This window comes from Paraglaciecola sp. (genome assembly GCF_039964565.1).
Classification (GTDB): domain Bacteria; phylum Pseudomonadota; class Gammaproteobacteria; order Enterobacterales; family Alteromonadaceae; genus Paraglaciecola.
Window position 1 is genome coordinate 1 of the sequence record NZ_JBDVXF010000022.1, and the last position, 41,245, is coordinate 41,245.

The 41,245-nt window shown below is 40.3% G+C and carries 31 protein-coding genes; 17 read left to right on the forward strand and 14 right to left on the reverse strand.

Going from position 1 to position 41,245, the window contains the following annotated elements:
- Positions 1-110: 110 nt before the first annotated feature.
- Entirely contained in the window at positions 111-644 is a 534-nt protein-coding gene (locus tag ABJK37_RS09220) for a hypothetical protein (RefSeq protein WP_348352331.1), read from the reverse strand.
- A 1,630-nt stretch (positions 645-2,274) separates the two neighbouring features.
- Here ABJK37_RS09220 and ABJK37_RS09225 point away from each other — a divergent pair.
- The gene (locus ABJK37_RS09225) at positions 2,275-4,764 is read left to right on the forward strand and encodes a TonB-dependent receptor (protein ID WP_348352333.1); all 2,490 of its coding nucleotides are present in this window, start codon (positions 2,275-2,277) and stop codon (positions 4,762-4,764) included.
- A gap of 255 nt (positions 4,765-5,019) precedes the next feature.
- Here the strand turns inward: ABJK37_RS09225 and ABJK37_RS09230 are convergent, their stop codons facing one another.
- Positions 5,020-5,919 carry a LysR substrate-binding domain-containing protein gene (locus tag ABJK37_RS09230; RefSeq protein WP_348352336.1) on the reverse strand — a complete coding sequence of 300 codons (900 nt, stop codon included), beginning with the start codon at positions 5,917-5,919 and terminating at the stop codon, positions 5,020-5,022.
- Positions 5,920-6,232: 313 nt separating this feature from the next.
- Here ABJK37_RS09230 and ABJK37_RS09235 point away from each other — a divergent pair, with 313 nt between their 5' ends.
- The 4 genes from ABJK37_RS09235 (at position 6,233) to ABJK37_RS09250 (ending at position 10,671) form a co-directional block, all read left to right on the forward strand.
- Complete coding sequence (locus ABJK37_RS09235; RefSeq protein WP_348352338.1) at positions 6,233-7,306, forward strand: aromatic ring-hydroxylating dioxygenase subunit alpha; 1,074 nt, start codon at positions 6,233-6,235, stop codon at positions 7,304-7,306.
- Between the two features lie 130 nt (positions 7,307-7,436).
- Positions 7,437-7,850: a DoxX family protein gene (locus ABJK37_RS09240; protein WP_348352340.1), complete on the forward strand. Its 414-nt coding sequence runs from the start codon at positions 7,437-7,439 to the stop codon at positions 7,848-7,850.
- A 51-nt stretch (positions 7,851-7,901) separates the two neighbouring features.
- Entirely contained in the window at positions 7,902-8,858 is a 957-nt protein-coding gene (locus ABJK37_RS09245) for a PDR/VanB family oxidoreductase (RefSeq protein WP_348352342.1), read from the forward strand.
- Between the two features lie 82 nt (positions 8,859-8,940).
- On the forward strand, positions 8,941-10,671 hold the full coding sequence (locus ABJK37_RS09250) for an arylsulfatase (protein WP_348352344.1): 1,731 nt from the start codon (positions 8,941-8,943) through the stop codon (positions 10,669-10,671).
- 133 nt (positions 10,672-10,804) lie between these two features.
- On the opposite strand, the gene ABJK37_RS09255 is transcribed toward ABJK37_RS09250, so the two are convergent.
- The 3 genes from ABJK37_RS09255 to ABJK37_RS09265 all read right to left on the reverse strand — a co-directional run bounded on the left by ABJK37_RS09255 (position 10,805) and on the right by ABJK37_RS09265 (position 13,138).
- On the reverse strand, positions 10,805-11,614 hold the full coding sequence (locus tag ABJK37_RS09255) for an arylamine N-acetyltransferase (protein WP_348352346.1): 810 nt from the start codon (positions 11,612-11,614) through the stop codon (positions 10,805-10,807).
- A 76-nt stretch (positions 11,615-11,690) separates the two neighbouring features.
- Positions 11,691-12,434 carry a siderophore-interacting protein gene (locus ABJK37_RS09260; RefSeq protein WP_348352347.1) on the reverse strand — a complete coding sequence of 248 codons (744 nt, stop codon included), beginning with the start codon at positions 12,432-12,434 and terminating at the stop codon, positions 11,691-11,693.
- Between the two features lie 26 nt (positions 12,435-12,460).
- Positions 12,461-13,138 (reverse strand): glutathione S-transferase family protein, encoded by a 678-nt coding sequence (locus ABJK37_RS09265; protein WP_348352349.1) that lies wholly within the window; start codon positions 13,136-13,138, stop codon positions 12,461-12,463.
- A gap of 211 nt (positions 13,139-13,349) precedes the next feature.
- Between ABJK37_RS09265 and ABJK37_RS09270 the strand changes: the two genes are divergently transcribed.
- Positions 13,350-14,123: a glutathione S-transferase family protein gene (locus tag ABJK37_RS09270; RefSeq protein ID WP_348352351.1), complete on the forward strand. Its 774-nt coding sequence runs from the start codon at positions 13,350-13,352 to the stop codon at positions 14,121-14,123.
- Positions 14,124-14,261: 138 nt separating this feature from the next.
- The gene (locus tag ABJK37_RS09275) at positions 14,262-14,447 is read left to right on the forward strand and encodes a hypothetical protein (protein WP_348352353.1); all 186 of its coding nucleotides are present in this window, start codon (positions 14,262-14,264) and stop codon (positions 14,445-14,447) included.
- A gap of 64 nt (positions 14,448-14,511) precedes the next feature.
- Here the strand turns inward: ABJK37_RS09275 and ABJK37_RS09280 are convergent, their stop codons facing one another.
- The gene (locus ABJK37_RS09280; RefSeq protein ID WP_348352355.1) at positions 14,512-15,519 is read right to left on the reverse strand and encodes a LacI family DNA-binding transcriptional regulator; all 1,008 of its coding nucleotides are present in this window, start codon (positions 15,517-15,519) and stop codon (positions 14,512-14,514) included.
- Between the two features lie 462 nt (positions 15,520-15,981).
- Here ABJK37_RS09280 and ABJK37_RS09285 point away from each other — a divergent pair, with 462 nt between their 5' ends.
- The 4 genes from ABJK37_RS09285 (at position 15,982) to ABJK37_RS09300 (ending at position 24,359) form a co-directional block, all read left to right on the forward strand.
- Positions 15,982-18,288, forward strand: a complete 2,307-nt coding sequence (locus tag ABJK37_RS09285) for a TonB-dependent receptor (RefSeq protein WP_348352357.1) — start codon at positions 15,982-15,984, stop codon at positions 18,286-18,288.
- A gap of 120 nt (positions 18,289-18,408) precedes the next feature.
- Entirely contained in the window at positions 18,409-20,736 is a 2,328-nt protein-coding gene (locus ABJK37_RS09290; protein WP_348352358.1) for a glycoside hydrolase family 3 C-terminal domain-containing protein, read from the forward strand.
- Between the two features lie 123 nt (positions 20,737-20,859).
- Positions 20,860-22,497 (forward strand): carboxylesterase family protein, encoded by a 1,638-nt coding sequence (locus ABJK37_RS09295; protein ID WP_348352360.1) that lies wholly within the window; start codon positions 20,860-20,862, stop codon positions 22,495-22,497.
- 383 nt (positions 22,498-22,880) lie between these two features.
- Complete coding sequence (locus tag ABJK37_RS09300; RefSeq protein WP_348352362.1) at positions 22,881-24,359, forward strand: carboxylesterase family protein; 1,479 nt, start codon at positions 22,881-22,883, stop codon at positions 24,357-24,359.
- A 114-nt stretch (positions 24,360-24,473) separates the two neighbouring features.
- Here ABJK37_RS09300 and ABJK37_RS09305 read toward each other — a convergent pair whose 3' ends face one another.
- Complete coding sequence (locus ABJK37_RS09305) at positions 24,474-25,676, reverse strand: MFS transporter (RefSeq protein WP_348352364.1); 1,203 nt, start codon at positions 25,674-25,676, stop codon at positions 24,474-24,476.
- 394 nt (positions 25,677-26,070) lie between these two features.
- Positions 26,071-27,129: an aromatic ring-hydroxylating dioxygenase subunit alpha gene (locus ABJK37_RS09310; protein WP_348352366.1), complete on the reverse strand. Its 1,059-nt coding sequence runs from the start codon at positions 27,127-27,129 to the stop codon at positions 26,071-26,073.
- Positions 27,130-27,379: 250 nt separating this feature from the next.
- On the opposite strand from ABJK37_RS09310, the gene ABJK37_RS09315 reads away from it, so the two are divergent.
- A complete protein-coding gene (locus ABJK37_RS09315; protein WP_348352368.1) occupies positions 27,380-28,072 on the forward strand; it encodes a GntR family transcriptional regulator in 693 nt (230 codons plus the stop codon).
- Between the two features lie 27 nt (positions 28,073-28,099).
- On the opposite strand, the gene pobA is transcribed toward ABJK37_RS09315, so the two are convergent.
- Complete coding sequence (gene pobA / locus ABJK37_RS09320) at positions 28,100-29,314, reverse strand: 4-hydroxybenzoate 3-monooxygenase (protein WP_348352370.1); 1,215 nt, start codon at positions 29,312-29,314, stop codon at positions 28,100-28,102.
- 135 nt (positions 29,315-29,449) lie between these two features.
- Between pobA and ABJK37_RS09325 the strand changes: the two genes are divergently transcribed.
- The 4 genes from ABJK37_RS09325 (at position 29,450) to ABJK37_RS09340 (ending at position 31,832) form a co-directional block, all read left to right on the forward strand.
- Positions 29,450-30,325 carry a helix-turn-helix domain-containing protein gene (locus ABJK37_RS09325; RefSeq protein ID WP_348352372.1) on the forward strand — a complete coding sequence of 292 codons (876 nt, stop codon included), beginning with the start codon at positions 29,450-29,452 and terminating at the stop codon, positions 30,323-30,325.
- Positions 30,326-30,366: 41 nt separating this feature from the next.
- Positions 30,367-30,507, forward strand: a complete 141-nt coding sequence (locus tag ABJK37_RS09330; RefSeq protein WP_348352374.1) for a hypothetical protein — start codon at positions 30,367-30,369, stop codon at positions 30,505-30,507.
- Positions 30,504-30,632: a hypothetical protein gene (locus tag ABJK37_RS09335; protein ID WP_348352376.1), complete on the forward strand. Its 129-nt coding sequence runs from the start codon at positions 30,504-30,506 to the stop codon at positions 30,630-30,632. The genes ABJK37_RS09330 and ABJK37_RS09335 overlap by 4 nt, the downstream gene beginning before the upstream one ends.
- 219 nt (positions 30,633-30,851) lie before the next feature.
- Positions 30,852-31,832 (forward strand): transposase, encoded by a 981-nt coding sequence (locus tag ABJK37_RS09340; protein WP_348352378.1) that lies wholly within the window; start codon positions 30,852-30,854, stop codon positions 31,830-31,832.
- A gap of 463 nt (positions 31,833-32,295) precedes the next feature.
- Here ABJK37_RS09340 and ABJK37_RS09345 read toward each other — a convergent pair whose 3' ends face one another.
- The 5 genes from ABJK37_RS09345 to ABJK37_RS09365 all read right to left on the reverse strand — a co-directional run bounded on the left by ABJK37_RS09345 (position 32,296) and on the right by ABJK37_RS09365 (position 40,637).
- Positions 32,296-32,526, reverse strand: coding sequence for a hypothetical protein (locus tag ABJK37_RS09345; RefSeq protein ID WP_348352380.1), 231 nt, complete (start codon positions 32,524-32,526; stop codon positions 32,296-32,298).
- Between the two features lie 264 nt (positions 32,527-32,790).
- Positions 32,791-35,940: a lantibiotic dehydratase gene (locus ABJK37_RS09350; RefSeq protein ID WP_348352382.1), complete on the reverse strand. Its 3,150-nt coding sequence runs from the start codon at positions 35,938-35,940 to the stop codon at positions 32,791-32,793.
- 22 nt (positions 35,941-35,962) lie between these two features.
- Positions 35,963-37,180 (reverse strand): lanthionine synthetase C family protein, encoded by a 1,218-nt coding sequence (locus ABJK37_RS09355; protein ID WP_348352384.1) that lies wholly within the window; start codon positions 37,178-37,180, stop codon positions 35,963-35,965.
- Positions 37,181-37,251: 71 nt separating this feature from the next.
- Positions 37,252-39,393: a peptidase domain-containing ABC transporter gene (locus tag ABJK37_RS09360; RefSeq protein WP_348352386.1), complete on the reverse strand. Its 2,142-nt coding sequence runs from the start codon at positions 39,391-39,393 to the stop codon at positions 37,252-37,254.
- Complete coding sequence (locus tag ABJK37_RS09365) at positions 39,393-40,637, reverse strand: HlyD family efflux transporter periplasmic adaptor subunit (protein ID WP_348352388.1); 1,245 nt, start codon at positions 40,635-40,637, stop codon at positions 39,393-39,395. The genes ABJK37_RS09360 and ABJK37_RS09365 overlap by 1 nt, the downstream gene beginning before the upstream one ends.
- Before the next feature lie 334 nt (positions 40,638-40,971).
- Between ABJK37_RS09365 and ABJK37_RS09370 the strand changes: the two genes are divergently transcribed.
- Positions 40,972-41,160, forward strand: coding sequence for a hypothetical protein (locus ABJK37_RS09370; protein ID WP_348352390.1), 189 nt, complete (start codon positions 40,972-40,974; stop codon positions 41,158-41,160).
- Positions 41,161-41,245 lie beyond the last annotated feature (85 nt).

A 41,245-nucleotide genomic window follows, 5' to 3' on the forward strand; every position in this document is an offset into this window, starting at 1 on the left:
TATGTGTTTGCTGTAAGCGATGACTTAACAGCCAATATGACAGATGAAGTATACGGCTTAGCTCAGAGATTTGGATTGATCTGAAAAAACGATCAAAAGAACACTAGTACCTATTGACCAACCTGAGGCTCATATGTGTTATGTTGACTAAATGAGTTTGCACTGCCCTTCATTGTGCGGCTTATGACGATATCTAGGCCCAATCCATTCCCTGGAATAACGATGTCAGTATTGCGAAACATAACATTACCATTATTTACGTCTACGCTGTCGCCTAACAAATCAGTTGTATGTGGGCTTACCGTAAAATCAGTATTAAGACGGGCAAATATATCTTCGCTTGATGGGCCTAAAAGACCTGGTCCTCCCGGATCACCTCCACCACCACCTGGTGCAGCCGAGGTATCAATTCCACCATCGACCAGTTCAGGATTTCGGGTAGGAGAAGTGGGAGTCGGAAATACCACACCAGCAGGTATTCCATTAACATACTCCTTGTCGTCAACGGCGACGAAAGCACTATCCAGCGCATTGGTGATGACCGCCACTGACTCTGTAGACTTTAAATCATCTGCAAGTGTAGGAGACATAAAAGCGCTAAGACCAATGAATGAGGTAATAGCAATTAAAGACATACGAGTCATACAAGTTCCTTTTGTTAAACAAAAATTTAGGGATAATTAACGCTAGTTAAAAACTATAGGGTGTAGCATTGGTAAGAAATATATACGAAAGTTTTATGTATTGCACGGATAAATTACTAACCGATTAAAAATGGCCAACTCAGTGATACAAGCCAGTTAAGTACAATTGTCAGTGGTCGAAAAATGGGCAATAATGCAATCCCTACCGGTGTAAAGTCACTCAAATAAGTTTTGCTATACAAATATTAGAGGCGGCATTTCCTTAAGATGAACATTAGTATAAATTTACCATATTATGTTTTCTATTTGTAAAAAGGAACGTTTCTATTCGAAGTCGTATGTATAGCTTTTACTTTAATCGAGAAAGCATGCGGCTGTTTTGTAAACAATTAAGTTTTACGGTAAGAGAAAGCTACTTCTTAGCAATATCCTGAATCAAATTAAGGACGTTTTGATATCAGTTAACTCGCATCAGAAATAGTGAGATTTAAAACGATTTACACCATATTTTGTTCACTTTTAATTACTACAATTAAAGCCACAAAGGACATGTGCCTTTTTGGCTAATTTTATGTCACGTATAGTGTTATTTTCTACAGTGGTTCAAATGCGTTAACTTGTTTTAGGTTTTTATTCAGCCCAAGTAATACCTTAATGACTACCTCTAAATCTTCCTTTGATATACCACTCAAGAGCAATTTTTCTCTGTCTAAAGCCACCCCAAGTATTTTGTCATGGAGGTTTTCTCTTAGTCGAGTAAGTCACTCAAATGAGGAACGTCCATCATGTTTACCTTTTAAAAACTAACATATTCCGATGCTTGCAGTTTTTCGAAGGCGCGGCTAACCGCCGTCATAATGAGAATGACACCATGTTTTGTTTGTGTAGTTTGGCTAGCGCTAGGAGGTGTAGCGTTTATTTTGTGGTTATCCAATTATTTATATTTAGTAGATATCAATACCCTAAATAGTTAAGTTAAATATATGTAAAAGTTATGTGATAAACCTATGTGTGAGAAAGATGGATTAAACTGCTTTAATGTATCTAGGAAATCTATTGTTACCGATTTACAAATAGGTCTTTGTGTGGACTGCAAAACTAATCATTTAGACAATTAACGACGATTACTTACCTCAAACCGAATAATACTATAATCAACTATTGCAGGGAGTTGCAGCGTTCCTGATTTAAATGCATGGCTTACGTTATCATCCCTATGTCTCCCAACTACGATCACTTGTTTGTTCATGCCTAAGGTAACTAAGGTAATGAGTTTTCGAGAGATGACTTGGGCTATTGCCTCTTTTTACTTCTTCTGATTGTAAACACGATTGATGCCGAATTCTTCTCCAATATCCTGTAAGTCAGAGTAGAGCTTACAGTCGCTATACACATTGGCCGATTGAGTAAAATGCCATTTGACTGAAGGTGAGTGGTATCGGCTACATGGATAGTTAATATCAAAATATTCGATTTTATCAATTCCTAGATTTACCTTATGTTAAATAAATGAAAGCAAATCGTTACTAAATGCTTGGGTTTGCTACTAAATTTTAACATGCAGGCTGCTTCATAGCATTGAACATTACATACACGCATTTGGTATAGCAATAATTACTGGGGACTTCACATGAAACTAAAAAAGCTATCTTTATATTTTCCGCTTCTGGCACTTTCAGCACTATCACTTCAAGCTGCAGGGCAAGAGACTGCAAACCAAGAAGCAGAGGCTGACGAAAGCATTGCCATTGAAACAATTATGGTTACAGCTCAACGCAAGTCTCAGTCATTACAGGACGCGGCTGTACCAATGTTAGCAGTTAATCAGGATTCGCTGACTCGTCAGGGTCTTGATTCTGGTCAAGACCTAGGAAGGCTCTCCCCTTCATTAGGGATAAGTCCTGGTGGTGGTCCACTGACAAGTATTTTTGTCCGTGGAGTAGGGGCGTTGACAGTCAATCCTCTGACTGATGCCGCCGTTGCGCAGAACATCGATGGGGTTTATCTAGGGCGTTCTAGTGGTGCCGCAGGACAAGCGCTTTTCGATTTAGAACGGGTAGAGATTCTAAAAGGGCCTCAAGGAACGCTATACGGTCGTAACGCAACGGGCGGTGTCGTAAATTACATCCCCGAGAAGCCTCAGTTAATGGAAACCTCAGGTTACGCTCAAGTTGAGGTAGGAAATTATTCAAGAGTAGGCTTTCAAGGTGCTTACAATGCACCGATTGGCGATGATGCCGCTGTGAGATTATCGGTTAACTCATTGCAACGGGATGGTTACTCTGACGATGGTACTAACGATGCCGATACGTTTGCTGTTCGAGCTCAAGTTTATTATGAACCTTCAGAAGATTTTAATATTCGTTTTGCGGCAGATTATTCTGAAAATTCAGGGATTGGCCAAGGCGGTGACCTAATAGGCACGTTTAGCAATGACTCAGGCAGTCTAACTGATTTTACTCCTTCAGAGATTGCTCTTTTTTCGGGCCCTACCGCAGATGCAGCTAACGACATCCGAACGGGTGTGCTGCACACGCCATCTTTTGCACCGTATAAACCGTTAAGTATTGACGATTTAGGTCAGGATCTTTCATTTGCAGGCTTGATGGCTGAACTAAATTACACGACTGAATCAGGTACGTTTAGTGTGATCCCCGCGTACAGAAAATCAGATCAAGAGTACACTTTTGTTGGCCCTGGATTTGCCCCCGCTAAAACGAGCGAGGAAAATGAGCAAACGAGCATAGAGGCGCGCTTTACGACTGATTTCGAAGGTCCCTTTAATGGTATTTTAGGCGCATTCTATTTTGACGAAGAAATTCAAACCAGTGGTGTGTTCGCGCAAAACTATGCCTCGCCAATCCAAAATTATGATAATGGTGGCGACTCGTGGGCTATATTTGGTCAGGGAACATACGACATATCGGAAACTTTCCGTATAAATCTAGGTTTGCGTTACACCGAAGATAAAAAGTACGTTGAGGGTATTAGTGATACCTTTGTGACCTTCTGTGGTGGTACACCGGCAAGCGGCGATTTTCTAACTCCGCCAGCAAGTTTTGGTAACGGTTGTGCCTCTGGCGCTATACCAGCTCACCCTATCACTTCAGATCGAGACGAATTTATTGCCTACTTTGTAAATGAAGGATTAATTGCACCAGACTCAGTTGCCACTATTCCCGGCATGGGGCCTCCTCCAGCTTATCCTTTTACCATTCCAGGTAATATTTCCCCTCAAATCGCGACAATAGCAAATGTGGGAGAGGGTTTTATACAGGCAGACTTAGATTACAGCGAAACGACATACCGAATTGGCCTAGAGTATGACGTGGCCGAAGACAATTTATTGTACGCAACGTTCGAAACGGGTTATCGCGCAGGTGGTGTAGATTTATCTGCCGTATCGCCTACCTATGACCCAGAGTATATTGATGCATTTACCATCGGTTCGAAAAATCGCTTTTTAGACAACACCCTTCAACTTAACTTAGAAGCATTTCACTGGAAGTATGATGGGCAGCAAGTTACTTATTTCACTACATTAGATAGCGCATCGTCGTTTCCGATTGCTAATGGTGACTCAACCATTCAAGGTTTAGATGTAGATATGATTTGGAACGTCGGCATTAACACCAAGATTAGCGGTAATGTTCAATTCCTAGATTCGACCTACGATTCGCTGACGCTGGTATCGGACCCTGGACAAGGTCGGTTTGGATGTGCATCAACTGGTGTAACAGGTGCAATCGAAAACTACGATTGTTCTGGTGAAAGTTTATTGTATTCTCCTGATTTCGGTGCCGGTATGGCAATAAACCATCATATTGAGTTTGACGAATATAACTTGTCCTTGACTGCACAGGCGTCTCATCGTTCTGAGCAAGAAACTAATTTCTTGTTTGTCGATGCGACAGAAGCAAAGTCTTATACAACGCTAGACCTAGATGCCACGCTTATATCTACCGCTGGCGATATTAACTGGACTATATCTGTGTTTGTTCGCAATGCGACCGATGAGTTATTTGTAGCTAACTCTAATGTCAACAACCGAGGGCTAACGTACGCTATTCACAATCCACCTCGTACTTTTGGACTTCGCTTCAGAGCGGACTTTTATTAGGAAAGGCACAATAGAGTTGAAATAGATGGCTATGTGCTTATTGTTAAAATGCACGCCCGTTACCGTGGCTAGCGAGAACTTATCTAAAAATTTTAAGCGCTAGAATTGATATTTTTACTTTAGACTTATTAACAAAAAGCCCCGATTAACGGGGCTTTTTTATGGTTTCAAAATGTATTTCAAAGAGGCGACTGTTCTGGTCGAAAGAGCGTTACTCAACCGCACTTTATTTTAGAAGGATGCAGGACGAGTCTATCAAATCGTTTTTGCTACATCGATAATCAATTGTCTTAGCCAGTTTAATCCTACATCATTTTCACGATTTCGATGATATTGCATGGTTTGCATTAACGCCGGAATTTCGATGGGCGGATCCATGATTTTGATTGGCAGTGATTGACTCACAAACTGCGCCAGTCGACTATGAACAGTGGCAATGCGCTGGGTACCGATAATAAGAAGGGGTGGTGCGAGCAAGTTTGATGTAGTGATTTCGACTTTACGTTTAATACCGTAATTACTCATAAACCAGCCATCAAAAGCTGGAGAGAGGTTTTTTCCATAACTTACTGCAACATGACCGGCGGATTGGTAATCCTCAAAGGTGATTTTGTCACCAATAGAGGTGTTTTCTTGCCAGCAAATGCATTTGTAACCTTCTTGATATATCTCATCGAAGGGGTGTCCGTCTTGCGTAAATTGTTTTGGAATAATCATTAAGTCAATATCCCCTTTATCAAGCAAATCGGTTTCACCAATGGTCGATAAATTCAAGCGAATATTGGGAGCGTCCTGAGCCAGCCGACTAATCACACTGGGCATTAATACCATAGTCGTTAATTCTGACGCAGCGATTCTATAACACCGTTCATCACTGGCAGGGTCAAATTTAGGTCTACTTATTATGGTATTTTCCATTTCTACTAGAATTCGCCGAACGGGTTTAGCTAGCGTTTCAGTAAGCGATGTGGGGATGAGTTCTCTGCCTACTTGCACAAATAATTCATCATCAAAATATTCTCTTAAGCGTGAAACCGCTGAACTCATTCCCGATTGACTAAGATGCATTCGCTCACCGGCTCGTGTGACATTGCGCTCCGCTATGAGTGCATCTAGCGCAACGAGTAAGTTTAAATCTAGGCCTTTAAATCGCATAAACAGTAACCATCAGTTTCAAAGCTGTAATTTTACTAAGTAATCTATTTTAAAGACATCAAATGTTCAACGAGTTTACTGCTTTTCACTATCGGTAGTCACATCTAGCCCAGACTATATCCATACTCCACTGGTGAGACGGTACTCTCTTGATCCGATTAAAAGCGACTTTCTAATAACCATCGATTTTATCAATGCTAACTAGCGATGTTAAGCGTTGGTCGCGATGTAACGGCGCTGATATATTACGTAAACAATTTTTTAACAATTGAGTGCGATAAGCGCGCTAGACAATTTTTGAGGAAGATAAATTATGTATCCATTTAAATATAAAAGCTCAATCGTGCGCAACCGTTGGTATATGGCGGCGTTTTCAACCGAAATAACCCGTGAGCCAATGGAACGTACTATGTTGAACAAACCTGTTGTGATGTATCGCAAGGAAGATGGCACCCCTGTTGCAATGTATGGCTTATGCCCGCACCGCTATTTGCCTTTAGTTCAAGGTCGAGTCGATGGTGATGCAATTGTATGTGGTTATCACGGATTTAAATTTGCAGATAATGGCGATTGTATTCAAATACCTTCACAGCCAAAAGTAACAGGTAGAATTTGCCAGCCTGTTTATAAAATTGTTGAAAAAGGCCCTATTTGTTGGATTTGGATGGGTGATGAAGACAAATGTGATATCGATTTAATTCCTCCATATGAAGATTTTGGTTTGGACCAGCCCGACTGGGACTTTCACTCGCCGAATTATTTTCACCTCGAAGGTCGCTCGCAATTATTAGTAGATAATTTAATGGATCTTACCCACCTTCCCTATGTGCATCATCACATATCAGGTAAAGATGCGATGGCAGATATACCTATTAACACAGAAGAGCGTGAAAGAAGTTATCGCATAACGCGAAATGGCAAAGCACCTTGGAACGACTATTTTAAGATGGTTTTTGGTCCAGAAGCTGAATTCGAGGGGCTCTGTGATTTCATGATTAAGAGTGACTTCTTTGGTCCAGAATTTATGTCAACAAGTTTACCTATTGTTACAGCTGTACCTGGTAAAAGTGAGGTACCCAAAGAGTTGGGTACATTGATGATTCTCCATGGCGCAACACCAGAAACAGATACAACTACTCACTATTTTGGCTTTTCAACACGTAATTTCAGGTTAGGCGATAAAGCTTTAGATCAATTCCAGCTTGCCGCTGATCAAAAAATTAGAGGCCAGGATCAAATAGCCATCAATGCGGTAGAAAAAAGACTAGATTACGCTGTAACCCAACAACGAGAACTCCTGGTGGGGGCAGATAAACCTGCGGTACAAGTTCGTAGAAGAATCGAAGCCATGTTAGCTGCGGAAAATATCCCTTTAGAAGAGGCATAGATACGTATCATCAGTGATAGATTAGCGGTTTTTTTGAGCCTTAGTCTGTCATTGGTTGTCGTTAAATTTTGTTGTGCTATTGGTTACGCCTCTTGGTGTATTGCATAACAGCTAAAACAAGAAAAAGTATATGAAGTTATTTAAATATGAAATATACAGCCTTGCAATTCTAAGGATCATCACTGCCTTTTTATATATGCAACATGGCGCGCAGAAACTGTTTCAGTATCCTCCTGGAGGGCACCATCAAGGTCCATTCGAACTGCTTAGTTTAGCCGGAGTTGCTGGCGTTTTAGAATTCTTTGGTGGGCTTTGTATATTGTTGGGATTGCGTACTCGCACCGTAGCGTTTTTGCTATCTGGCCAGATGGCTGTTGCTTACTTTATGTTTTACGCAACAAAGGATTTTTTCCCTGTAGTAAATGGGGGCGAGCTGGCAATCATGTTTTGTTTTGTGTTTTTTTACTTCATCTTTTCAGGCCCAGGAGCATGGGCATTGGATAATGTCATCAAAACTAGGCTAAACCGCTCAAAAGTCGATTAGGTTGTATAGATCTAGCTTGTTTTAGGCAAAAAATGTAGACCGAGGAAAATTATGTTTGAAGTTGTCATTCAGAAGAAAACGCAAGAGACTCCCAATATTTCTAGCTTTGAGTTGGTGCGTGAAGACGGTGGGAAATTGCCTGTTTTTGAAACCGGTAGTCATATTGATGTGCACCTAGGGGAAAATCTGCTGCGTCATTATTCTCTGATTAATCATCCTCAATCTGAAGCCTTTTATAAAATTGCAGTGTTAAAGGATGCCAACTCGCGGGGCGGCTCAGTTAAAATGCATAATGACCTTGCGGTAGGAGATAAACTGACTGTTTCTGAACCACGGAATCTGTTCCCGCTCAACGTTCAGAGTAAGAGAGTGTTACTTTTTGCTGGTGGTATTGGAATTACCCCTATTATGTCAATGGCAATAGAACTGGATAGCCTTGGAATAGATTTCGAACTCCACTATCGAACACGTTCGAAATCCGAAACCGCTTTCTATCAGCAACTATCCACTTGTTCGTTTGCCTCAAAGGTATTCTTTTCTTTTTCAGATGAAGAGGAAAATAATACAACAACAGTCAGTAAGGCATTGAATAACTTTACAGAAAATACTCACTTGTATACCTGTGGGCCGGTCGGTTACATGGATTATATATTTGATATTGCTAGGTCACATTCATGGAATGAGCAAAACCTACATAAGGAAATTTTTAAAGTTGAACCTAAAGAGTCACACACTGGGGATATCCCTTTTAAACTCATTTTAAGCCGCTCTGGTTTGGAGATAGATGTTGCTTGCGATCAAACTGCACTTGAGGCCATAGAAGATGCCGGCGTTGATATCGATATGTCCTGTGAAATGGGAATATGTGGCGCCTGTTTAACAGTCGTGACTGATGGCGTGCCCGACCACAGAGATGAATTTTTATCTAGCGATGAAAAATCTAAAAACAACCAATTTACACCTTGCTGCTCAAGGGCGTTAACTGACACGCTAACGATAGACTTGTAGCATTAATATTATGTTTTTGAAATATATACCTTACAACAGCATTTTTAACCCAAGGTGTGTATGGATTTATAAGGAGAAACGAATGAGTCATAAAAGATTAAGTGAAATAGTCATTAATTCCGTATTGTTTAGTGTATTTCTTATATTAGTGGGATGTTCTTCTGAGGCGACTAAGAAAGTTGATGATAGTCTCGTCAATAAAAATTCATCAATAGGAACGGAAGTAGATGAACGCCCTAATATTGTGATTGTGGTTGCAGATGATTTAGGGCTGACTGATATAGGTGCTTTGGGTAGCGAAATTGCGACGCCAAACATTGATGCATTAGCTAATGCAGGTGTCAAACTTAGCAATTTTCATACTGCTGCTACCTGTTCACCTACTCGGTCAATGTTGCTCTCTGGGACCGATAATCACTTGGCGGGCTTGGGGGCAATGGATGAAGTGATGCAAACATTCGCGCCTTACCTTTTAGGCAAACCTGGTTATGAAGGGCATTTAAACGATAGTGTTGCCACTTTGCCTGAAGTGATGGCTGATGCTAACTACCAAACCTTTATGGTTGGAAAGTGGCATTTAGGTAAGAAAGAAGGACAAATGCCGAAAGCCAGAGGTTTTCAGCGTTCTTTTGCTTTGATGGAAGGTGGTGCAGGTCATTTAGATGATAGGCCAATTCTGCCATCGAACAAAAAATCAACTTATTTAGAAGATGATAAGCCGGCTAGTTTACCGCAAGATTTTTACTCATCACCATTTTTTACCAGCAAAATGAAGCAGTATCTTGGCGAACGAGATAAAACCAAACCTTTTATGTCATATATGGCATACACAGCTCCTCATTTCCCTTTACAGGCACCAGAATCTTCCATCGCCAAGTACAAAGGCAAATATGATGAAGGCTACGAGGCTTTAGCACAGAGTCGCTTAGAAAGACAAAAAGAGCTAGGCATAATTGCACAATCGACGCAATTGCCACCATTACCGCGAAATATCAAGCCATGGGCAAGTTTAACTGCTGAAGAAAAGAAAATTTCTGCCAAACAAATGGAAATTTATGCGGCAATGGTTACTGATTTAGATACCGCTATTGGTGACCTGGTCACCTATTTGAAAGATGAAGGCGTGTACGATAACACTATCATCTTCTTTATGTCGGATAATGGAGCCGAAGCAAATACACCAAACTCACCAGCATATAGAAGCTTCTTAAAAGAGTTTGTGGCCAGATGTTGTGATAATAGTTATGAAAACATGGGGAAAGCTAATTCTTATGTTATGTATGGACCACAGTGGGCGCGCGCAGGTAGTGGTGTTAAACGTTTATACAAAGGGGCAACAACACAAGGTGGTATACATACCCCAGCCTTTGTGCATTTTCCTAAAATGGTTAAGGCGAAACAATATGATGGCTTAGTCAGTGTTATGGACATCATGCCAACCATATTAGAACTGGCTAATGCGCAACACCCTTATTCAGCAACTAATGAGCAAAACAAATTTATCCCTATGCGCGGCGCATCAATGTTAAATATGCTTACGGGCAAAAGCGCCAATGTACATAGCGCTGATTACGCTCTTGGTGCAGAACTTCATGGTAATAAAGCGATTCGTAAAGGTGATTGGAAGCTACTTTCAATAGGGCGTCCAGCAGGTAATGGACAGTGGGGTTTATATAATCTAGCTGATGATCCTGCGGAACTTGTTGATGTTTCAGCTAGTTATCCTGAGAAGTTTGCAGAATTAAAGCTAGCTTGGCAAGAATATGCTGAAGAAGTCGGTGTTCAAAAAATGAGACCACGTAAGAAAAATTAAGTGTTTAAAAAAACTAGTGTGAGATAAATAAAACCTCGTTAATTTAGCTATTAACGAGGTTTTATTATGCTGGGGCATTCTGAGTGGGTAGTTATCATTACGGATTGGTATAAGCCTAACGTCTTAAGATGTTTCAGTTATCGCGAATAACTATCTTTTTTAACTGCTCATAAGACGCAATAAGCTCAATTCCAAAATTTTCCCGAAGCGCATCAATGTATGCTTGCCCTGATGGCAGTTCTTCAATCACTTCCGTATCCCCTATTATTCTCTTTAAGCTGTGATTAAATAAAGTCAGGGACCCATTTTCAATTGGAAGGGAAGCCACTCTTGAACATACAAAAATAGAATTTGGATGGGTCGATGTGTAGTGGTTTCCATAACTGATATCACCTGCACAAACATGACTTAAGTCAAAGCTATAAAGGTCAACCCAAGACGTTTGATTTCTAACTTGCAACATAATGCCGAATAAGTCATGTTCGATAAATCGCAGCACCTTAGAATTTGATGTGAACTCAAGATCAAATTCCAAAGGCAAAGGGGCCAATGGAGAGTTTGAACCGAAACCAAGGTCCACAATCCACTTTTTAGTATTAAGTGTGACAAGGGTAATTTGATGGCTTCGCCCTGTTGGAATACCCGTAAGATGAACCCGGCCAAGTAAGGCTCTGGCTTCAAAACCAAAATGTTGTAGTGCCATCAACAATAAGCCGTTCAACTCAAAACAGTAACCACCACGTTTATGTCTGACTAGTTTATTGAACAAACTTAGGGGATCGAGTTTAATTTTTTGATCTAAACAAATATCAAAGTTCTCAAATGGGATAGTTGTAATTTGCGCATGATGTAGAGCCTTGAGCGTGTCAGAAGATACATCAACTTTGCCTGAGTAGTTGATTCTCTTGAGATATTCATCTGGTATAAATTGAAACGTTTCCAAGGGCTACTCCTTGATTTGATCGATGCAACAAGCAGCCGCAGCAAGTTGACGCCATAGATTGATTTGGATCTTAGCCTTAGGATTCAGCATCTTCTTTTTTAGCAATTTTATGCTCATCTTCACAGACCCCTAGTTTCCAATAACTTGAGGTATAAAAATGACTTTTAGGCAGTTCAAAGGTGTTGCGCAAATACTTACGAATTGCTTTCATGGTGCTGAATTCACAGGCAACCCATACGGATAAACTACCTTCAAGTTGAGGCAGTGCTTTGATGCGTTCAAGTAAAGGCAAAACTTCTGTATTAGCGCTGGGGTTATTGACAACCCAAATTAATTGCACATTGTCAGGATGCGCTAGTTCTTGGATATCAGCTTCATCAACTACTTCTAGCACTGCATAACCTTTTGTGTCTTTTGGTAATAGTGCAAGATTGACACTAATAGCCGGTAAGGCTGTCATATCGCCGCTGATAATTATCCAATCTGCATCCTGGTTAAGTAGTTTTTTAGGACCAGGTCCTCCAACAATAATCTTATCGCCGACTTTGGCTCCGACTGCCCATGAAGAGGCTGGGCCTTTCGCCTCATGCAAGGCAAAATCAACATCAATCGAATTCTCTGTTTGGCTGCGAACGGTGTAGGTTCTCATAATAGGACGACCGCCATCAGCCTTTGGAAACATTAACTTCACATAAGCGCTGTCTTGATCCGCAGGAAAGTCGCCCATCTCCTCGCCGCCTAAAGTAATACGTAACATATTAGGTGTGATATAACGGCTGTTGATCACAACTAAATTTCTTGGTGCGGGCCTAGTAGCCATAACATTCTCCTTTTAAATAAAGTGAATTAACGAATAATCTTTTTGGGTGTAAACAGCAAACCTTCACTTTCTAAAATCTTAATCGCTTCATCATCACGGGCAATTGCCCTTTTTACAGCGGGGCGTTGTTCCATTCTTTGTGCATGAGCGCAGTAGTGAGGGAATTTTTCAACAGCATAACCAGCCCCTTGAACCCGCCAAAAACACCAATAAAGATAGGCATCCATAGCTGACCATTGATCTTGATACCACCATTGCTGATCAGCTAATTGGTTATCAATTAATTGAAAAAACTCGTCCATGGCATTAAAGGCAATGTCTTGCACTGTTTTAGCATTGTCGTCGCCTGCAAAAAAAACTGGCATTCTTATACGTGTGACTAAAGGGTGCAGTGTTGCAGAACAAAAACACAGATCGGCAATCTGTTTTGCAAAGTCTAAGGCATTGTCAGTTGCTGGTAACAGTTGACCATGTAGTTGATTTAAATAGGTAATAATGGCGACATTTTCAGTGAGTACCTGGTCATTGTAGATAAGGGCTGGGACTTTCCCTTTGGGGTTTTTCAGTTTAAATTCAGGGGATTTATGCTCACCCTTCATAAAACGCACAACACGAGTTTCAAATTCAAGTTCTAATTCTTCTAACACAATAGCACTCACACGAGCACAACTACCCGGTGACATATAAAGAACTATATTACTCATTTTGAAACTCCCAGAGGGTTAATGCTTGGACAATAAAATGCAAATTTTACTAAAGTGCGAGCATAGCGAATTTGGTTCACTAACTCTATTCGGCTATTTTCATAGTACCTATCAGCAATGCCAATAGTTAGTATCAAATAAAGCCAATTTTAGCAGCAGTTAGTATAAGGTAATCTTGAAATATACTTTTCAAAAATAAGACGAAAATCACATGATAGAGCTTTACCACAATGACATGTCAGTCTGTGCTCAGAAAGTACGCCTAGTGCTAGCGTACAAACAATTACCTTATAATAGTGTGCATTTGAATTTGCGGGCAGGGGAACAATTCACCCCAGAATTCTTAAAAATAAACCCAAAAGCGGTCATCCCAGTATTGGTCGATGATGGCAGCATAATTACCGAATCAAATGTTATCTGTTATTACCTTGAAGAAGTATTTGCACAGGCGCCTTTAATGCCCGAAGACCCAGTTAAAAGAGCAGAATTACGAGTGTGGTTGACTCGATTAGATGCGGGGTTACATGAGAAAATTGCCGTTATTAGCTTTTGCCTTGCGTTTCGTCAACAAATATTAAAACGTTATACGACAGATGACGCATTAGAGTCGTTTTTGGCTAATATTCCAGATCCTGCTCGTGCAACACTCATGCGGGACATGGTCACCAATGGGATGTCATCACCTCGTCTAAATTTGGCTATTTATGCTTACAAAAAGCTACTAAAAGATTTAGCCAGAGCCCTTGAAAATAACCACTGGATAATGGGCTCTGGTATTAGTCTCGTAGACTTTGCTTTTGTACCTTATATTGAACGTCTAGAACAATTGCAGCTTAAAAGTATGTGGGCTGATTACCCACAAATTGATGAATGGTTAACACGGATGCGAACCACAGATGCATACAAAGTTGCCATACTCGAATGGCATAACCCAGAATATATACAATTAATGGCATCGGCTGAAAAACTTTCTGTGCTCGATTAATATAGGTTAACTGCCTGAATTAACACTCAAACTTGGGGATCATAGGCGTTAACCTGTTTATGTGCCAATAATTGTTTAAGAGCGCGGCTAACCGTGGCTTTATACAAACCAAGAACCTGACAAATACGATTGGCGGAAATGTTCGATTCCACTTTTAGTAAAGCCAAAACACGCTTAACCTTTGATGAAGACAAAGGCGTGATTGAAGCACAATACAAAACCATGAAACATTTGAAAGAGTGGATTGATATTCATGTGGGTACCGAGGCCAACCACGCCAGACGTATTATCAAAAGCTTGTGTGAGGGGGCTTCGACGTCTTAATTGCTTAGAAGGGCAGCTGAAAAAGGAGCATTTTAATCGATGACTTTTGCTTGCTGCCAAGCTTTCACTTCACTTTTATAGCTGCGGTGCTGCCTCGCACAATTAAATCTGCTGGCAAAAAATACGCGGTTAATATGCTTTCTTGATCATAATTATCTTCAATTAGGTTACACAGAGTTCTCATCCCATTAGCGCCTAGCTCTTTGGCTGGTTGCCTAATGGTTGTTAGCGGTGGGTCGCAATATTTGGCGAACTCGATATCGTCAAAACCCGTGACTGAAATATCTTCTGGTATTTGCAGTCCTTGTGCTTTAAGCCCTTGTATAAGACCAATCGCCATTTCGTCACTCATACTAAATATAGCGCTAGGGCGGGGTTTCATTCGGGCAAACTCTTTGGCAGCATTGATACCACTGGCAAAGGAAAAATCGCCATTAATAATCAGCTTGTCTGATAATGGGATACCGGCTTTGGTTAGCGCATTTTGATATCCCAATTTACGATGATGAGTGGCATGAACAAAATCTAAACCCGTTAAACAGCCTATATTTTGGTGCCCCAGTGATAGCAGATAGTTAACTGAATTCTCGGCCGCTTTTACATCATCTACGGCAATAACTGGTGTGGCGCTGTTTTCATCATAATCACACAAAGTCACGATATTCTGTAAACCTGCATCCTGCTTTTTGTCATCTTTTATCTGCGCCTTAAAATCAATAATACCTTCAACTAATCTGGTTTCCAGCATCCTGTAATATTTATCTTTGGCCTGTTGCGGCTCAATGGCGTCCACTAATAATACGGTAAAACCTTTAACACGAGCCACTTCTTGGATCCCATGAATGACGTCTAGCAAAAAGTGATTCACAAGAGGAGCGATAACCAAGACTGAGTAAGATCGTGATTGGGAGAAATTCCGAGCCAATAAGTTAGGTTTGTAATTCAGTTGCTCTATTGCAGTTGCGACTTTCGTGGTGTTCTTTTTTGACACTTTTTCTGGCGAGCTGAAATACCTCGACACAGTTGCCACAGACACACCTGCCACTGCTGCAACGTCTTTAATATTGGCCATACTCTACTTCGCTTTGATTAACATTACTTGCCCATTATACCCGTCTATGTGATTTTGTGTAATTTGTAATCGGTTACAAATTAATGTATTTACTCTGTCGATACAATGTATCCAAATTTAAGATGTTGTATTTTTAAAATGATGTTTATTCGTGTTTTTTCGTAATTTAAATAAATAAGTTATTGTTATTTAAGTTTTATTTTTTATGTCTGTTGCTGTTAAATTCTTTTTGTAATTGTATTTTTTATGTAAATAGATTTGAGTTTTAAAATGTAATCAGTTACATTTTTTACTGCAAAGTTAGTCATTGCGATTGCCTTGCTACGGATTTGAAGTATTGACTAAAAACTGACTCAAATAGGTCAATAAAAATATTCATCAACTGATTCACCGCTAATCTGTTCGCACTTAGTCATTGATAGAGTTGATTTTTGTGTGAAAGAATAACTACTGGGAAGATGTATGAAAAACTATAAAAAAACACTGTTAAGTACCGTTATTTCAAGCGCTTGCGCTTCTTTTATTGTCTTTACTCCGATGTCTTACGCTCAACAAGCGCAATCAAATACACGTGAAGATGTTGAAGTTATAATCGTCTCCTCAACCCGCACAGGTAAAGACCTAGCAAATACTGCTGCCGCGGTGACCGCTTTGTCTTCAAAAGCATTGACCGATGCAGGTATTAGCGATCCGACTAACTTGCAAGATCTTGCTCCTAACATTTCAATTGACCGAGCCGGTTCTAACGGTTTGCAGATAACCATTCGTGGCGTTTCAAGTACCGATAATACTGAAAAAGGCGATCCTTCTGCTTCTTTTCTACAGGACGGAGTTTATATCGCACGTTCGCAAGCACAAGAAATTGCATTCTTCGATCTAGATCAAATTGAAATATTAAGGGGCCCCCAGGGGACACTATATGGCCGTAATGCCACGGCTGGTATTGTCAATGTTATCTCGGCTAAACCTACTTTAGATGAAATGTATGGTTCGTTTGATGGAGCGATCGGAGATTTTGCACGACGACAAGCTACAGCAACGATTAATCTGCCCATATCCGATATGGCTGCGCTCCGTGCTGCGGTAAATTGGGATAAACGCGATACTTATTTAAATAAAAACCCTGACTCGCCATTCGAACTTGGTTCAGGAAAAGATGCTTTATCGGCCCGTCTAAGTGGTTTGTTTGAACTGAACGACGATATTAACGTTTTGGTCAGAGGTGATTATTCAAGATTAGATGGTACTGGGCGTAATACAGTTAAATTGTCTAATTTCTTCGATGTATTAGACCCATCTACCATACCTGCGAATGGACCTGTTTATAGCGGAAACCAGAAAAGCTCTGACGAGCTAAGAACCATTGGTTGGGTAGACACACAACAAGCTGATTACGGAGGTTCGACTTGGGGCGTCATGACTGAGCTTAACTGGGCGATTAATAGTGAGCTGACCATGACGTACCTTGGCTCATATCGAGAGTTTGAGCGCAGAGATAAGAGCATCCAAACCTATGATGGGGGGCTAGTTTTACCTTTTGGTATTATCGATATAGCGGGTCCACAAAGGTTTACCGGTGACTACGAACAAACTTCCAATGAATTACGCTTTACCTATGTGAACGATTCGATGAATTTACAGGGGGGCATTTATGCTTTTGAAGAAGAGTCATATATTGAATACTTGATCTTTGGCGAGCCAGGTGCAGATGGGGCAGTGTTTGGGTTCCCTCAAGGTCCGGTCATATCTGAATCACTGGCCATATTTGGCCAAGGTACATTTAATTTAGATACCAATTTAAGATTAACCTTGGGCGCAAGATACACAGACGATGAAAAATCTCGTGTTGGTGCGGCGATTAACCATTTCACACTAGATGAGCCTTTAGATTTTACTTTTGATCCTGAAACCAACCCTATTCCTGATTCGTTAAATAACGCAGAAGTTGAGTACAGTGAAACAACCTGGAAAGTAGGATTAGATTATGACATTAATGATGATGTTCTGTTGTATACCATAGTATCCACCGGTTACAAAGCGGGTGGATTTAACGATGGCTGTATTGAAGGCACCCCAGATTGTTTCAATCCGATTCTAGAGTCTGCCCTTTATTATGAACCCGAAACCATTACGGCTTATGAAATTGGTTTAAAAATGGATTTAGATAATGGTTTACGTACCTTTATTAATCTATTTAATTACGACTATAAAAATATGCAGCTAAGTAATTTATCGGATATTTGTGGCGGTACATGTCAAGTGACCACAAATGCTGGGGCGGCCGATATAAATGGGCTTGAAATAGAGGCACGTTATTACATCACAGCAAGTGATAAATTGAATATCGCATTAACTTGGTTAGATGCTGAGTATACCGACTACCAAGTCGACTTAACAACAAACTTAAAAGGTGAAAAATTAAATCGCTCGCCAGAATATACCGCGATAATTGGCTATCAACATATATTTGATCTGGAAAGTGGCGCTGAGGTCACATTTGATTTGTCTACTCGCTATAGTGATGAGTATTCCATTTTAGCCGTTGGAACAACGCAGAATTTCGTGCAACCTTCATTTACTAAAACTGATGTTTCAGTGACTTATCGTTCATCAGAAGGTGATTGGTATGTACAAGCCTTTGTTAAAAACATTGAAGATGAAGTGACAATCGCAAACGCCAGTTATTCCCCTGTTCCGGGCTTTGTCGATGGTACAGTAAATATCACCGATCCTCGTACCGCGGGTGTGCGTTTTGGTTTGGAGTTCTAAGAATTTAAATTAAAAACATGGCGCGTAATTCACTTTACGGGCTTTATTTTTAAGGTCACCAAGATAATTGATTAACTTAATGAGTTATATGCAGAAATAAAACCTGCATGGATAAGTGAAATGATAAAAAATATGCGTTTAAATCTCTCTGAAATGACAGGGCTGCGCCCTGTTTTCTTTCCATTATTTGTTGCTACTTTCTTGACAATAATACCTGCTACGGCTGTGTCGGCAGTCACTCTTGGAGTTGACTCATTAGATGAGGTTATACAAGCTTTGAGTTTGCAGGAAAAAGTCAAACTGATCCGTGGTACTGGCATGGATTTGGGCGATGGTGGTCCAAATGTTGGTCAGACTAAAGATAAGGTGCCAGGAGCTGCAGGTACAACCTTTGCTATACCTCGCTTAGGCATTCCATCAATAGTCTTAGCTGACGGTCCGGCTGGACTAAGGATTGCGCCACATCGTGAAGGTGATAAGGATAAATCTTACTTCGCCACCGCTTTTCCCATAGCCAATTCACTCAGCTCGTCTTGGAACACAGAGCTGGTCAAGCAAATTGGCCAAGCCGTCGGCGATGAAGCAAAAGAGTACGGGGTGGATATACTGTTAGCACCAGCGCTGAACATTCATCGTTTCGCCTTGGGTGGCAGAAATTTTGAATATTACTCAGAAGACCCTTTACTGAGCGGCAAGATGGCGGCAGCCATGGTAAATGGCGTGCAATCCAAAGGTGTAGGCACGTCAATCAAACATTTTGTGGCGAATAATCACGAATGGAACCGTAATTCTATTAACGTAAAAGTGGATGAGCGTGCATTGCGAGAAATCTACTTACGGGGTTTTGAAATTGCCATCAAAGAAAGCCATCCTTGGACGGTGATGTCGTCGTACAACAAAATAAATGGGGAGTATACGTCTGAAAGTTCTCGCCTTTTAACTCAAGTATTGCGGAATCAATGGGGGTTTAACGGTGTAGTGATGACCGATTGGTTTGGCGGCAAAGATGCTACGTTACAAATGCAAGCGGGTAACGATTTGTTAATGCCGGGTATGGACCATCAAGAAGGCATGATCATTGGAGCCATTAAAAGCGGAGCCTTAGACGAAAAAATACTAGATCGTAATGTGAGAAATATACTTCAACTTGTATTGGCCAGTCCTACTTTTAGTCAGTATGAATATAGTAATGCTCCCAATTTGAACAAGCATGCTCAATTGGCTAAAACTGCCGCTGCAGAAGGTATGGTATTACTCAAAAATAAAGGTGAAGTACTACCGTTTAAAAGTAGCATGTCGTTGGCCTTGTATGGCAATCATTCTTTTGATGTGCTTATAGGTGGAACCGGCAGTGGTGACGTGAACGAAGCCTATGTCGTATCATTAGAAGAGGGACTGCAACACGCAGGAGTTAAATCTCAAACTGGCCTTGCAAGTGCCTATAAAGCTCATATCGAAAGAGAAAATGCCAAGCGACCTGTTTCAACCAACCCATTAGCGGCTTTTATGCCTAAGCCTGCATTAATCGAATTTAAGCTTGATCCTGAGCGCCTCAAAGCGTCTGCCAAACACTATAATGCTGCTGTCGTTACCTTAGGGCGCAGTTCAGGGGAGTTTATCGATCGCCCTGAAGCTGACTTCTATTTGACCGAGCAAGAAACCCAGATGTTAGGGTTAGTATCAGAGGCTTTTCACCAGCAAGGTAAACCTGTCATTGTTATTTTAAATGTTGGCGGTGTAATTGAAACTGCTAGTTGGCAAGATAAAGTCGACGCCATTTTACTTGCTCATCAACCCGGACAAGAAGCCGGCAATGCCATTGTGGATATTTTAATGGGTAAAACTAATCCATCGGGAAAATTGACCGATACTTGGCCCGTTGACTTAAAAGATTATCCCGCAGCCAAGGCATTTCCCGGCACCGTTCTTGACCCTAACATTAAGCCGTCGGGTTTTACCCAAACTGTTCCTGCAGAAGTGACTTACGATGATGGCATTTGGGTGGGATATCGGTATTTTAATACCCAAAACAAAGAGGTCGCGTTTTCTTTTGGTTTTGGACTGTCTTATAGCGACTTTGGTTATTCCGATATTACGCTGGATAACACTGTATTCACAGATAAGGTGATTGCCAAAGTTAGGGTAAAAAATACCGGTAAGTTAGCAGGCAAAGAAGTTGTACAACTCTATGTTTCAGCGCCGCAAAGTGAGTTAGTTAAGCCTGAGAGTGAATTGCGGGCTTTCGCTAAAACCCAATTACTGCAGCCTGGTGAATCTGAGCTTATACAATTTGAACTCAATGCTCGGGATCTAACATCCTTTTCGAAACAACAAGGTGTTTGGTTAGCTGAGGCTGGGGAATATGTTATCAGAATTGGCAAGTCGTCACGGGAGATCTTGCAAAATGCTCAATTTACCCTGAAAGAAACTATCAAGGTTAAGCCATAACTTGTTTAGAGAATAGGTAGATATTGCTATTCAATTAAAATGTAACAAATCGGGTGCAGCTAAGGTGATTTATGCTTTATCAGTACCTCTTTATCTATGGACAGTCTTGTTGGAGAACATAACATGTTGTATCAAAATGCAAAGCGCTTGGTTATTTCACTGTGTTTAATCTTTGGCTTATTAGCCTGTGACGCTAAGGAAACAGGTGTGGTTATAGCCGATCCACTGGTTGTACGGACCGAATCCGGTTTGATTAAAGGTAAATTAGTGGGTACTAAGGCACAGCCAATAACTGCGTTTTTAGGCATTCCTTATGCACAAGCACCTGTTGCAGAGTTACGTTGGCAACCGCCACAAGCAGTCAGTACTTGGCAGGATACTAGAGATGCCACACATTTTAGTAACGATTGTTTGCAAATCCCTTTTCCCGGTGACGCGGCACCACTAGGTGAGCCGGTAAATGAAGACTGTTTGTATTTAAATGTGTGGACCCCCAAAACACAGGGTGATACGAAACTCCCAGTTATGGTGTGGATCCATGGCGGTGGTTTTGTAAATGGTGGCGCGTCTCCCGCAGTTTATAACGGTCAAAAGTTTGCTGAATCGGGCGTTGTGTTTGTTAGTTTGAATTATCGACTAGGTCGCTTTGGCTTTTTTGCACATCCAGCACTAAGTGCAGAAAATCCTGATTCGCCATTAGGTAATTATGGTTTTATGGATCAAATTGCGGCCCTTAAGTGGGTAAAAAGTAATATTAAGCAATTTGGCGGGGATGAAAATAACGTAACCTTATTTGGCGAGTCTGCTGGTGGACGTTCGGTAAACGTAATGATGCTTTCGCCACAAGCAAAGGGACTGTTTCATAAAGCGATTATGCAATCTGGCGGTGGTCGAAGTAATTCCATTGGCTCAGTGGTTTATCTAGATAAGACGAATAAAGAGGGGAAACCTTCTGCTGAACAAGTTGGAGTAATTTTCGCTAAAAGTGTGGGGATCGAAAGCGAAGGGCAAAGTGCGCTTGCGGAGTTACGAGCGTTACCAGCCGAAAAAGTACTCAGTGATTTAAACATGGCTACTATGAATGCACCTACATACAGTGGACCCATTATCGATGGCAAGGTGGTAGTTGAAGATGACGAAACCGGCTTTAAGGCCGGCCATCAAGTGGCTATCCCAATTTTTATTGGTAGCAATGACTTCGAGTGGGGTTTTCTTAAGGATTTTAATGCCATTGGCGCCGCCATGATAGCGAAGAGGACCTTAGCGGAAGCGACAAACCAAGAAACATTTTTAGCGGCTTATCAACCTTTTGTGCCAATGAAAGATGAGCAGTTGGATAGGGCGTTTTTAGGCTCAATGATCTTTGGTGACCGAAGCTTTTTAGAGCCCGCTCGTTTTATCGCGCGGCAAACGAGTGCCAAAGGACAAGCAACCTGGTTTTATCGCTTTACTTATGTACCTACCAGTTTAGAAGGCAAAGTAGATGGTGCTTACCATGCTAGTGAAATCCCTTTTGTCTTTGGTACAGGAGAGGCACGTTACGCAGATGCTTTTAGCGAGGCAGACAAACAGCTATCCGAGGTGATGCATGAGGCTTGGGTGAATTTTGCCAAAGCGGGTAACCCATCGCTCGAGAAAACTCGTTTTCCGCAATTCAAACCCAATGATGAAAAGCTGATTGAGTTTAATGGCCAAGGAGTAGTGATAAAAAATGATCCATTGGCAGGGCGATTGGATCAAGTATCTAGGTTAGTGCAGTAGTTAACCGCCCGTCATCCTGACTGTTGCAATAACAGTTAGGATTTTTAAAAAACACCCGAAGTGGTTTAGTCATTTCAGACGTTATGTTGGTGGTAGTGTTGCCACCTTCGCACTGGAGTTCGATCCTAAGATAAAGATGTCTGTTTTGTCATAATTTTATCGGGACGTGAATTACATATTGCGACCAGTTTTTATTCAATCATTTACCGATCCGTAGTTCTAATTCAGGCATACTTTCAATATAGTTGTTCAGAACGTTCTAACCTACTTGTCAGCTGTTATATCCGCCAACAGTCCATGGAGCATCTATGAAACACATTTTTATTAAAAGTATATTTATCGTTCTCATTCTATTTTGTTCAAATACATTGGCAGGTTCGATTATGAAAGCTAACAATTCACTAATCGCAGAGACTAAACTAGGACAAATAAAGGGGAAGCTCGTTAACAAGGTGGGGATTTTCTATGGCGTGCCCTACGCTAAAAACCCTTTTACCAACAAGCGACGTTTTCAGGCGCCTATGGCAATAGAACCTTGGGAAGAAACCTTGGATGCGACTGACATTACACCTCCTGTCCCTCAGCCGGGGCGGGGTACAAAAGTGGAATTAGTCGGTCGTGCAGGGGATCTTACCGTTAATGTATGGGCGCCACTATCTGCGATGCAAGCAGACAATAAAGTGCCTGTTATGGTCTGGATACCTGGAGGGGCGTTTATTCGCGAAGATGCAGCTGAGCAAGTATACGATGGGCGTCGTTTTGCAGAGCAAGGCGTGGTGGTGGTAACAGTCAATTATCGGGTTGGGGTCGATGGGTTTATGCACCTCAAAGGTGCCCCCGATAATAGGGGGATTCTTGATCAAATACTCGCTTTGCGATGGGTGAGAGATAACATTCAAGATTTTGGAGGTGACCCTGGACAGGTAACCTTGTTTGGGCAATCAGCCGGAGCGGGTAGTGTAGCAATTTTGCTTGGTAGCCCCAAAGCCAGCGGCCTATATCATAAAGCCATTATGCAAAGCCCGCCAATGCAAGCGATGACCAGAACGCAAGCGACTCAAGTAACTACTGCGTTTGCGAAGCAACATCATGTAAAAGCCACAATGGCAGGTATTTCTAACATTCCCTTGTCACAACTTGTTGCTGGCGTAGTTGATATGGGCAATGCCATAACAGATCGCACGCAATGGGGGATGTTGTCATGGGGCGGTACGGCTTTTCTTCCGGTTATTGATGGTGATGTTATTCAAATATCGCCTATGGCTGATTTAGTGAGTAACGGCGATGCATCTATACCGGTTATCGTGGGAAGTACAGATCAAGAATCACGTTTATATTTGGTGCCAGGTGGCACAATTGATAGGATTACAGAAGATGAGTTATCTTTGTTTCTGAAAGATTTAAACCTTGGTAGCGCAGCGTCTGATGTTTACGGTAAAGCTGGCGATGTTTCGTTAGGTGATATCTATGCACAGGCACAGTCTGACTATACTTTCCGCATGCCAGCATTACATATTGCCGAGCGGTTAGCGCTTAAAGGTAATCCGGTGTGGAAATATAATTTTGCATGGAGGTCACCTGCTTACAATGGACGTTTGGGGGCGGCACATTTTGTTGATGTTCCGTTTACCTTTAACACCCTTGATAGTCAAGAAGCAAAAAATTTTGTAGGTACACAGCCGCCTGATTCTCTGACTCACTTCATGCAGACCCAATGGTTACATTTTGCGAAAACAGATAGCGCCGACTGGCCCTCATATAGTCAGCTCAATCGAGCGACAATGCAATTCAATATCAAGTCTAAGGTAATGAATGATCCTAACAAAGACGTAAGGCGCTTATGGCAGAACTATTCATTCTGATACCGTTAGTTGGACATCGTGTCAGGCAAATCCCCATTAACGGGGTGCACAGTCACTACATTAATTATGTCATCATGGATGTGTGCTATTTGCCTGTCGTCTTAAACTCTAGGGTTAGTGATTAACCAATCCTTTAGCACCTTTTATTTTAGTTAAAGCCATCACCACACCGATAATTGATAAACCTGCATAAAGTACTAACACGTTTTCGAGCCCGCCTACTTGGCTTTGCAAGGCGGTAGCTATGATAGGCGCGGTAAATTGCCCTAAGAAAAATGCGCCAGTCCAAAGGCCAGTTCCACGTCCTAAGACATTTCTGGGGAGTACGCTGAGTATCCAGTTCAGCATGGTAGGTAATAACATGCCAAAACCGAAGGACGCTATAAAGATGGCTATGCTGGTGAATATTAGCGCTGTCGAGAAAGCGGCACCGATATAACCAATGGCAGATAATGTTAAACCGATACTAATCAATCTAGGGCCAGAAGCTCCTTTAAATTTACCAAATGCCATTGAACCTAAAGCCATGCCAATGTTCGCTGCTGCCCCTATTCCACCAATTATTGCAGGTGATACTTCACTTGCTAACGCTAAAATTGCTCCTAGTTTAACCATAATAGTGTAGAAGATAACACCCACAAAAAGTGTAATAAACAGTAAGGGTAAAACACGCGCCCAAGGTACTTTTGGCGCATCTAAACTGACTTTCTCATGACTTTTTATTGGTTCATAAAGGATAAAAGCAGCACATAGTGCGATTGGAATGGCAACCAGATAAAGTAAGAACGGCCCCCGTGAGCCAAAAAACTCACCTAGCAGCCCACCTATAGCAATCAATACAATTGCGCTTAAACTCACACAAGCAATTTGGATAGATACCCAACGCTGCCGCTCTTTTCCTTTGAAATAGTCTGCAATCAGCGCGGTCGCTACCGTCATTATGGCTGCTTCCGCGATTCCCAATACAACTCTCGCAGCAATAATTTGAGTTAGGTTGGTTAAAAAATAAGGTACTAAACCAATAATCGCATAAATCAAAAGTGCTGATATCAATACTGGTTTTCTACCCATCTTATCTGAAATCCAGCCAGCTAGCGGCGAAAATAAGGCTACACACAGGGCTGGGACCGTCAGGGCAATTGGGACTAAAAATGCCGAACCTTGCACCTCAGAGAATTCTTTCATCAATAAGGGTAAAATAGGAATTAGAGTAATAATAGCCATGGGTGGCATGATTGCTGCCAGTATAAGAATAATGCCATGTTTAGCAGAAGCTTGTTTATTTGTAGGGTCTACATCAGCTAGATTAGTCGTCATATAAATTTATCCAGATATTTTTTGCTAAGCGTCAATATCCTTTATTACGCATTACACAATTTAAACGACTGGTTACAAAAGGTAATGTTGTAATTAGGTAGAAACACTTGAACAGTTATGGTTAATTATTGATGTTAATAGCATGTTATATCTTTGTGTGGATTGATAGTGGATTAATCTGATTTTAACTATCTTAAAATCTGATGGTAAGTTGTTGCTCAAGTATTTCGTGAACTGTTCCACTGTATTTGTATCATTAATTACCTCGATATATTGATGGAGCCTATATACATAGAATAAATGTGTTGTGGCTTTCGGCAGTTTACTACCGTTTGATGCTCTGGGGCTGAGATAGCCCGTATCCTTTTTTTTTAATTACCTAATACTTTTTGTATTAGGTAGTTTTAGCAGTCAGACTTTGTTCCTGTTTCATGGCCCGCTCAATTAGACGCCGCGCCTTTACGCCGCCTGCATCAATATCTAGCTTCAGCACTTTGCGATCAGGATAGAGCAGCAGATTTTGCTGCTGTTTTTCTAATACTTCTAAATCTTCAGAGAAAATCACCCCCTGACCTTCACGAATAGAATCCGTTAGGTTTTGATCGTGGGGCTTAAAGTTGCGCGCCATACCCCAGAAATACCAAATTGATGTGTCGCTTTCCGGAGTAATAAAATCGACTACTATACTGCTGGCTTTGACTGCTTGCGGGGCGTGATAACCGCCTAAACCTGCGTGGGCCACACCTACTTCAATCATAATATGGCTAGGTAAATCAAAACGGCAGATTTGCCAGCGGTCGACTTTTACGTCATCGGCCAAGTCATTAGCGCGTAGGGCGTTTTGCCAAAAAGGCGGTGCATACACGCCATCCATAAAGCGACTCGTCACCACTTGGTTGCCCTCCATTTTGGTGGAAACGGGCGCTTCGTCTATTTCTTTTTGGCCAATGCTTGAGGCATGTACATAGGTTTCGTGGGTGAGATCCATCAGATTATCCACCATCAAACGATAGTCACAATTAATATGAAACAACCCTCCACCATAGGCCCAATCTTTGTTGATTGCCCATTCTAGTTCGGGAATTAAACTGCTGTCTGCCAGTGTCTGGTCGCCCGGCCATATCCACACAAAACCATAGCGTTCAACTGCTGCGTAAGCTTTAATACAGGGAAAACCCTGGACTCGTTGGTTAGGCATTGACTCAACCTTTCCTTTATCGCCCATACGCAATCCATGATAGCCACAGACTAACTGACCGTTTTCAACCTTACCCAATGACAATGCTGCCCCTCTGTGGGGGCAAAAATCTTCAAGGGCTTTAATTTCGTTATCCTGATTACGAAATAAAACTAAGGGAATATTACAAATTTTACGAGCGAAAGGTTGATCTTGTACTTCGTCAGGTGTGCAGGCCACATACCAAGTATTTAGGGGGAAAATTTGTTGAGTCATAACTTTTACAATTGGTTAACTTTGGATCCAATAATAGTGTTTTTAGGTTGGATTTCAAGTCTATATTGCTATTATTGGATCCAATATGCTGAGGTGATAAATTAAATAACGGATTTTTAAGGTGTTTTTGCTCACTATTAACGGAAGATTCAACTTATTGGTTAATACTGTTTTTTTTAACTGGATCCAATACACTGATTCCTGCAGATTTTATTAGACTGCATTGCACTTAAAATAATGAGGCTAAAACATGGTTCGTGACGGGCAATCAGTCATTAAAATTTTGCGCGATATGATTATTTCAGGGGAATTTACAGCTGGCGAACGTTTGGCTGAAATTCCCACTGCGGAACGTTTAGGTATTTCGCGCACCCCAGTGCGCATAGCTTTTCGTGCACTGGCTCAAGAAGGTTTGCTTGAAAAGTTGCCTCGCCGCGGTTATCAGGTGAGGAACGTCACCCAGGCTCAAATAGTAGACTCGGTGGAAGTGCGAGGCGTACTTGAAGGTTTAGCGGCAAGACAAGCGGCAGAAGCAGGGCTGAGTGAAAGCACTAAAGAGGAAATACAGGCTTGTTTGCTGGCGGGTGACCAGTTATTTGAAAATGGTGTGTTAGCAGAACAAGATGTAGAAAAATATCATGAAATGAATATGCATTTTCATGCCTTAATTATTACTGCCAGTGGCAACAGTGCGATTAGTGCGGCCTTAGCGCTAAGCGAGCATTTGCCTTTTGCGTCTGTTAGCGCATTGGCCTTTAACCCCAAACAAATGCAGCAAGAATACCGACGTTTGTTTTATGCTCATACGCAGCATCATTCCGTATATCATGCTTTGATAAATGGTCAAGGTGCTCGTGCTGAAGCCCTGATGAAAGAGCACGCTCACGCTACCTTGGCCTACTCAGAGTTATTCGATAAAGAATCAGCTAGAACCGTCATGTAAAGTGATTAAATAACGGTGCTGCGTCATTTAAATTTGTGGATAAGGTAAGCCCACATATTGCATTGCAATGATTTTTTGACCTTCCTCATGGCTCAGGAAAAAGTCCAGTTCAGATTTCATAAAGCGTTCAAAGGTTTTTTGATCCATATTATTCGCTTCTCCTGTGTCATCTTTAAAGTCATGCAACATATTGCTCATCCACCAAGAAAAACGTTCAGCCTGCCAAACGCGGCTTAAAGCTAATTCAGAGTATCTTTGAGTCGCGTTGGGTTGGCTTTCTTTATATTCTTTGCATAACAAACGAAACAAAATAGCCACGTCAGAAGCGGCAAGGTTTAAACCTTTGGCACCCGTTGGAGGCACAATATGCGCGGCATCACCCACTAAAAACAATTTACCTAATTGCATTGGTTCACAGACAAAGCTACGCAGTGGTGCAATGCTTTTTTCAATACTAGGGCCGGTGACTAAAGTCTTAGCAGACTCTTGTGGCAAGCGATTTTTAAGCTCATCCCAAAACCGTTGGTCGCTCCAATCTTCAACCTTATCGGATAATGGCACTTGTAAATAATAACGAGATCGCGTTGACGAACGCATACTGGCTAGTGCAAAACCACGTTCAGTTTTGCAGTAAATCAATTCATCATCTACAGGTGGGGTGTCACTTAATATGCCCAGCCAACCAAAGGGATAAACCCGTTCAAACTCAGTACGTTTTTCTTCGGGAATACTCTTACGCGACACCCCATGAAAACCATCACAACCTGCAATATAATCACATTCAAGTTGGTATGTGACACCATCTTGTTCAAAGGTTACTGAGGGAGTGTCGCTTTCGATATCATTTAGCACCACATTGCTTGAACTGTAGTAAGTGTTCAACTTTTTCGCAGCACGCGCAGCCATTAAGTCGCGAGTCACCTCAGTTTGGCCGTAACACATCACCGTTTTACCCTCGGTGAGTTTATTTAAGTCGAGGCGGTAAGCTTTACCGTAAAAACTAATGGCAAATCCGTCATGTATATGACCTTCGGTGTCCATGCGTTTGCTCACATCGGCTTCACGCAACAAATCAACCAAACCTTGCTCTAATATGCCCGCTCGAATACGACCAAGCACATAGTCGGCCGATACACGTTCAATGATCACATTCTCAATGCCTTGTTTAGCCAGTAATTGACCCAGTAACAAACCCGATGGCCCGGCACCAATGATGGCGACTTTAGTTTTGATTGATTGCATCTTTAGTCCAACTCATTATCTGTTTTACTCATCATGGCTAATTAAACAGCAATTAGGAATTCACATACGCGCTAGGTTATTGTACTTTTGCGTCATATTGATAATTGCTGAAAATAATATTGCGATGAGTAACCTATGACAGATAACAGCATTCCCTTTTACGACCTTTATGGTGAAGCCTTTATTCGCCAAGAGCCAAATGTTGCACACGTGGAAGATATTGCTACTAGAAGCCGGGGACTTGGCTGGGAAATAGCTCCCCATAGGCACAGTAGGTTATCGCAAATCATTGCCGTATTTGACGGTCAATGGACGGTTGATTTAGACGATAAACATTATGAGTTGCAAGGAAATTGGTTGGTATTGATACCCGCAGGAGTAGTCCATGGTTTTCATTTTGCGTCAAACACCCAAGGTTTTGTTTTATCTCTAAATGATTCATTATTAGCTGGCCAGAGCGACACCAATACAAGTGAGTTATCCGCATTGGTGTGGAAACCCCAAGCGCTAGAATTTAAAAATCCTCAACAAATACAACGCTTTTGCAGCTACATTAAGCTACTTAAACATGAACTAACAGCCGATGAAGTAGCGCAGAATCTAGCGGTTAATCACCTAGTACAATTGATCTTAGTCACAGTATTACGGCAACAACGTTTGCAAGCCATGACACTGAGTAACGACAGTCGGGAATCAGACATATTGCTAAAATTTAGGGCGCTGATCGAACAACACTATCAACAACATTTAGCGGTTAAAGACTATGCTCAGCACCTGCATATCTCCATCTCCAAACTGAATCGCCTATGTCAAACCTTGTTAAACGACTCTCCCAAAGCCATTATCCATCAAAGATTGCTTATTGAAGCCAAACGTCGTTTGATTTACACCAAACAAAGCGTGGAAGAAATAGCGGAGGGGCTGGGCTTTAGCGATCCTGCTTATTTCAGTCGATTCTTTAAAAAAATGCAGGGCTTAACCGCAGGTGCATTTCGCAAACAGAGAATCTAAGCGAAGGATTGTCTGAAGAAGAACTCGCCGTTGATGACTGAATGTATCAAACTGCGCCATTATCTGAAAAAGAATGTCATCGCGTTAAAAAAATAGCCAAAGAGTTGACTGAAAAAATGCAGGATATTCTGGTTACAGATTGGTCTAAGAAGCAACGTTCGAAAGCCAAGGCTAAAATATGATTGAGGAAGTCTTAGATAACTTAGCTGAATCAAATGATGATTATGGCCAAAAACGTGTAGCGATGTTTTTATGCATATTTTTGAGAAATATCCTAGGCAGGGGCAGAGTGTTGATAGCCAAATAGTCACAAGTCCAATCCAAAATCCAACAGAGCCCACTCTGAGTGCTCCATAGCTGCGCTCTCCGTCAAAAGTCGGCAAAAAGTCTGCCAAAGTTTTAGTGGCCGAGTACGTCGGAGATGGGCAGAAATCATAATCACGCAGCAGCTGGCTGGGTGAAAAATTGACTAAAAATGAAGACAAGCTAGGCTTTTGATTAGCAAATCAATCAAAGGAATGATGTCATGCCTCAGCCTCGTAAGTCTCAAATCAGTTTATCGGATACCCCTTACTATCATTGTGTTTCACGCTGTGTACGGCGCTCATTTTTGTGTGGTGTTGATAGTTATTCAGGTCAAAGTTATGAGCATCGTCGGGCTTGGGTGCAAGAGCGTTTGTTGTTTTTGGGTTCGGTGTTTGCTATCGACATTTGTGCCTATGCAGTGATGAGTAATCATGTGCATGTGGTGTTACATGTGGATATGAAACAAGCGCAGGCTTGGAGTGACAGTGAAGTAATAGAGCGCTGGCATCGTCTACACAAAGGGACCTTACTCACTCAGATGTTTGTAAAGGGAGATACTTTAAGCCAGGGGCAGTTAATAACTTTAGATGACACCATTGCTGAATATCGACAACGCTTATACGACATCAGCTGGCTCATGCGTAATTTGAATGAATACATTGCCAGAGAAGCCAATAAAGAAGATGACTGCACAGGCAGATTTTGGGAAGGAAGGTTTAAATCTCAAGCTCTATTAGACGAAGCAGCTTTACTCGCCTGCATGGCTTACGTGGATTTAAACCCTATTCGCGCCAAGCTAGCCACGACTCCCGACACATCAACCCATACTAGTATTCAGCAACGCATTACATCGATAAAACAAAACACAGCTACAGCCACACTGATGCCCTTTGTGGGCAATGCCAGACAAGACATGCCTAAAGGCATCGCTTATTCACTCAAAGGTTACTGCGAATTAGTCGACACCACAGGCCGCATAATAAGAGACGACAAAGCTGGTCACATTGACCATCACACCCAGCCTATACTGCAACGCTTAGGACTATCAGATGAACAATGGCTCACCCTCGCCACTGAGTTTGAAAAACACTTCTGCTACGCCGCAGGAACAGAAATCATGATGAACCACTTCAAACGCCATACTGGTCATCAACGTATACGAGGCATGGGGAAAGCTAAAACTTTGTTACGCTGCGCGTAAACTAAAGAAACCTACACAGAATACGGGATAGTTGTGTCTGAAAAACGCCAAAACAGTCTAATACACTTTTGACAGCCATCACATTGCTCACTAGCCAAAACCAAACGAGGTAATTCACCAATACTGCATCAAAAACCGCGGCTCCTACTGGCATTTATTTAACATGGGTGGCTTGGTATTTAACATGGGTGGCTTGGTAAATATTTAACATGGGTGGCTTGGTAAATGTCATGGTAAATGTCAGCTTGGTAAATGTAAACATGGGTGGCTTGGTAAATGGCTTTGCTTGGTAAATGGCTTGGTAAATGTAATTAGTACGATGATGGTTTAACCCCAAACGAGCAGGAAAATAGACACTGGCTTTACAATAAAACTGTGGCCAATAAGACTTGACCACTACATACTGAAAAAATTGGACTTTGAGATCGTAAACTTGAATGACCTCTATGAATTAGATATAAGTCTAGCAGGGCGTCGTAGGAATGCAGGTTGCACCAGAATTGCAATTAGCACAACTAACATCTGTGGCACCAGGATCTGGCGCACAATCCCAAGACTCGCACAGGCGAGTATCAAAACATTTCGTTTGAGCTGTTGCCCATCCACCGCCAACTTGCGGCGTCATATCTGACGGTAATACGCTGGCGTCTTTTGATAAATTTTTAATTTTTTTCTTATTTAATGTCAATTTCATTCTATTCATCCTTAATTATTTAATTGGTTCGGTGTTTCTTCTTGATGAAGAAACGTGATTACACTACATACAAGCTGGTTAAAAGTAAATAAAACACAAAGTTTTTTTGTCGAAAATTCGAGCAGGTTATGTTTTTGCAAAAACAGTTTTTAATAAATAACTTATCCTTTTCTGTAACACTCAAAACTATTCTATTTTCAGTTCACAATTCTCTAACTTTGGTTTGTTACTGCCTTGGCCATACTAAGAGTGATTAAAAAATCATTAATTAATGATTTTACCTTTTGAAAAATACACTCTTCTTAAAAAATCATGCATTACTAATTCCTGTTCTCTGCCATATGCCTTGAACATGCGATTATTATGCATATGTAATAAAGACCCTAGCAAAGAATCCCGTGAGCAATTAAGTCCAATGTCACCCAGATACATTTTATGTATTGCTTGCGCATATGTTCTAGCTTCCTCTTGCCATTTTTTAATCAATGAAAATATGGCTTGCTGACTTTCAGAGATTTCATTTTCAGTCGTTGAATCTATTTTATTAAAATCATCTTTGATTATACTTTCAACATTTCTATAGCGAATACCGAGTTGTTTTCTTAACGTGCCGCTTTCATTAAATTCGATGCCAAAATCTGCCCTTAGTTGAGAAATTAACTCCAATTTTTCTGCAGCAGTATATTCAAACAAATCTAATAACTTATCAGTGACTAGCAAAGTGATTCGCCAGCGAATATCTTCACCATATTCCTGTATTAACTGAGACGTCCTAGCTACAAGCTGGCTATCAGCCATAAATAATGATTCTACCAGGTCGATTGAAGCTGCCCCTCCATAACGCTCAATTTCTCGCTCATAGGTAAATATATCAATTTTATGAATTTCGCCATTTTCTAACATTGGGTCAAACAGTTGACTTAGTTTTGGTAATAAACTTCCATATAACTGACTAAATTCACCATTAAAACGTAGCCTTAAATGCCAGTCTGGATCACCATAACGAATGAAAAACCATTTATTAAAGTAAGCTATTGATGATTCAATTAGCGGGAAAATTTTTTCGGCTAAAGCAGTTTCAACCGAACCATTTCCTGAATAGATTTTTAAGCTTAACCATTCTGATCCAGGAGAAAATCGACGTTTTATCTGGATCGCTTCAATATCTCTTTGAGGGTTATCTTTAAAAGTTTGGTGCGATTTAGCGTCAGTGTTAAAGAAAGGAATTATTAGCTCATTGGTGTACCACTCGTCTTTAAGTGATTTAACAGGTGTTTGGTATTGCGCTACTAGTACCTCTTTTAATTCAACCAGACGTTGCCCTTTAGTTTCAGATAATAAAATATCTAACATCTGAGGGTTTCGAAGATTGAGCTGCAATACGTTATCATTAGCGGCAAGTGAAACTATATTGTCTAACTCATACTTTTCTTGCAATACTCTTAATTTGACATAGTCAATTTCAGATTGTTTGATTAGTTCTTCAAGTTCTTCACGAGGTATACGCCACATTTTTTCTGAGAGAATTAAATTATCTAACATTATGCGAGGAATAAAGCTTGTTAGTGCTTGACTTGCAGGTAAAGAAAACTCAGGAGGCGTTCCAGATTGCCTTTGAAGCATACTTAAAAATTTATACACGCTAAGGCTACGTGATGTGTAGTTATGTGCTGATGATAATCTAGGTACAATTTGCTTTTGCAATCGCTTTGACCAAAGTTTTATCTGCTGTTGCTCAATCCAAACATATAAGTCACTTATCGGGATCTGGTACTCATGGTTAAGGTCTGAATCTGCCATAAAAATAATTTCATATTTTCTCAGATAAGGTCTAGCAATCACATTGCCTGGTCGACCTTCGGGTATATGAACAATTTCAGCAAATATAACATCTGGTGAATGCTGCTCTTCTTTAAGCAAATGTTCTTTTATATTGTCCTCCAACTCACTATGTAAGTGACAAAATCGGCCTAACAGATTAGCTACAGAAGGGCCATAACAACCATTAAACTTAATGATACGGTTTTGATTTTTATCCTGATAGAGGGAGATTATTGAAGCAAAAGATGCTGGTAGATCGACATCCAATGATCGAGCACCTAAATGCTTATTAAGTTCCTTGCTAGTTAAGTGAATAATTTGTTTATTTCTGTTTTCTGGTGCTGTTATGGCCTGCGTAACTATAGTATCTAGCATTGATACTCTCGGCGTATTATTCCTCTGGATACGTTGTCTTGTTAAATTCAGACCCGCTAACAGAGGCGCTTCATATCCGGTCTCATGAGAAAAGCTGATCCCCGTCTCATCATCAAGCAACTTATTTAAAGGAACAAATTGTCCTTCAAAACGGACATTAAACTTACTCATAAAATCACTGAAAGGTTCAAAATCCTGGTGACTAAGCCCTTTCAGCAAAAGTAATTGTTTTAATAACTTAGACACTTCTACCTGATGCAGCTCACAATGCTCAAAACTTCGGTAAATATCGGCTTGAAACAATTTGCTTTCTTCGGCTTGTATTGGCAACTTATTCAGATGTTCAAAAACATATTTGTAGTCTTTCACTTCAGCAGATTTTCGCTGATCCATCTTATTTAAATGATCGAGCACTGTGTTTAAATGGTTAGCCGTCGATACTTCACCAATGCGATTTAAAGACGTTAAAAAAGTGCTATCAGGCGATTTACCTGTAACTGATAACGGAATGTCGGCTATTAATACAGACTCTTCGATAAATTGTTGTATATAGGTTTCTACTTCTTCTTGTATTGCGTCTTTATAGTGATTCAAAAAATTATCAAGCAGTGTATTAAAGGTTAAACCATTTTTCGTATTGTCAAGCAAAAAAGAAAAATATTCATCCACCTCAATCGCACTTAATCTATACTGAAGGGTTTTATTTGACTGGTAGGCCTCAATATATCGGTACTGTCTGGCAACATAATAATGGGAAGGGTTAGGGTAGTATTTTAAGTTGCTATTACGAATATCAGTCCTCAATAAATGCTCCTTAATTGCGAAGAGGTAGAACATGTCTAAACGCGTTTTACGGCTATCTTTATCGAGATAGTGGATTTCTAAGTTAGTTTGTGACGTTATTTTCCCACAGTGAATACCAGAAAATAAGCCGAAAGGTGTTGAACGAGATCCCATTCTAATCATATATTTTAATAGTGTTTGTTCAAATTTTCTTCCTTCTTTGGAATCTGGTTTTTTTTGCCAATAATGTATACGCTCAAGCAATGAAGGCGTTGCTAAATATAAAGCTTCTATAACCTCCGGCAGCTCAACCCATTGGCTTATCAACTGTCTAGTTTTCTCTTTGTTGCTGTCTAACGATAGTAAGTTATTCACTGGCATTCGTGGCGTTCGAATAACAAAAAAGTCTTCGTTTTTTATTCTTGTTTTTAACATGTTCTTCCTTAAACTTTGAATGTTACGACAACATCAAGCAATCAGTCCAATCCGCTTCACCATCAAGAGTAGCTAACAAGCAAAGGCCAATACCTGCATAACCTTCTAAAAAATCTGTACTTTCGCTATAGCTTTTATCATAACCTGACATTTTATAGAGTCCTGGCAAGCCTTTTTTATCAAAAAGATCCAAAGTGTAATCCAGCCACTTAACAGTAGCTTGTTGGAATTCTTTTAAACCAGTTTCCTGGTATAAAAGCTTAAAAATAAGCATCAAACCGGCACTTCCGTGGCATAAGCCAGCATCATTAACTAGAGCCTGTATTTCATCTCTGCAAGATGCGTGTAAACTAATTTTAATGCCTATTTCCATATATGTTGGTAGATTTAATGCTTTACCAACTCGATACAATGTTAGGGCAATAGTCAAATCACCATAACACCATGCCAAGCGGGTAGAATGTGTGCTATTACTAGATGAAGAAAAATAACTTCGCTTATCTACTTTGTTTAACTGTTGTTGAAGCAACCAATCACAACTTTGTATTAGCATTTTTTTCGTTTGAGAATATAAAGATGGTATTTTTAAGGCGGGTACTATGGCGGCAATAATCCCAGGAACACCATGAGCTAATCCAAAATTATATTCGGGCTTTTCAATATGTTCCTTATCTAAACGATATATTGAGTAAGATGGTTGCAGCCAAGTAATTGTATTTTCGCTTACTTGAGTTGCCATGTTTTCAAAATGATTAATCAGTTTTTCGTAAAAAACTGTTAGGTCGCTTTTTAAATGCCGTCGCGCGCCATAAACGGACATCCCCGCCAAACCCATAACCATTTCTATTTCCCCCCCCCAAGATTCTATGGACATTGCTTTTAATAACATAGCGTCAATATCCTCACATAACTCAGGGTCATAATCTTCCGTTTGAGCTTGATTTATATATTCAAGAAACCAACCTAAACCAATTAATCCAAAACTTAAGTTAATGTTTGATGTAGCGAGAGATAAGTTGTTTTGTAGAAATTGAAATTTTTCAATAATTATATTTTCATCAACATAATTATTATCGTGCTGACTAATCTTCCATAAAAACAACAACTCTCCAGTAAGTCCGGTAAGTAGGCCTAGATTTTTGACATCATTTGAAGAGCTTTGGACAGTTAAAGACAAAATTTTCAACAGCTTTTCTATCTTAATTTTTTTTGAATTTGACAATTCTGATTGACTTGACATTTTTCCCCTTCCCGGGTCATTTTTATTGGTTTTTTAGTAAATATCATGATTACAAAAATAATTATACATTGCTATACATCGAATAATGATGATTTTGTTTCATGCCTTTCTGCAATTTTTAACCCTAATTTAATCTCTCTGTTCGCTGATGCAATGGTTTCCTTTCGATGAGCAATAATAACGCGAGTGATATCTAATCGTTGAATTGCTTCATTTATATCGAATTCAAGTACGGTATCCAAATGACTGGTAGCTTCGTCCATAAATAAAATTTTCGGACTTTTATACAACGCTCTAGCGAGAAGAACTCGTTGTTTTTGTCCACCAGACAAACTAGAACCCATATCACCTATTAAACTGTCATACCCCATCGGCATAGTAATGATATCTCTATGTATGGCTGCCAAATCGGCACATTTGATGACTTTATCCATATCTATATAGGTATCAAAAAATGCGATATTATCAGTAACCGACCCTGATAATAATTCATCGTTTTGCATAACTGCGGCTATTTTCTGCCGATATTGATTATTTCCTAATTGATTTAGAGGAATACCATCAATTAATATTTCACCCTGTTGAGGCGAATTTAGCCCTAACATTAATTTCAGCAACGTTGATTTACCACAACCTGAGGGGCCGGTAATAGCAACTGACTCTCCCGCCTTAATGTGTAAGTTCAAATCAGTAATGACGTTAGGGGCTGCGTCGCTATAGGAAAAAGAAACATTCTTTAGTGTTATTGAACCGTTAATGTCATGTCTTTTAAAGTTATCAGGCTGGAGCTGCTCTTTAACGGTTAGGGCAATATCCGCCAAACGTTCAAAATGTAAACCTAACATTTTGAATTCAATCAGTTTATCAATTAAGCGTGCCATTTTTTCCATAAACTGCTGCTTATAAGCCATAAAAGCGAACAGCATACCTGTACTAAAGCCGCCACTAATAACCAAGTTTGCCGCTAGGTATATAACGATAATATTTTCTAAACCAAATAGTAAGCGATTTACCGCTGCAAAACTCAATTGGTAATTACCCAAGCGTATACTTTGATTAATAGCTTTGGCGTATCGGTTTTGCCATTGTCCTTCTCTTTTGGATTCTGAGCTAAATAACTTGATAGCTTGGATACTTCGTACAGTTTCCATAAAATTACTATTTTCTTCAGCTCGGGCACTTAATTCTTGTTCACTGATGTTGCGAAAAGGGTGATACATAAAAAATCGAACCATGGCATAAAGGCAAACAGCAATCAAAACCACCATAGACAACTTAGCACTATATAAAAATATCATCGCCAGAGTGACAATTGCCATAATACCATCAATAATCGTTTCTATTATGCCCGTCGTTAACAGTTGTCTGATGGGTTGCAGTGAACCAAATCGAGAAACTATGTCACCCATATGGCGCTTCTCAAAATATGACATCGGTAAGCGGATTAGATGATGAAACAGGTTAGCTCCCAATTGTATATTCATCAAATTACCAAAATGCAGTAAGGTTAACCCTCTTAACGCGTTAGTTGCTATTTCAAATAAAAGAACCAAAAAGAATCCCATCGCTAGCACCGTAAGTAAGGAGGTATCTCCCGTTAAGATGACATCGTCTATCACTAACTGCATATAATAAGGGCTGGCTAGAACGAAAACCTGTAGAATAATTGACAACGTAAATACCAGCAACAATGATTTTTTTAGTCCTGTGATCTTACTCCAGAAGTCTGAAAACTTTAGACTAGGTTTTGCTTCTTTTTTTTCAAACTCATTTGTAGGTGTTAACTCCAATGCTATGCCAGTGAAAAAAGCTGAGACCTCTGACATCTTAAGGTGTTTTTCACCATATGCGGGATCGTGGATAACAACAGACTTGGCATTCGCTGATTTTAAAACGACAAAATGATTAAGATTCCAATGTAAAATACAAGGCGTTTGTAAATTTTCTAAATCATCAAGTTCAATACGCAAAGGTCTGGAGGTTAACTGAAGTGATTGAGAAAATTGCATTATATCATGTAAGGTTGCCCCCGCTAATGAAAGGTTGAACTTTTGGCGCATTGATACCAGATCTGTTTTGTAACCATGATAATCGGCAATCATGGCTAGACAAGCCAAACCACATTCAGCGCCTTCAGACTGGATAATGACAGAGAGCTTTTTTTTATGCCAAAATTGTAATTTATCAGCCATATTAGCTGCATTCGTTGTCATTATAACCGTCCTTCTATACTGAAGACTGGGTCAAATAGCCAATGTATTAAAGATCGCTCTTCAATAATTATATCAGCGTCAAGCCTCATTCCTGCTCTTAATGGGATTTCTTTTCCGTAAGCAATAATGCTGTCATTATCTAAATCAATAACAATCCGATAGGAAGGTTCTGAAATAATACCTGGTGTATCGGTTTCGTTGGGCAAGATGACATTAGCGCTGACTTCAGTAACTTTACCCTTATACATACCAAATTTTTCATAAGGAAAGGCGTGATAACGAATGCGGGTATTTTTCCCTATTTCTATAAAGCCAAATGCTTTTGTAGGCACATAGATAATCGCTTGCATAGAGCTACCTGCCGGTAAAATACTAGTTAAATTCTGATTACTCGTTACGCTTTTTCCTAGTTTAACAAGAAGTCCAGAAACGACACCTTCAACAGGGGCTCTTAACTCCCCCAATCGTTGTTGTTTAATTGTACCAAGTTGGACTTTGATACTTTTAATTTGAGCTTCTAACTGAGCAGTGATTTCTTGCTGCTCTATGGGAAGTTGTACCAGTTGATTATTAATTTGTTCTATTTGAAGATGTAAGGCTAATTTAGTTGACTGAATTGATGAAGACTGTTGCTTTAAGGATAAAGATACATCTTTTTGTCTTTTTAATTCAAGCTCAGAAATGTACCCAGTGTCTGCCAAAGTTGTTATCTGATCAACAATTTGATTATTAATTTCAATTCGCTCTGCAAAAATATCACTTTGAACTCCCAATTGAATTAACCTTCTCTCAATATTAATACGATTATGTTTTAGAACTTCAACCTGCAATTTGTTCTGTATATGATGTTGAGAAAGTTGCTGTTTCAAACTATTTAATTGAAACTTAAATTGATTAATGAGGGACTGATTGAGTTCAAATCCTTCGACACCATATTTTTCTGAAATTATTCTTAAAATAGGTTGGTTTTGCTTAACTAATTGCCCTTCTTGCACCATTAATTCAGCAATGATACCTGATTGAGGAGCAGATAATTTAATAAGTCCTGTATTCGGTTGCAATACACCGTTTACTTTTTCCTTTCGTGTATATGAACCTAATGAGAGAAAAACTAAACTCATAATAACTACCAAGAAAAGAAGGAGGGTTAAGGTTTTGAAAACAGGTGGCTGTACTAAACTAATAGTTCCTTCTAGCTGGTGTTTTTTTTTATCGATGACTTCTTGTCGAAACAATTTTTCCATAATAGTTATAATTCTAATTAATTCTAATTAATCCTAACATGAGACTAGAGTTAGGGTTAAGTAATTAACTTGAAATAGATATACCAGCTTATAATCTCTGTTGTTTGAAGTGACACTGTGAATTTAGTTAACTTTTGAGAGATGTCATTAAAGCTTACTGCCATTATCAAATATTACGGAAGAGCCTATGGCTAATAATGTGAGAAAGATATTATTAGATTCAGGCTCTCGCCATGGCGTTGGTATGACTCCCCACGTCAAGTAAAACGTAACAACCTTGCCTGATCTTGTAAGCCTATTTAGTTGTCTCAAATAAATTGAGTTAACGCATCGAGTGAAGCAAGTAAATTCGTCGGTTGTCTTGCTGATATCCGTGGATTATTCACCTTTCGGTGAACAGCGCCTACCTTACTTATTCCGTCCCGCGTCAGTCACCGATGACACCTGTCTTCAGTCTAGGTTCGTGGATAAACACTATTGCCATCCTAACGCCCTCGGTGATTGTGCCACAGCCGATGCTTGACCCAATGCATTAACTCAAACTCTTCTCTCATGCAGGCACCCTTGATAAACGTAGTTTTGGGTTGACCTGCGGCAATACGATTTCT

Excerpts from the sequence above, each read along its gene's own strand:
- ABJK37_RS09245 (WP_348352342.1), top strand. The coding sequence starts at position 7,902 with ATGTTTGAAGTTGTCATTCAGAAGAAAACGCAAGAGACTCCCAATATT.
- ABJK37_RS09270 (WP_348352351.1), top strand. The coding sequence starts at position 13,350 with ATGATAGAGCTTTACCACAATGACATGTCAGTCTGTGCTCAGAAAGTA.
- ABJK37_RS09225 (WP_348352333.1), top strand. The coding sequence starts at position 2,275 with ATGAAACTAAAAAAGCTATCTTTATATTTTCCGCTTCTGGCACTTTCA.
- ABJK37_RS09275 (WP_348352353.1), top strand. The coding sequence starts at position 14,262 with ATGTTCGATTCCACTTTTAGTAAAGCCAAAACACGCTTAACCTTTGAT.
- ABJK37_RS09220 (WP_348352331.1), bottom strand. The coding sequence starts at position 644 with ATGACTCGTATGTCTTTAATTGCTATTACCTCATTCATTGGTCTTAGC.
- ABJK37_RS09260 (WP_348352347.1), bottom strand. The coding sequence starts at position 12,434 with ATGGCTACTAGGCCCGCACCAAGAAATTTAGTTGTGATCAACAGCCGT.
- ABJK37_RS09250 (WP_348352344.1), top strand. The coding sequence starts at position 8,941 with ATGAGTCATAAAAGATTAAGTGAAATAGTCATTAATTCCGTATTGTTT.
- ABJK37_RS09240 (WP_348352340.1), top strand. The coding sequence starts at position 7,437 with ATGAAGTTATTTAAATATGAAATATACAGCCTTGCAATTCTAAGGATC.
- ABJK37_RS09335 (WP_348352376.1), top strand. The coding sequence starts at position 30,504 with ATGATTGAGGAAGTCTTAGATAACTTAGCTGAATCAAATGATGATTAT.
- ABJK37_RS09325 (WP_348352372.1), top strand. The coding sequence starts at position 29,450 with ATGACAGATAACAGCATTCCCTTTTACGACCTTTATGGTGAAGCCTTT.
- ABJK37_RS09290 (WP_348352358.1), top strand. The coding sequence starts at position 18,409 with ATGATAAAAAATATGCGTTTAAATCTCTCTGAAATGACAGGGCTGCGC.
- ABJK37_RS09330 (WP_348352374.1), top strand. The coding sequence starts at position 30,367 with ATGTATCAAACTGCGCCATTATCTGAAAAAGAATGTCATCGCGTTAAA.
- ABJK37_RS09235 (WP_348352338.1), top strand. The coding sequence starts at position 6,233 with ATGTATCCATTTAAATATAAAAGCTCAATCGTGCGCAACCGTTGGTAT.
- ABJK37_RS09360 (WP_348352386.1), bottom strand. The coding sequence starts at position 39,393 with ATGACAACGAATGCAGCTAATATGGCTGATAAATTACAATTTTGGCAT.
- ABJK37_RS09350 (WP_348352382.1), bottom strand. The coding sequence starts at position 35,940 with ATGTTAAAAACAAGAATAAAAAACGAAGACTTTTTTGTTATTCGAACG.
- ABJK37_RS09280 (WP_348352355.1), bottom strand. The coding sequence starts at position 15,519 with ATGGCCAATATTAAAGACGTTGCAGCAGTGGCAGGTGTGTCTGTGGCA.
- ABJK37_RS09295 (WP_348352360.1), top strand. The coding sequence starts at position 20,860 with ATGTTGTATCAAAATGCAAAGCGCTTGGTTATTTCACTGTGTTTAATC.
- ABJK37_RS09300 (WP_348352362.1), top strand. The coding sequence starts at position 22,881 with ATGAAAGCTAACAATTCACTAATCGCAGAGACTAAACTAGGACAAATA.
- ABJK37_RS09345 (WP_348352380.1), bottom strand. The coding sequence starts at position 32,526 with ATGAAATTGACATTAAATAAGAAAAAAATTAAAAATTTATCAAAAGAC.
- ABJK37_RS09230 (WP_348352336.1), bottom strand. The coding sequence starts at position 5,919 with ATGCGATTTAAAGGCCTAGATTTAAACTTACTCGTTGCGCTAGATGCA.
- ABJK37_RS09265 (WP_348352349.1), bottom strand. The coding sequence starts at position 13,138 with ATGAGTAATATAGTTCTTTATATGTCACCGGGTAGTTGTGCTCGTGTG.
- ABJK37_RS09365 (WP_348352388.1), bottom strand. The coding sequence starts at position 40,637 with ATGGAAAAATTGTTTCGACAAGAAGTCATCGATAAAAAAAAACACCAG.
- ABJK37_RS09310 (WP_348352366.1), bottom strand. The coding sequence starts at position 27,129 with ATGACTCAACAAATTTTCCCCCTAAATACTTGGTATGTGGCCTGCACA.
- pobA (WP_348352370.1), bottom strand. The coding sequence starts at position 29,314 with ATGCAATCAATCAAAACTAAAGTCGCCATCATTGGTGCCGGGCCATCG.
- ABJK37_RS09340 (WP_348352378.1), top strand. The coding sequence starts at position 30,852 with ATGCCTCAGCCTCGTAAGTCTCAAATCAGTTTATCGGATACCCCTTAC.
- ABJK37_RS09285 (WP_348352357.1), top strand. The coding sequence starts at position 15,982 with ATGAAAAACTATAAAAAAACACTGTTAAGTACCGTTATTTCAAGCGCT.
- ABJK37_RS09305 (WP_348352364.1), bottom strand. The coding sequence starts at position 25,676 with ATGACGACTAATCTAGCTGATGTAGACCCTACAAATAAACAAGCTTCT.
- ABJK37_RS09315 (WP_348352368.1), top strand. The coding sequence starts at position 27,380 with ATGGTTCGTGACGGGCAATCAGTCATTAAAATTTTGCGCGATATGATT.
- ABJK37_RS09355 (WP_348352384.1), bottom strand. The coding sequence starts at position 37,180 with ATGTCAAGTCAATCAGAATTGTCAAATTCAAAAAAAATTAAGATAGAA.